The organism is Photorhabdus sp. CRCIA-P01, assembly GCF_003545805.1.
Taxonomy (GTDB): domain Bacteria; phylum Pseudomonadota; class Gammaproteobacteria; order Enterobacterales; family Enterobacteriaceae; genus Photorhabdus; species Photorhabdus antumapuensis.
Genome location: NZ_NMQR01000003.1, coordinates 1 through 56,920 on the forward strand (window position 1 = coordinate 1; position 56,920 = coordinate 56,920).

Annotated in this window: 59 protein-coding genes and 2 pseudogenes (1 of these 61 cut by a window edge); 36 read left to right on the plus strand and 25 right to left on the minus strand. The window is 42.1% G+C overall.

The window, feature by feature from the left end:
- Together D3222_RS02620 and murJ are read left to right on the plus strand one after the other, a co-directional pair.
- Positions 1-280: transposase (locus D3222_RS02620; RefSeq protein ID WP_198672728.1), on the plus strand; the 280-nt coding region annotated here is incomplete at its 5' end.
- Between the two features lie 235 nt (positions 281-515).
- Entirely contained in the window at positions 516-2,054 is a 1,539-nt protein-coding gene (murJ, locus tag D3222_RS02625; RefSeq protein ID WP_118984727.1) for a murein biosynthesis integral membrane protein MurJ, read from the plus strand.
- 173 nt (positions 2,055-2,227) lie between these two features.
- On the opposite strand, the gene argS is transcribed toward murJ, so the two are convergent.
- Together argS and D3222_RS02635 are read right to left on the minus strand one after the other, a co-directional pair.
- Complete coding sequence (gene argS, locus D3222_RS02630; protein ID WP_118984728.1) at positions 2,228-3,958, minus strand: arginine--tRNA ligase; 1,731 nt, start codon at positions 3,956-3,958, stop codon at positions 2,228-2,230.
- A 354-nt stretch (positions 3,959-4,312) separates the two neighbouring features.
- Entirely contained in the window at positions 4,313-5,050 is a 738-nt protein-coding gene (locus tag D3222_RS02635) for a cyclase family protein (protein WP_118984729.1), read from the minus strand.
- A 453-nt stretch (positions 5,051-5,503) separates the two neighbouring features.
- Here D3222_RS02635 and D3222_RS02640 point away from each other — a divergent pair, with 453 nt between their 5' ends.
- From D3222_RS02640 to D3222_RS02655, 4 genes are all read left to right on the plus strand, one after another.
- Positions 5,504-6,058 (plus strand): cytochrome b, encoded by a 555-nt coding sequence (locus D3222_RS02640; RefSeq protein ID WP_118984730.1) that lies wholly within the window; start codon positions 5,504-5,506, stop codon positions 6,056-6,058.
- 26 nt (positions 6,059-6,084) lie between these two features.
- The gene (locus D3222_RS02645) at positions 6,085-6,663 is read left to right on the plus strand and encodes a YceI family protein (RefSeq protein ID WP_118984731.1); all 579 of its coding nucleotides are present in this window, start codon (positions 6,085-6,087) and stop codon (positions 6,661-6,663) included.
- A gap of 474 nt (positions 6,664-7,137) precedes the next feature.
- Positions 7,138-7,356 (plus strand): hypothetical protein, encoded by a 219-nt coding sequence (locus tag D3222_RS02650; protein ID WP_040148939.1) that lies wholly within the window; start codon positions 7,138-7,140, stop codon positions 7,354-7,356.
- 5 nt (positions 7,357-7,361) lie between these two features.
- Positions 7,362-8,180 carry a hypothetical protein gene (locus tag D3222_RS02655; RefSeq protein ID WP_118984732.1) on the plus strand — a complete coding sequence of 273 codons (819 nt, stop codon included), beginning with the start codon at positions 7,362-7,364 and terminating at the stop codon, positions 8,178-8,180.
- 104 nt (positions 8,181-8,284) lie between these two features.
- Here the strand turns inward: D3222_RS02655 and D3222_RS02660 are convergent, their stop codons facing one another.
- Complete coding sequence (locus tag D3222_RS02660; RefSeq protein ID WP_118984733.1) at positions 8,285-8,662, minus strand: LecA/PA-IL family lectin; 378 nt, start codon at positions 8,660-8,662, stop codon at positions 8,285-8,287.
- 797 nt (positions 8,663-9,459) lie between these two features.
- Here D3222_RS02660 and D3222_RS02665 point away from each other — a divergent pair.
- On the plus strand, positions 9,460-10,023 hold the full coding sequence (locus D3222_RS02665) for a VOC family protein (RefSeq protein WP_118984734.1): 564 nt from the start codon (positions 9,460-9,462) through the stop codon (positions 10,021-10,023).
- Positions 10,024-10,038: 15 nt separating this feature from the next.
- On the opposite strand, the gene D3222_RS02670 is transcribed toward D3222_RS02665, so the two are convergent.
- A complete protein-coding gene (locus D3222_RS02670; RefSeq protein ID WP_118984735.1) occupies positions 10,039-10,353 on the minus strand; it encodes a helix-turn-helix domain-containing protein in 315 nt (104 codons plus the stop codon).
- A 129-nt stretch (positions 10,354-10,482) separates the two neighbouring features.
- A complete protein-coding gene (locus tag D3222_RS26590; RefSeq protein WP_369973494.1) occupies positions 10,483-10,689 on the minus strand; it encodes an addiction module toxin RelE in 207 nt (68 codons plus the stop codon).
- An 88-nt stretch (positions 10,690-10,777) separates the two neighbouring features.
- On the opposite strand from D3222_RS26590, the pseudogene D3222_RS02680 reads away from it, so the two are divergent.
- Together D3222_RS02680 and cutC are read left to right on the plus strand one after the other, a co-directional pair.
- Positions 10,778-10,900, plus strand: a pseudogene (locus tag D3222_RS02680) (VOC family protein); the annotation flags it as partial.
- 137 nt (positions 10,901-11,037) lie between these two features.
- Positions 11,038-11,784, plus strand: a complete 747-nt coding sequence (gene cutC / locus D3222_RS02685) for a copper homeostasis protein CutC (protein WP_118984736.1) — start codon at positions 11,038-11,040, stop codon at positions 11,782-11,784.
- Positions 11,785-11,949: 165 nt separating this feature from the next.
- On the opposite strand, the gene cmoB is transcribed toward cutC, so the two are convergent.
- Both cmoB and cmoA read right to left on the minus strand, forming a co-directional pair.
- A complete protein-coding gene (gene cmoB, locus D3222_RS02690) occupies positions 11,950-12,921 on the minus strand; it encodes a tRNA 5-methoxyuridine(34)/uridine 5-oxyacetic acid(34) synthase CmoB (protein ID WP_118984737.1) in 972 nt (323 codons plus the stop codon).
- On the minus strand, positions 12,918-13,676 hold the full coding sequence (cmoA, locus tag D3222_RS02695; RefSeq protein ID WP_118984738.1) for a carboxy-S-adenosyl-L-methionine synthase CmoA: 759 nt from the start codon (positions 13,674-13,676) through the stop codon (positions 12,918-12,920). Before cmoA ends, cmoB begins: the two co-directional genes overlap by 4 nt.
- A gap of 278 nt (positions 13,677-13,954) precedes the next feature.
- Here cmoA and D3222_RS02700 point away from each other — a divergent pair, with 278 nt between their 5' ends.
- Both D3222_RS02700 and D3222_RS02705 read left to right on the plus strand, forming a co-directional pair.
- Positions 13,955-14,206 (plus strand): type II toxin-antitoxin system Phd/YefM family antitoxin, encoded by a 252-nt coding sequence (locus D3222_RS02700; protein WP_118984739.1) that lies wholly within the window; start codon positions 13,955-13,957, stop codon positions 14,204-14,206.
- Positions 14,196-14,477, plus strand: a complete 282-nt coding sequence (locus D3222_RS02705; RefSeq protein ID WP_118984740.1) for a type II toxin-antitoxin system RelE family toxin — start codon at positions 14,196-14,198, stop codon at positions 14,475-14,477. The genes D3222_RS02700 and D3222_RS02705 overlap by 11 nt, the downstream gene beginning before the upstream one ends.
- Positions 14,478-14,602: 125 nt before the next feature.
- Here D3222_RS02705 and D3222_RS02710 read toward each other — a convergent pair whose 3' ends face one another.
- Positions 14,603-14,998: an MAPEG family protein gene (locus D3222_RS02710; protein WP_118984741.1), complete on the minus strand. Its 396-nt coding sequence runs from the start codon at positions 14,996-14,998 to the stop codon at positions 14,603-14,605.
- A 276-nt stretch (positions 14,999-15,274) separates the two neighbouring features.
- Here D3222_RS02710 and aspS point away from each other — a divergent pair, with 276 nt between their 5' ends.
- The 6 genes from aspS (at position 15,275) to ruvB (ending at position 20,609) form a co-directional block, all read left to right on the plus strand.
- Positions 15,275-17,047, plus strand: coding sequence for an aspartate--tRNA ligase (gene aspS / locus D3222_RS02715; protein ID WP_118984742.1), 1,773 nt, complete (start codon positions 15,275-15,277; stop codon positions 17,045-17,047).
- The gene (gene nudB / locus D3222_RS02720; protein ID WP_118984743.1) at positions 17,047-17,484 is read left to right on the plus strand and encodes a dihydroneopterin triphosphate diphosphatase; all 438 of its coding nucleotides are present in this window, start codon (positions 17,047-17,049) and stop codon (positions 17,482-17,484) included. The genes aspS and nudB overlap by 1 nt, the downstream gene beginning before the upstream one ends.
- A gap of 29 nt (positions 17,485-17,513) precedes the next feature.
- Positions 17,514-18,257, plus strand: coding sequence for a YebC/PmpR family DNA-binding transcriptional regulator (locus D3222_RS02725; protein ID WP_118984744.1), 744 nt, complete (start codon positions 17,514-17,516; stop codon positions 18,255-18,257).
- 109 nt (positions 18,258-18,366) lie between these two features.
- On the plus strand, positions 18,367-18,888 hold the full coding sequence (ruvC, locus tag D3222_RS02730; RefSeq protein WP_118984745.1) for a crossover junction endodeoxyribonuclease RuvC: 522 nt from the start codon (positions 18,367-18,369) through the stop codon (positions 18,886-18,888).
- 79 nt (positions 18,889-18,967) lie between these two features.
- Positions 18,968-19,585: a Holliday junction branch migration protein RuvA gene (gene ruvA / locus D3222_RS02735; RefSeq protein WP_118984746.1), complete on the plus strand. Its 618-nt coding sequence runs from the start codon at positions 18,968-18,970 to the stop codon at positions 19,583-19,585.
- Between the two features lie 16 nt (positions 19,586-19,601).
- A complete protein-coding gene (gene ruvB, locus D3222_RS02740; protein ID WP_118984747.1) occupies positions 19,602-20,609 on the plus strand; it encodes a Holliday junction branch migration DNA helicase RuvB in 1,008 nt (335 codons plus the stop codon).
- A 108-nt stretch (positions 20,610-20,717) separates the two neighbouring features.
- Here the strand turns inward: ruvB and znuB are convergent, their stop codons facing one another.
- Both znuB and znuC read right to left on the minus strand, forming a co-directional pair.
- Positions 20,718-21,503 (minus strand): zinc ABC transporter permease subunit ZnuB, encoded by a 786-nt coding sequence (gene znuB / locus D3222_RS02745; protein WP_118984748.1) that lies wholly within the window; start codon positions 21,501-21,503, stop codon positions 20,718-20,720.
- Entirely contained in the window at positions 21,500-22,258 is a 759-nt protein-coding gene (gene znuC / locus D3222_RS02750; RefSeq protein ID WP_118984749.1) for a zinc ABC transporter ATP-binding protein ZnuC, read from the minus strand. The genes znuB and znuC overlap by 4 nt, the downstream gene beginning before the upstream one ends.
- A gap of 76 nt (positions 22,259-22,334) precedes the next feature.
- Between znuC and znuA the strand changes: the two genes are divergently transcribed.
- The 3 genes from znuA to lpxM all read left to right on the plus strand — a co-directional run bounded on the left by znuA (position 22,335) and on the right by lpxM (position 25,728).
- Complete coding sequence (gene znuA, locus D3222_RS02755; protein WP_118984750.1) at positions 22,335-23,282, plus strand: zinc ABC transporter substrate-binding protein ZnuA; 948 nt, start codon at positions 22,335-22,337, stop codon at positions 23,280-23,282.
- Between the two features lie 20 nt (positions 23,283-23,302).
- Positions 23,303-24,610 carry a murein DD-endopeptidase MepM gene (mepM, locus tag D3222_RS02760; protein ID WP_118984751.1) on the plus strand — a complete coding sequence of 436 codons (1,308 nt, stop codon included), beginning with the start codon at positions 23,303-23,305 and terminating at the stop codon, positions 24,608-24,610.
- Between the two features lie 149 nt (positions 24,611-24,759).
- Complete coding sequence (gene lpxM / locus D3222_RS02765; protein WP_118984752.1) at positions 24,760-25,728, plus strand: lauroyl-Kdo(2)-lipid IV(A) myristoyltransferase; 969 nt, start codon at positions 24,760-24,762, stop codon at positions 25,726-25,728.
- Between the two features lie 577 nt (positions 25,729-26,305).
- Here lpxM and pyk read toward each other — a convergent pair.
- The 3 genes from pyk to D3222_RS02785 all read right to left on the minus strand — a co-directional run bounded on the left by pyk (position 26,306) and on the right by D3222_RS02785 (position 30,732).
- On the minus strand, positions 26,306-27,748 hold the full coding sequence (gene pyk / locus D3222_RS02775) for a pyruvate kinase (protein ID WP_118984754.1): 1,443 nt from the start codon (positions 27,746-27,748) through the stop codon (positions 26,306-26,308).
- Positions 27,749-28,363: 615 nt separating this feature from the next.
- Positions 28,364-29,380, minus strand: coding sequence for a tail fiber protein (locus D3222_RS02780; RefSeq protein ID WP_118984755.1), 1,017 nt, complete (start codon positions 29,378-29,380; stop codon positions 28,364-28,366).
- 491 nt (positions 29,381-29,871) lie between these two features.
- Positions 29,872-30,732, minus strand: a complete 861-nt coding sequence (locus D3222_RS02785) for a MurR/RpiR family transcriptional regulator (protein ID WP_118984756.1) — start codon at positions 30,730-30,732, stop codon at positions 29,872-29,874.
- A gap of 344 nt (positions 30,733-31,076) precedes the next feature.
- Here D3222_RS02785 and zwf point away from each other — a divergent pair, with 344 nt between their 5' ends.
- From zwf to mdtI, 3 genes are all read left to right on the plus strand, one after another.
- Positions 31,077-32,552 (plus strand): glucose-6-phosphate dehydrogenase, encoded by a 1,476-nt coding sequence (zwf, locus tag D3222_RS02790; protein WP_118984757.1) that lies wholly within the window; start codon positions 31,077-31,079, stop codon positions 32,550-32,552.
- Positions 32,553-33,045: 493 nt separating this feature from the next.
- Complete coding sequence (gene mdtJ, locus D3222_RS02795) at positions 33,046-33,462, plus strand: multidrug/spermidine efflux SMR transporter subunit MdtJ (RefSeq protein WP_118984758.1); 417 nt, start codon at positions 33,046-33,048, stop codon at positions 33,460-33,462.
- Position 33,463: 1 nt separating this feature from the next.
- Positions 33,464-33,796: a multidrug/spermidine efflux SMR transporter subunit MdtI gene (mdtI, locus tag D3222_RS02800; protein ID WP_118984759.1), complete on the plus strand. Its 333-nt coding sequence runs from the start codon at positions 33,464-33,466 to the stop codon at positions 33,794-33,796.
- Between the two features lie 87 nt (positions 33,797-33,883).
- Here the strand turns inward: mdtI and D3222_RS02805 are convergent, their stop codons facing one another.
- The 4 genes from D3222_RS02805 to D3222_RS02820 form a co-directional block, all read right to left on the minus strand.
- On the minus strand, positions 33,884-34,120 hold the full coding sequence (locus tag D3222_RS02805; RefSeq protein WP_118984760.1) for a hypothetical protein: 237 nt from the start codon (positions 34,118-34,120) through the stop codon (positions 33,884-33,886).
- Between the two features lie 399 nt (positions 34,121-34,519).
- The gene (locus D3222_RS02810) at positions 34,520-35,068 is read right to left on the minus strand and encodes a hypothetical protein (protein WP_198672729.1); all 549 of its coding nucleotides are present in this window, start codon (positions 35,066-35,068) and stop codon (positions 34,520-34,522) included.
- Positions 35,058-35,390, minus strand: a complete 333-nt coding sequence (locus tag D3222_RS02815) for a helix-turn-helix transcriptional regulator (protein ID WP_118984761.1) — start codon at positions 35,388-35,390, stop codon at positions 35,058-35,060. Before D3222_RS02815 ends, D3222_RS02810 begins: the two co-directional genes overlap by 11 nt.
- Before the next feature lie 341 nt (positions 35,391-35,731).
- Entirely contained in the window at positions 35,732-36,076 is a 345-nt protein-coding gene (locus D3222_RS02820) for a RidA family protein (RefSeq protein ID WP_118984762.1), read from the minus strand.
- A 100-nt stretch (positions 36,077-36,176) separates the two neighbouring features.
- Here D3222_RS02820 and D3222_RS02825 point away from each other — a divergent pair, with 100 nt between their 5' ends.
- Positions 36,177-38,108 carry an ATP-dependent DNA helicase gene (locus D3222_RS02825; protein ID WP_118984763.1) on the plus strand — a complete coding sequence of 644 codons (1,932 nt, stop codon included), beginning with the start codon at positions 36,177-36,179 and terminating at the stop codon, positions 38,106-38,108.
- Between the two features lie 386 nt (positions 38,109-38,494).
- Here D3222_RS02825 and D3222_RS02835 read toward each other — a convergent pair whose 3' ends face one another.
- Positions 38,495-39,442 (minus strand): aspartate/ornithine carbamoyltransferase family protein, encoded by a 948-nt coding sequence (locus D3222_RS02835; protein ID WP_118984764.1) that lies wholly within the window; start codon positions 39,440-39,442, stop codon positions 38,495-38,497.
- A gap of 275 nt (positions 39,443-39,717) precedes the next feature.
- Between D3222_RS02835 and tsaB the strand changes: the two genes are divergently transcribed.
- The 4 genes from tsaB to rnd all read left to right on the plus strand — a co-directional run bounded on the left by tsaB (position 39,718) and on the right by rnd (position 44,706).
- Positions 39,718-40,413: a tRNA (adenosine(37)-N6)-threonylcarbamoyltransferase complex dimerization subunit type 1 TsaB gene (tsaB, locus tag D3222_RS02840; RefSeq protein WP_118984765.1), complete on the plus strand. Its 696-nt coding sequence runs from the start codon at positions 39,718-39,720 to the stop codon at positions 40,411-40,413.
- A gap of 112 nt (positions 40,414-40,525) precedes the next feature.
- Positions 40,526-41,107 (plus strand): Slp family lipoprotein, encoded by a 582-nt coding sequence (locus tag D3222_RS02845; protein ID WP_118984766.1) that lies wholly within the window; start codon positions 40,526-40,528, stop codon positions 41,105-41,107.
- A 692-nt stretch (positions 41,108-41,799) separates the two neighbouring features.
- The gene (gene fadD / locus D3222_RS02850) at positions 41,800-43,488 is read left to right on the plus strand and encodes a long-chain-fatty-acid--CoA ligase FadD (protein ID WP_118984767.1); all 1,689 of its coding nucleotides are present in this window, start codon (positions 41,800-41,802) and stop codon (positions 43,486-43,488) included.
- Positions 43,489-43,578: 90 nt separating this feature from the next.
- The gene (gene rnd, locus D3222_RS02855) at positions 43,579-44,706 is read left to right on the plus strand and encodes a ribonuclease D (protein WP_118984768.1); all 1,128 of its coding nucleotides are present in this window, start codon (positions 43,579-43,581) and stop codon (positions 44,704-44,706) included.
- Between the two features lie 140 nt (positions 44,707-44,846).
- Here the strand turns inward: rnd and minE are convergent, their stop codons facing one another.
- Genes minE through minC form a run of 3 tightly spaced genes read right to left on the minus strand, consistent with a single transcriptional unit; the run spans position 44,847 to position 46,639 of the window.
- Positions 44,847-45,116 (minus strand): cell division topological specificity factor MinE, encoded by a 270-nt coding sequence (gene minE / locus D3222_RS02860; RefSeq protein ID WP_118984769.1) that lies wholly within the window; start codon positions 45,114-45,116, stop codon positions 44,847-44,849.
- Between the two features lie 3 nt (positions 45,117-45,119).
- A complete protein-coding gene (gene minD / locus D3222_RS02865; protein WP_118984770.1) occupies positions 45,120-45,932 on the minus strand; it encodes a septum site-determining protein MinD in 813 nt (270 codons plus the stop codon).
- A 23-nt stretch (positions 45,933-45,955) separates the two neighbouring features.
- The gene (gene minC / locus D3222_RS02870) at positions 45,956-46,639 is read right to left on the minus strand and encodes a septum site-determining protein MinC (RefSeq protein ID WP_011146392.1); all 684 of its coding nucleotides are present in this window, start codon (positions 46,637-46,639) and stop codon (positions 45,956-45,958) included.
- Between the two features lie 144 nt (positions 46,640-46,783).
- On the opposite strand from minC, the gene D3222_RS02875 reads away from it, so the two are divergent.
- From D3222_RS02875 to D3222_RS02890, 4 genes are all read left to right on the plus strand, one after another.
- Complete coding sequence (locus D3222_RS02875; RefSeq protein ID WP_118984771.1) at positions 46,784-47,056, plus strand: YcgL domain-containing protein; 273 nt, start codon at positions 46,784-46,786, stop codon at positions 47,054-47,056.
- Positions 47,057-47,162: 106 nt separating this feature from the next.
- A complete protein-coding gene (locus tag D3222_RS02880) occupies positions 47,163-47,819 on the plus strand; it encodes a fumarylacetoacetate hydrolase family protein (RefSeq protein ID WP_118984772.1) in 657 nt (218 codons plus the stop codon).
- A gap of 24 nt (positions 47,820-47,843) precedes the next feature.
- A complete protein-coding gene (locus D3222_RS02885; protein WP_118984773.1) occupies positions 47,844-48,275 on the plus strand; it encodes a YcgN family cysteine cluster protein in 432 nt (143 codons plus the stop codon).
- Between the two features lie 188 nt (positions 48,276-48,463).
- Positions 48,464-49,105 (plus strand): hypothetical protein, encoded by a 642-nt coding sequence (locus D3222_RS02890; protein WP_118984774.1) that lies wholly within the window; start codon positions 48,464-48,466, stop codon positions 49,103-49,105.
- Positions 49,106-49,173: 68 nt separating this feature from the next.
- On the opposite strand, the gene D3222_RS02895 is transcribed toward D3222_RS02890, so the two are convergent.
- The 3 genes from D3222_RS02895 to D3222_RS02905 form a co-directional block, all read right to left on the minus strand.
- Entirely contained in the window at positions 49,174-49,794 is a 621-nt protein-coding gene (locus D3222_RS02895) for a hypothetical protein (protein ID WP_118984775.1), read from the minus strand.
- 323 nt (positions 49,795-50,117) lie between these two features.
- A complete protein-coding gene (hslJ, locus tag D3222_RS02900; protein ID WP_118984776.1) occupies positions 50,118-50,531 on the minus strand; it encodes a heat shock protein HslJ in 414 nt (137 codons plus the stop codon).
- Positions 50,532-50,552: 21 nt separating this feature from the next.
- The gene (locus D3222_RS02905; RefSeq protein WP_118984777.1) at positions 50,553-51,557 is read right to left on the minus strand and encodes a 2-hydroxyacid dehydrogenase; all 1,005 of its coding nucleotides are present in this window, start codon (positions 51,555-51,557) and stop codon (positions 50,553-50,555) included.
- A gap of 367 nt (positions 51,558-51,924) precedes the next feature.
- Between D3222_RS02905 and D3222_RS02910 the strand changes: the two genes are divergently transcribed.
- The 3 genes from D3222_RS02910 to D3222_RS02920 are packed head-to-tail and all read left to right on the plus strand — an operon-like array spanning position 51,925 to position 55,085.
- Entirely contained in the window at positions 51,925-54,552 is a 2,628-nt protein-coding gene (locus D3222_RS02910) for a YdbH family protein (RefSeq protein ID WP_198672730.1), read from the plus strand.
- The gene (locus D3222_RS02915) at positions 54,549-54,746 is read left to right on the plus strand and encodes a YnbE family lipoprotein (RefSeq protein WP_118984778.1); all 198 of its coding nucleotides are present in this window, start codon (positions 54,549-54,551) and stop codon (positions 54,744-54,746) included. The genes D3222_RS02910 and D3222_RS02915 overlap by 4 nt, the downstream gene beginning before the upstream one ends.
- Positions 54,747-54,758: 12 nt before the next feature.
- Entirely contained in the window at positions 54,759-55,085 is a 327-nt protein-coding gene (locus D3222_RS02920; RefSeq protein WP_118984779.1) for a YdbL family protein, read from the plus strand.
- A gap of 78 nt (positions 55,086-55,163) precedes the next feature.
- Here the strand turns inward: D3222_RS02920 and D3222_RS02925 are convergent, their stop codons facing one another.
- Positions 55,164-55,766: an FMN-dependent NADH-azoreductase gene (locus D3222_RS02925; protein WP_118984780.1), complete on the minus strand. Its 603-nt coding sequence runs from the start codon at positions 55,764-55,766 to the stop codon at positions 55,164-55,166.
- 265 nt (positions 55,767-56,031) lie between these two features.
- Between D3222_RS02925 and hrpA the strand changes: the two are divergent.
- Positions 56,032-56,920: pseudogene (gene hrpA / locus D3222_RS02930) on the plus strand (ATP-dependent RNA helicase HrpA); its annotated part runs 2,873 nt beyond the window's last position; the annotation flags it as partial.

Genomic DNA, 56,920 nt, shown 5'->3' on the forward strand with positions numbered 1-56,920 from the left:
GGATGGGGCGGGTTACAACAAAGCTCATCTTGTGAAGGAGTGGGCTTATGTTAGCAATATTGAGTTACATTACCTTCCTCCATACAGCCCAAATTTAAACCCGATAGAGCGATTATGGAAGGTCATGAATGAACAGGTTCGAAATAACCGTTATTTCGCTGATAAGCATGAATTTCGAGACAAAGTCTTCAAATTTTTCACCACAACGTTACCTGATATAGCGGACTCGCTGACGTCTAGAATTAACGACCATTTTCAGGTGCTAAAAACTGCATCTTGAAGTTTCTTGGGTATATACCGAATAGATTTCGAGCCGCAGCGCGGCGGCAAGTGAACGAATCCCCAGGAGCATAGATAACGATGTGACTGGGGTGAGTGAAAGCAGCCAACAAAGCAGCAGCTTGAAAGATGAAGGGTATATGCTTTAACTGTCAGTAGCTTAAAGTTAATATGTAACAGTTCGCTGTCGTACAGGCAGTTCGGAAATCAACTAATATGATTTTGAGATAAATACGATGAATTTATTGAAATCGCTGGCTGCGGTTAGCTCTATGACCATGTTCTCTCGGGTTTTGGGCTTTATCCGAGATGCTATTATTGCCCGCATATTTGGGGCAGGGGTTGCAGCGGATGCTTTTTTTGTTGCATTTAAATTGCCTAATTTACTGCGCCGTATTTTTGCGGAAGGCGCCTTTTCTCAGGCATTTGTACCCATTTTGGCGGAATATAAGAACCAGCAAGGTGATGAAGCGACTCGGACGTTTATTGCTTATGTTTCCGGTATGCTGACGTTAATTCTGGCAATTGTTACCGTACTGGGAGTTTTGGCGGCGCCGTGGGTGATTTATGTTACGGCACCAGGTTTTACCGATACCGCCGATAAATTTACTCTGACAACAAATCTGTTAAGAATGACTTTCCCCTATATTTTTCTGATATCACTGGCCTCGTTGGCAGGCGCGATATTAAATACCTGGAATCGATTTTCTGTTCCTGCCTTCGCTCCGACGTTACTTAATATCAGCATGATTGTGTTTGCATTATTTGTCGCCCCTTATTGTAATCCGCCGGTAATGGCGTTGGGTTGGGCGGTTGTCGCTGGAGGGATTTTGCAACTTTTATATCAGCTTCCTCATTTAAAAAAGATTGGCATGCTGGTATTACCACGTATTTCTTTCCGTGACAGTGGCGTATGGCGGGTTATGCGGCAGATGGGGCCAGCACTTTTTGGGGTTTCGGTCAGCCAGATTTCATTAATTATTAATACGATTTTCGCCTCATTTTTGGTGTCCGGTTCTGTCTCCTGGATGTATTACGCTGACCGTTTGATGGAATTACCTTCAGGTGTATTGGGTGTTGCGCTTGGGACAATTCTTTTGCCTTCACTGGCGAAAAGTTTTTCCAGTGGAAATCATGAGGAGTACACCAAATTAATGGATTGGGGGCTGAGGCTCTGTTGTTTGTTAGCGCTGCCTTGTGCTGTTGCTTTAGGTATGTTGGCGGAACCTTTAACAGTTTCTCTATTCCAATACGGTAATTTTACTGCATTTGATGCAGTAATGACCCAAAAAGCGTTAATTGCTTACTGTTTTGGACTGATGGGGCTAATTATTGTCAAGGTGCTGGCACCGGGTTTTTATTCTCGTCGAGATATTAAAACCCCGGTGAAAATTGCGATTGTCACTTTGATTCTGACTCAGCTAATGAACCTTGCCTTTATTGGTCCACTGAAACATGCCGGGTTAGCCCTGTCTATCGGTCTGGCATCTTGTTTCAATGCTAGTATGCTTTACTGGCAATTACGTAAGAAAAATATTTTTAAGCCGTTAGCGGGTTGGGGGGGGTTCTTATTTAAACTGGTTGTGGCAATTGCGGTAATGATTGCCGTATTAGCTGTTACTTTGTGGTTGATGCCAGCATGGGAGCAGGGGAATATGGCTATGCGCCTGTTGCGATTGATGGTGGTGGTTATCGCCGGGGCAAGCAGCTATTTTGCTGCGTTGGTGCTGATGGGTTTTCGGCTAAAAGATTTTGCCCACCGCGGTTTTCAATAAATTCAGGTGTTCTAGCAGTTATTCAGATTTAGGTAGAGTTTTAATGATTGGAAATTGCTGGGATGCATTTCTTGCTAGGATTGAATACCAGATATAAAAAGATCTTAACAGGCGTGATAGAGAGGGGAATGTCCATATCACGCCAATTCTTCAAACAAGTAACGATTATCCTGTTACATCCGCTCTACCGTCTCAATACCCAATGTATTCAGACCTTGCTTCAATGTCTTAGCGGTCAGGAGCGCCAGTTTCAGGCGGCTTTGACGCAACTCTTCGCTTTCCGCATTGAGGATCTGACAGTGTTCATAGAAACTGGAGAATAGACCAGCCAAATCGTACAGGTAAGCACACATCACATGTGGCGTACCTTCACGGGCGACGGTAGTGATGGTCTCTTCAAATTGTAACAAACGGGTGGCCAAGGTTTGTTCACGATCTTCATTTAGGATAATGGGTAGTGTCAGACTGCTTTCATCGATTTCGGCACGTTTGAAGATGGAAACGACACGAGTGTAAGCATATTGCATATAAGGCGCGGTATTGCCTTCAAAGGCGAGCATATTATCCCAATCGAAGATGTAATCTGTGGTGCGGCTCTTGGAAAGATCTGCATATTTCACGGCACCGATACCGACAGCGGCAACCACTTTTTTCAATTCATCTTCTGGCATATCCGGGTTCTTTTCACGGATAAGGGTGTTGGCACGTTCAATCGCTTCATCCAATAGATCGGTCAATCTGACAGTACCACCGGCGCGGGTTTTAAATGGTTTGCCATCTTTACCCAACATCATGCCGAACATATGGTGTTCTAGTGACACGGATTCTGGTACATAACCCGCTTTACGAACGATGGTCCAGGCTTGCATCAAATGTTGATGTTGACGGGAATCGATGTAGTAAAGAACGCGGTCAGCGTGCAGGGTTTCATAACGGTATTTTGCGCAGGCGATATCGGTTGTGGTGTAAAGATAACCTCCATCCTTCTTTTGGATAATAACGCCCATCGGTTCACCTTCTTTGTTTTTATATTCATCAAGGTAAACTACGGTTGCACCATCGCTTTCTACTGCCAGCCCTTGCTGTTTCAGATCAGCGACAATACCGGGCAGCAGATCGTTGTACAGACTTTCACCCATGACAGAATCTTTAGTCAGCGTGACATTCAGACGATCATAGGTTTGCTGATTTTGGGCCATCGTGATATCCACTAGCTTGCGCCACATGGTACGGCAATATTCATCACCGCCTTGCAGTTTTACTACATAGCCACGGGCGCGGAGGGCAAACTCTTCATCTTCATCGTAATGCTTTTTGGCTTCGCGATAGAAAGCTTCCAGATCGGACAATGCCATATCGCTGGCATTTTCGTTTTGCACTTTTTCCAGATAGGCAATCAGCATACCGAACTGGGTTCCCCAGTCACCCACATGGTTAGCGCGGATAACCTTATGACCGAGGAATTCAAGTGTACGAGCAGCAGCATCACCAATAATCGTGGAGCGCAAATGACCAACGTGCATCTGTTTCGCGACATTGGGGGCGGAATAATCGACAACAATAGTTTGTGGTTTGGCCGGAGTAACGCCCAGCTTTTCATCTTTCAGTGCAGTTTCGATATTTGCTGCAATCCACGCTTTATCAAGGAAAATGTTGATAAAGCCGGGGCCAGCGATTTCAACTTTACTGGCGATACCTTGCAGATCTAGCAGGTTAACGATTTTTTCTGCCAGTTGTCGGGGAGGCATACCCACTTTTTTCGCGGCGGCCATAACACCATTGGCCTGATAATCGCCAAATTGCGCTTTCGCGGATTGGCGGATGTGAGCTTCGCTGTCGGCTGGAGCACCTGCTGCAATCAATGCTTGGCTGACTTTTTCTGAAAGAATCGCCTGAATATTCACCTGGTTACCTTAAATGACGAACAAGAAATAGGTATATTGTAGCAAACAATATCCTTTGCAAAATGGTTCATAAGAAAAAACGGCGGGTTTTATACCATATTCGACACATGACATACCACTTTACTGTTGCTTTGTGCCAAGTTGCGAGGATAAAAAACGCGTTTTCTCGAAAAATCATGATCGTGACTATACCCTATGGATTTTAAGATGCATCGCGACGGCAAGGGAGTGAATCCCCGGGAGCATAGATAACTATGTGACCGGGGTGAGCGAGTGTAGCCAACAAAGAGGCAACTTGAAAGATAACGGGTATATAATGCCGTAATGAATATACGGCATCAGGGAGGGGAGCCGTTATGGGAGTATGGCAAACGAACGAACAGGAAAACCAGAGGCTTTGTTAGGTTTGGCCACGATATTAAAAATGACTGCACCACGTACAGGTACTTGGTCCAAATTAGCTAAAAGTTCTATCTGATAAGTATTTTGTTTTAATACATAATTTTCGCCTAACAATGAATTATTCTTTCTAAAATCTTTAGCGGAGTCGGTATCAAATGTTTCATGCCCAATGGATTTAACATGACGTTCTTCAAATAAGAACTTGAGGGCATCTATTCCCCATCCAGGTATTTGGTTATTGCCAGAATCATCTTTATTATCCATTTTCTCCTGAGATGGCCAGCGTTTACTCCAGTCAGTTCTGAGCGCAACGAAAGTACCCGCCTCAATAATTCCATATTGTTCTTCAAATTTAAGAATATCTTCTTTAGAAAGTGAAAAATTAGGGTCCTGTTTTGCTCTTTCTGATTGATCAAGCACGATTAAAGGTAAAACCAGTTCTTTTAATTCCAGTTCATCCACGGAACGGCTATTAGGAACAAAATGGCAGGGAGCATCAAGGTGAGTCCCATATTGGCCGGGAAAAGAAAATTGCTGAACAAAAAAGCCATCTTTATAATCAAACAGTGTTTTAAACTCGGCTGAATCCAACATAAAAAAGTGTGGAGAATCTTTATCGAAGCTATGTGTCAAATCGACCCATTTTTTCGACTTCAACAAAGTGAGTGCTTGTAAAATGCTATTTGACATAAAAAACCTCATTTTTGATAATTTATTGATGTTATTTTTACCACTATTGCATGATTAATGCTGTAAGATTTGTTGCCGTAAATAGTGATGTTCCTCATGTTTTATTCACTTTTATTGTTCCAATAATGAACATACGACATAAAGGCATAATAGATTTAAAGGCGAAGGCGGGACTCGTCATTTCTGCCTGCTAAGGCTTATGTTAGACTCGTCAGGTACGAGCACAATAATAAAAAAATATATATTATACGTTTTTTTGACATTATTCTTAATGTAATTTATTTTTATCTTGTTGTTATTTAATGTTTTTTATTTTCAGTGAATTTCGTTGATTAAAATTGAAAATCTTTTGCAAATTATTTGTTGAAATTTTTAATAAAAAAGAAATTAATATCGTTTATGATTTAATTAATCCTAAAAAGCTCATCAGCATTGACCTAAAAAGGAACTATTATGCTTTGGAAGAATACTTCTAACCAATTTGGTCATTTATCCGTCCTTTTACACTGGCTGGTTGCATTGGTTGTGTATGGCATGTTTGCGCTAGGACTGTGGATGGTGACGTTGGGGTATTACGATACGTGGTATCACAAGGCACCTGAAATTCATAAAAGCATCGGCATGTTGCTGCTGATAACGATGGTTGTGCGGGTTATTTGGCGTTTTGTTTCTCCACCACCCAAGCCATTAGCCAGTTATAGCCGCCTGATCAGAGTCAGCGCTGTTTTAATGCATATTCTGTTGTATATTTTACTGTTTGGCATTTTTATTAGTGGTTATTTAATTTCGACTGCTGATGGACAGCCGATTTCTGTCTTTGATTGGTTTACTGTGCCAGCCACATTAATGGGGCAGGGCGAACAGGCAGATATTGCCGGAATGATTCATCTTTACCTTGCTTGGGCGGTGGTAATTTTATCACTATTACATGCTGTTGCGGCATTAAAACACCATTTTATTGACCGTGATGCAACCTTAAAACGGATGCTAGGTTTCCGTCCTGAATAATACAAAAGACGATTATGGAGAAGAATATGTTTAAGAAGACATTACTTGGCTTGACAGCAGGCGCACTGTTAATGAGTGCAGGTTCAGCATTAGCAGCCAATTATAAATTTGATATACAAGGCCAGCATGCCTTTATTCAATTCCGTATTCAGCATTTGGGGTATAGCTGGTTATATGGGACATTTAAAGATTTTGATGGTTCTTTCACATTTGATGAGAAAAACCCGGCTGCGGATAAAATTGATGTGACAATCAAAACGGCTAGCTTGGATACTAACCACGCTGAACGTGATAAACACTTGCGCGGTAAGGATTTCTTTAATACAGATAAATACCCTGAAGCAAAATTCACTTCAACAGCAGTGAAAAAAGAAGGGGATAAATATGTTGTTACAGGTGATCTGACTTTAAATGGTGTGACAAAGCCGGTAACACTGAATGCAGAACTATTGGGTGAAGGTAAAGATCCGTGGGGCGGCTACCGTGCAGGTTTTGATGCTTACGGCAAAATCAAATTGAAAGATTTTAATTTCCAAAAAGATTTGGGACCTAAATCACAAGAAGCGGAATTATTGATTTCTCTCGAAGGCGTTCGGGAAAAGTAATACGCTGATTACTTAACTCAGTGGTGTAATTTATTAAGGGCTGCGCATTGCGTGGCCTGTTTTATTGATAGGCAAAACCTTCTTTTCAGTTGATGTCACAGATGGTACTGTTGTTATATACAGTTTTGGTAATTGATTGATTATGCGTGGTTTTTGGGTGGATAAGATCTTATTGCAGCTACATTAACCGAATAAAATATCAATATTGTGTTTTGTTTGGTGAATTACATGATGTTATCAGATTGCTACAAGTATCACTTGCAAGTAAACTTAGTATAGAAACCGAGTGTTTATTGGTCGTTATAATTAAATTATACCCAATGGATTTCAAGATGCATCGCGACGGCAAGGGAGCGAATCCCTGGGAGCATAGATAACTATGTGACCGGGGTGAGTGAGTGCAGCCAACAAAGAGGCAACTTGAAAGATGACGGGTATATGTATTAATAATACGGAGAGTAAGGAGAGGGGGTTATGTCATCATTTACAAAACTTATAGATAAGGCATATGTTTCTCCTGATAAAATTATTAGAGGAACTGCCAAACTGATAAAGCCTGAAAGCGCCGCTACTGAAGACTGCTCTCAGAGGTTGCTGATCAGAAATGACGGCACTGTTATGATTAACAGAAAGAATAGTGATGTGATAGCGGCTTTTGAACATAATATAAAAGCGTTATCAAAGAGAAAATAACTATTATGTGGCCTGTTTTTATTACCTTTGTTTTGATCTGTGGCTATAAATATATTGATAGCGACATACCATCAAAAATTGAGTTACAAAAAGCGCAAGGGTGGAATGCTTACTTTCAAGTGGCTTTAAAAGGCGGTGAGTTTTTGATCGCTGGTTTTGTCATGGCTGTATTTATTGATGTTCTGTTGTATTTAGCAATGTATATTATGAATGTACCTGCATATTTGGGCGCAAAATACACTCAGTTTACATTTGCTACAGACTTGAATGGGCTCAGATATGCCACCGCAAGCTTTTTCTCATGGATTGTAGTTATATCTACGGTTCTTATGAGTATAAGCCAAGCTTCAATCGCTAAAAACAGATCAGAAAACTATGCATACCGGATTAAAGCCATTAGGAATAATGCGAAAAAAGATTCTGTAAATGAATTATTACTAGAATCCTTGGAGTGCGGTCTTCTCGTTATGGTTACTCTCAAATCTCGAAAGGTGTATGTTGGAATGGTTGATGAGGCGAAGTTTTACAATTTCCATACCCATTCAGATGCAATGGTATCAATTATACCATTTATAAGTGGATACCGTGATAAAGATAGCTTATCTTTTACCGTCGAGCATAATTATACGGATATTTATAGTAGAAAAGATATAACATTAAACTCTGAACCATTATCAGTATATCAATTCCGACATATATTACCGATAGACCAAATAGAATCTTTTTCTTTATTTGATGTAGATACTTATATATCGTTTGAAGAAAAACATAGTAAGCATCCATTTGTAGAAAACAATCATAATAATGATGAGGCTGCTGTTTAATGCGGTTTTTTTATCTGCCAAGTGAAATAATGTAATTTTTCACTTGGCATTTATATTAATGAGAATGTTTATTACTTTATTGGTAATACATATTCACGCGGTTTTTATATTACTTCCTTTAGAGGGGAATACCGAGATTCTATTATGACCTCGACTTGAAATTCACCTGAGTTATCGCCAAAAGTGCTCGGTACGTCATTGAATAAAAGTATTAATTCACCATCTACAGGAACTGTTTTATGAAGTACTCCGTTGCCAATTGCAAACTTCTTGTTGGCGATCTTAGCGACGAGAGTGGCTATTGGTGAGGGCTGTGGATTAATAGGTAAAGGGCCATCAGGTGATGAAAATTCCACATTACTACGGCCATATTGCACCCATCCATGCGCAACAACCGAGATTGTATCTCCTTGTTTGAGAATAAGTCCTGTGGGTTTACCGTTTGCAGCATTAGCTGGAACACTTCCTGACCAATTATACATAGTGTTACCTCTGAAATTATGTTTTATAGAAATAGTTTTGTCAAAGATTTTTACATATTTGACTGAAAGAAAATTTATATTTTTATGACGAAATGAGCAATGAAAAACATCATATATTGTGACCTGCGTTAATAACAATAATAATTTTTATAGCGATGATTGATTTAATATTATAATTATTTTTTTTACTTTTGTTTTTCTATATAATCTTAATTTCATTTTGAAAATAAATTTATGGTTATTTTCGATTTAAATGATTATAACGAATAGTTGGAATAAAAGAGAATAATTCCTATTTTTAATTTCCTGATCTAATTATGCCGGAAAACCAGAATTGCTCTTAATTCCTATTATGTGCGGAAATTGTGTAAAATGGTTACATTAAGTTATTGATAGATAATGTTTCTTGCATGGAGCAGTTCAAAGTAGACGTTTCACACATCAGATTGTTGTTGATTTATACCCAATGGATTTCAAGATGGATCGCGACGGCAAGGGAGCGAATCCCCGGGAGCATAGATAACGATGTGACCGGGGTGAGTGAGTGCAGCCAACAAAGAGGCAACTTGAAAGATAACGGGTATATAATATAAGGTATACAGGACGATCTGAGTAAAATAGGGTAATGAGAATTCATGGAGGTTATTGTAAGAGTCGTTGTGTTGGTGCCATCCAATTTCAATTATTACAAATTGAGAGTATCATTCGAGGTTTGAAATGGCGGCAAATTTTTAAAATTCTTAGGCTGTTTGAGGCTAAGGAAAGTGACCAATCTATTGCATCTTAACTGGGATAATATGACACATTTTTCTTCTATTGTTGAATTACAGGATTTAGTGGCTGATCTAGCAATATTTGAGCAAAAATTGGCATGGTTCAAACAGCGGCTTAATTTGAATGTTGAGCCATATCAAGCTGATCATATCTCCTTACGTTGCCACGATATATCTGTAGCGGAGCGCTGGCGTAAAGGTTTTTTGCAATGTGGCGGTTTGATGTCAGAAAGTCTCATTAATGGGCGTCCAATCTGCTTGTTTGATTTAGAACACCCAATCGCGGTGCTTAATTGGCAAATTGATTGTGTTGAATTGCCCTATCCTGGCAAGAAAACCTACTTGCATCAGGGATGGGAACATGTGGAGCTGGTGCTGCCCGTGGCGCCTGAAATGTTGTCAACAGCAGCAAAAGCATTATTACCGCAACCTTTGCCGGCAGGTTTTTCTGTCAAAGAGAGTCAGCCGAAAGGGGAACAAGAGCGGTTGCCTAATCCTACCTTAGCTATCACTGATAGTGAGATCACCGTCAAGTTTCACCCATTTACACTGCGTGAAATTGTTAAAAGTGAATGCCTAGCTACATGAGTTAAAGTGATATCGTTATGTGAGGCTAGCAAGAAATTCTAGTGCCTGCGGGTGGCGATCCACCATTTTAATCAGTAACACAGCTTGTTTATTCGGTTTAGCTCGTCCCTGCTCCCAGTTCTGATATGTCGTCTCACCAGTATGCAGGTACTGGGCAAAAACAGCCTGAGAAATATTCAGTTTACGCCGGATGGATTTCAACTCATCCGGATTGATGGAGGTATCATTTTTTAACCTCCTTTTATGAGTTTTTAATGTGAGTTTGCCTTTATTAGCCTCTTCCCAAGCTTTCATTCCTTCATTGAGTTCTGCAAATAGATCACGGTTCATTTATGCCCCTTTTTTTCTCATTTCTAACATTTTACGCAAGGATTCGCATTGTTCTTTAGTTAAGTCTGACATTTCATCTTTATCGTAGATAGTGAAAAGCATGAATTGCGATTTAGATACCCACCAATATTAAATCACCCGAATACCGCCCCGTTTTCCCTTTTTCCTTCGGGAATCGGTAAAACGCACTTTACGTAACCCGCCAGTATGTTGGATTACGTCCCCCACTGCTGGATTTTCCAGCAACATATTTTGGAAGGTTCGAAACTCCTCATCGCTCAGGTAGTTATGACGATAACGTTCAAAAGGTGGTAGTTCAATAAAAACAGCTTCCATCACTTATCCATCTGTCCCCAACTTGAGTATAATATACACCCAAGTTGGGGATAGTTAAACTGAGTCAGCTTAAAAGGGAAAAAAGTAGTTGCCTAACCCGACCTTGGCTATCACTGATAGTGAGATCACCGTCAAGTTTCACCCATTTACATTGCGTGAAATTGTTAAAAATGAGCACCAGTCAGCAAAATTAACTTTTTCGTCCTTATGATCCAGATAAAAGTTCTGACCTTGTGATTTCCTACAAAGCATCGGCAATAATTAGATGTCATAGTTAGTGAATTGAATTACTGAATCGCTTAGATTCATTGATTGCTCGTTAATAACTGGGTGTCCAAGGAACTTCTGATGACAAAGTTAGAAATTTGTTGTTTTAGCGTAGGTTGCGCATTAATCGCACAACAGGCGGGTGCTGACCGGATAGAGCTCTGTGCCAGTCCGGCAGAAGGGGGATTAACACCGAGTTTTGGTACATTGAAGCAGGCTATTGAGCAATTAACTATTCCTGTATATCCCATTGTACGTCCAAGAGGTGGTGATTTTTGCTACAGTCACTCAGATTTTGAGGTGATGAAAAATGATGTTGCTCAGATCCGTGATATGGGATTTATGGGCGTCGTTTTTGGTCTATTAGATGAAGAAGGGCATATTGATTTGCCCCGTATGCAACAATTGATGGCGCTGTCTGGCGGTATGGCCGTCACTTTTCACCGGGCATTTGATATGTGTTTCAATCCTTATGTGGCTCTGGATCAACTCACTCAACTTGGTGTTAAACGAATTTTGACTTCCGGCCAGCAACAGAATGCTGAATTGGGATTACCTTTATTGAAAGAGCTGCATCAAGCTAGTCAGGGGCCAATTATTATGGCAGGAGCGGGTGTTCGTATGAGTAATATTCATAAATTTATCGATATCGGGTTAACGGAAGTTCACAGTTCGGCAAGCCGGATTATGCCTTCTACCATGACCTACCGCAAAGCAGGGGTGACGATGAGCGCGGACAATGAGGTGGATGAGTTTTCACATTATTGTGTTGATGGTGGTGTAGTAGAAGTAATGAAAGGGATGTTGAGTCTGACTTTATTTGAATAAAATCTATACCCGTCATCTTTCAAGTTGCCTCTTTGTTGGCTGCACTCACTCACCCCGGTCACATCGTTATCTATGCTCCCGGGGATTCGCTCCCTTGCCGTCGCGATCCATCTTGAAATCCATAGGGTATATTACGAACTGGCCCAACCGGGCCAGTTCGTAATGTCAGGGTTTACGGGCGATCAGTACTGCCCGCAGAGGGGCGGGATAATCCTCAATGGTTTTACTGCTATTCGTAGGATCGAGGAAATCAGATAGTGATTCAGTTTTCATCCAATCTGTACGACGTTGTTCTTCCGTGGTTGTGACTGCCTGATCGACAATTTTCACATCAACAAAACCGCACTTCTCCAGCCAGGTTTTTAGCATTTTTGCCGAAGGGATGAAGTAGACGTTGCGCATTTGAGCATAACGTTCACCTGGGATTAAACAGGTCTGTTCATCTCCTTCAACAACCAGACTTTCCAGTACCAGCTCACCATCGGACACCAATTGGTTTTTCAATTGCCAGAGATGGTCAAGAGGAGAGCGGCGGTGATAGAGGACTCCCATCGAAAAGACCGTATCGAAGGCGGCCAGTGCCGGTAATTGTTCAATACCCAGAGGTAAAAGATGGGCGCGTTGATCATTGCCAAGTAACTTTCTGATGGCTTCAAACTGGCAGAGAAAAAGCTGAGTGGGATCGATACCAACGGCAAGTTCAGCCCCTTCGCCGACCACCCGCCACAGGTGATAGCCACTGCCGCAGCCAACATCAAGAATTGTCCGGCCGGTTAATGGAGAAATATGGGGCAGTACTCGATCCCACTTCCAATCTGAACGCCATTCGGTATCAATATTTACACCATAAAGCGCGAAGGGGCCTTTCCGCCACGGCATGAATAGCCGCAATATATTGGTAAGGCAAATTTTTTCACCTGCGGATAGGGGGGGATCGCGTTCCGCGATCACGCCATTTTTCAGGTCTAATTGGGTCGGTGAAATTTCGGGTAGGTTCTCCAGGGTTTTTACCCATGATTTAAAACTGCCGTGCAGGGCCGCTTTTTGCCATTCTTGCAGTTGAGTAGGAAGGCAATTAAGCCAATGCTGGAGGTTATTTTTTGCAATAAGTTGATAAAAATTACCGAAATCGATCATTTATCGGCTCCTTTTATCGCCAGCAGTGAACCAAAGTTGAAACACTGAAACCAGACTTCAACATGGTTAAAACCGGATTGATGGAGACGGGATTTGTGGGTCTCTACAGAATCAGTCAACATTACATTTTCAAGCATGCTGCGTTTCTGGCTGATTTCCAGTTCGCTATATCCGTTGGCACGCTTAAAATCGTGGTGCATGTTAAACAGCAACTCACCAATCTGTTGATCTTCAAAGCTGAATTTCTCTGATAAAACTAAAACACCACCGGGACGTAATCCTTGGTAAATCCGGTTTAGTAAACCTTGTCGATCTTGCGGATTGAGGAATTGTAAGGTGAAATTCAGTACGACCATCGAAGCATTTTGAATATCGATATCAAGAATATCGGCCTCAATGACTTCAACCGGTGTTTGCGCCCGGAAAGCATCAATATGGCGCCGACAGCGTTCCACCATTGCCGGGGAATTATCAACGGCGATAATTTTGCAGTTTTCAGCGACAATATTGCGGCGCATTGCCAGGGTTGATGCACCTAGAGAACAACCCAGATCATAAATTTGACTGTTTGATGTCACGAAACGGCCGGCCAGCATACCAATCATGGAAACAATATTTGAATAACCTGGCACGGAGCGTTGGATCATATCAGGGAAAACTTCGGCTACCCGTTCATCGAAACGCCAGTCTCCCAGATTGGCAATGGGCGTGGCGAACAGGCTATCCCTTTGATGGTAAGGATCTTGATTTGACATAACAGCATTAATTATAAGAAAAAATAGAAGGTGGCATTCTAACAGATGTAAAGCTTGACCTTGAACCAATTTTCTTTGTGTTTAAAAGTAGTGAATAATGGAAGTATTTGAGGAATTTGGGTGTTACACAAAAATCATATCATGGCGCGATCAATCCTTGATTTCATTAGTCAATCAGCGTTAGGGGAGCTTTGGGTTTTATATAAAGAAGTAAAGATGCATTGAAAAGCACTTTTAAATGACCTATTGTTTGCTTACGTAAAAGAGTGAGGTGGCGTATGGCATATCAAATCTTAACAAACTTAGCGGCAAGTATTACCGATTTGAAACGTAATCCAATGGGGACATATTTGCAGGGGGAAGGTGAGGCGGTTGCAATCCTGAATCGGAATGAACCTGCGTTTTATTGTGTGCCTCCTGAATTATTCTCCTACTATCAGGAGCTAGCAGAGGATGCCGCACTAAACAAAATTGCAGATGAACGTTTAGAAAATGCTGAATTTGTTAGTGTGAACCTAGATGATCTATAGTCTGCAATTTGAAAAGCGGGCCTTAAAAGAGTGGAAGAGGTTAGGTCATCCAATTAAGGAGCAGTTAAAGAAAAAATTGGCTGAACGCTTAGAAAACCCTCATGTGCCGTCAGCAAGATTAAGTGGGCGAGCGAACCGATACAAAATTAAATTGAGGTCTTCTGGCTACCGCTTAGTTTATGAAGTGAATGACAATAAGATTATCTTGCTGGTAATTGCTATTGGTAAACGGGCCGGAGATGTGGTTTATACTCTCGCCAATGAGAGGTAAAAAAACCAACACTTGCTCGCTTTGCATATCAACGTTGGAAAGTCTTCCTTACATGGGAAACAGCTATGGTTAGAATAACAGGCAGCAAGGTTTGCTGCCTGTTATTTTAGTGCCAGTGTTATTCGTTAGTAGAAAGAAAATATCTGTTCCCAAGGCAGGTAGTAAATATTCGTCATCACCATTAATACGATTGAAAGATAGGTTGCTACCATGCCTGAACGCCGCCGGTGGAACTCACGGTGGTACAGGCCATAATAATGCAAGACTCTGCCAGTGAGCAGAATCAAACCACAGACATGTATCATCCAGACATTTGAGCCGTTCATCTCCATCATGACCAGCAATAACATAGAGATGGGGATATATTCCACCGCATTGCCGTGGATGCGGATCGCTGTTTGTAGTTCGTAAAAACCGCCATCTCCATATGAGACACGATATTGTGTTCTTAACTTAACCACATCAAAAGACAGCTTAATCAATAATAGTGCGCCCAACACAACATAAAGCGAGCTAACCATTTTTAACTCCATTGCCTAACCGAAATTGGCCAATTAAGTTATGATAAACCCCAAAAATAAAACTGTCGCTATAAATAGATGGGAATTGAAAATAAATTGCCTGATTATCAGACATCGAGCAATGGTATAGCATTGGGATATTACCTGCCCTTATCTCTGAGCGGAATTTCTATTATAATGGCGACCTTTTTTGACACTTCATGATACTTTTCAAGTTCAAGAACGATGCCAAAATTTCCGCAGCAACAGCACAACAGCCGAGTAAAAGGATATTGTATGCGTACTGATTATTGTGGGCAGTTGAATCTGACCCATGAAGGCCAGAAGGTGACTCTTTGTGGTTGGGTAAACCGCCGCCGTGATCTGGGTGGCTTGATTTTTATTGATATGCGTGATCGTGAAGGGATTGTTCAGGTATTTTTTGACCCGGATCAGCAAGCCGCATTTTCTCAGGCTGCTGAACTGCGTAATGAATTCTGTATTCAAATCACCGGTACTGTACGCGCCCGTCCTGACAGTCAAATCAATAAAGATATGGCTACCGGTGAAATAGAGGTTTTCGCGGAAAGTTTGAATATCATCAACCGCTCCGAACCTTTGCCTTTGGATAGCAACCAGACGAACAGTGAAGAGCAACGTCTGAAATATCGCTATATTGATCTGCGCCGGCCTGAAATGGCAAATCGCCTAAAGTCACGCGCTAAAATCACCAGTTTTGTTCGTCGTTTCATGGATAATCAGGGTTTCCTGGATATTGAAACGCCAATGCTGACGAAAGCAACACCCGAAGGCGCGCGTGATTATTTGGTGCCGAGCCGTGTTCATAAAGGCAAATTTTATGCCCTGCCTCAATCTCCGCAGTTATTTAAGCAATTGCTGATGATGTCCGGTTTTGATCGTTATTATCAAATTGTTAAATGCTTCCGTGATGAAGATTTGCGTGCGGACCGCCAGCCAGAATTCACTCAGATCGACGTGGAAACTTCCTTTATGACGGCAGAGCAGGTCAGAGAAATGATGGAAAAAATGATCCGCGAATTGTGGCTGGAAATTAAAGGTGTTGATCTCGGACATTTCCCGGTGATGACGTTTGCTGAAGCCATGCGCCGTTTCGGTTCTGATAAACCTGATCTGCGTAACCCACTGGAGCTGGTGGATGTTGCTGATCTGGTTAAAGATGTGGAATTCAGTGTTTTTGCTGAACCGGCGAATGATAGTAAAGGCCGCGTAGCCGTAATTCGAGTACCAGGTGGTGCTGAATTGAGCCGTAAGCAGATTGATGAATATGGCAAATTCGTTGGGATTTATGGCGCAAAAGGGCTGGCGTGGATAAAAGTCAATGCGCGTGCCGAGGGTCTGGAAGGGGTTCAAAGTCCGATAGCCAAATTCCTGAATGCCGAGGTGATTGAAGGTCTGCTTTTCCGTACCGGTGCACAGGATGGCGATATTTTGTTCTTCGGTGCTGGTAGTATAAAAGTGGTCACTGATGCCTTGGGAGCGTTGCGTCTGAAATTAGGTCGCGATTTGAACCTGACAACATTGGATAGCTGGCGGCCACTGTGGGTGATTGATTTCCCTATGTTCGAAGATGATGGGGAAGGTGGTTTGACCGCCATGCACCATCCGTTTACTTCACCGTGTAATATGTCAGCGGCGGAGTTGGAGCAAGATCCGGTTTCGGCCATTGCCAATGCTTACGATATGGTGATTAACGGCTACGAAGTGGGTGGTGGCTCAGTGCGTATTCACCGTAATGACATGCAACAGGCGGTGTTCCGTATTCTGGGTATTAATGAGCAGGAACAGCAAGAGAAATTTGGTTTCTTGTTGGATGCACTGAAATTTGGTACGCCACCCCATGCAGGTTTGGCATTTGGTCTTGACCGTCTGGTGATGTTGCTGACAGGAACGGATAACATCCGTGATGTTATCGCATTCCCTAAAACCACTGCTGCCGCTTGTTTGATGACGGAAGCGCCAAGTTATACCAATCCGGCGGCCCTTGAAGAGTTATCAATCTCTGTTGTTGCTAGAAAAGAGAGTGAATAATGGCTTATAAGCGCCCTGAGTCTGTGCTGGTGGTTATTTATGCGTTTTCCAGCCGGCGGGTGCTAATGTTGCAGCGGCGGGACGATCCTGATTTTTGGCAGTCTGTAACTGGCAGCCTTGATGGAGATGAAACGCCGTGGGAGACAGCATTGCGCGAAGTGCAAGAAGAAGTTGGTATTGATATCATCGGTGAAAATTTCGAACTGATAGATTGCCGACGCTCTCTTTATTATGAGATTTTTACCCACTTGCGCCATCGTTATGCTCCAGGCGTCACCCGTAATAAAGAGTACTGGTTCTGTCTGGCACTGCCGGAAGAGCGAGAATGCTTGTTGACTGAACATCAGGCTTATCAGTGGCTGGATGCGGATAAAGCAGCAAAGCTCACTAAGTCGTGGAGCAATCGGCAGGCGATTGAAGAGTTTGTTATTGAATAAGTTTATTAGACGTTTTATCGGAGAACCTTATGGCAGGTCATAGTAAATGGGCCAACACCAAGCACCGCAAAGCTGCACAGGATGCGAAACGCGGTAAGATTTTCACTAAAATTATCCGGGAGCTAGTAACGGCGGCCCGTCTGGGTGGTGGAGATCTGGCATCTAACCCACGTCTGCGTGCTGCAATTGATAAAGCATTGTCCAACAACATGACCCGCGATACCCTGAACCGTGCTATCGCCCGTGGTGTTGGCAACGATGACGCGGATAACATGGAAACCATCATTTATGAAGGTTATGGTCCGGGGGGAACGGCAGTGATGGTTGAATGCTTGAGTGATAACCGTAATCGTACTGTTTCTGACGTTCGTCATGCTTTCACTAAAACCGGTGGTAATTTAGGCACTGATGGCTCGGTTGCTTATTTATTCACCAAAAAAGGGGTGGTTTCTTACGCGCCAGGACTGGATGAAGACGCGGTTATGGAAGCGGCGTTGGAAGCCGGTGCTGATGATGTAGAAACCTATGATGATGGCGCGATTGATGTTTACACCACACCGGAAACGTTTGGTGACGTGAAAGATGCGTTGGATGCCGCCGGTTTTGTAGCGGAATCAGCAGAAGTTTCGATGATCCCTTCCACTAAAGCGGAATTAGATGCGGAAACTGCACCTAAATTATTGCGCTTGATTGATATGTTGGAAGATTCAGACGACGTACAAGAGGTTTACCATAACGGTGAAATCTCTGATGAAGTTGCCGCTTTGCTGTAATTTCAATCAGGTTGTACAGCGTAGAGAAAGTGCACTGGGGGCTCAGGGCACTTTCTCTAACGTTTTTATCCCCCTTATTAAAGATGATCGTAAAGGCGAATAAACAGATATGGCGATTATCTTAGGTATCGACCCAGGTTCCCGCGTCACCGGTTATGGTGTGATCCACCAGCAGGGGCGCCATTTGATCTACCTTGGCAGTGGCTGTATCCGGACAAAAGTTGATGATCTGCCTAACCGGTTACAGCGCATTTATGCCGGTATCCTTGAAATTATTACGCAATTCCAACCGGATGCCTTTGCTATTGAGCAGGTATTTATGGCGAAAAACCCGGATTCAGCGTTGAAATTAGGGCAAGCGCGGGGTGTGGCTATTCTTGCCGCTGTTAATCAATCTGTACCGGTTTTTGAATATGCCGCCCGGCAGGTTAAACAGACAGTTGTCGGTACCGGAGCGGCTGAAAAAAGTCAGGTTCAGCATATGGTGCGTTCTATGCTGAAATTGTCTGCTAATCCGCAATCCGATGCGGCGGATGCATTGGCTATTGCGATAACCCATTGTCACTTTAATCAGAATCTTTTGCGGGTTGGTGATCCCAGATTGATCTTGGCACGTGGACGTTTAAGATAACGGCTGGATATGCATCCAGCTTTTTTTATGTTATAACCATAAGTAGAACAATCAGTTTTATTTTTTAGGGGGTAAACGAGTGATAGGGCGTCTCAGAGGAACTGTGCTGGAAAAACAACCACCCTTGGTTTTACTGGAAACGAATGGCGTGGGTTATGAAGTCCATATGCCAATGACCTGTTTTTATGAATTGCCTGATACCGGACAGGAAGCTGTTCTGTTTACTCACTTTGTTGTGCGTGAAGATGCGCAATTACTTTATGGTTTTAATGATAAGCAGGAGCGGGCGCTATTCCGTGAATTAATTAAAGTGAATGGTGTAGGACCTAAATTGGCGTTGGCTATTCTTTCGGGCATGTCTGCGCTGCAATTTGTTTCTGCTATTGAACAAGAAGCGATCACTTCTCTGGTTAAACTGCCGGGTGTAGGTAAGAAAACCGCTGAACGGTTGGTGGTTGAAATGAAAGATCGCTTTAAAGGGCTTAATGGCGATCTCTTCAATCAGAGCAGTGATATTAATTTGCCGGCAACGGCCAAACAGACCACTTCTGACGCTGATAGCGAGGCAGAAGCCGCTGCGGCATTAGTCTCTCTGGGTTACAAGCCACAAGAAGCCAGCCGCATGGTAAATAAAGTTGCTAAACCGGGTGCTGATTGTGAAACACTTATCCGCGAAGCACTTCGCGCCGTTCTCTAAGTTACAGGGGTAAGCGATGATTGAAGCTGACCGTCTGGTTTCCGCGGAAGTTTTGCAAGACGATGAAGTGATTGACCGCGCAATCAGACCTAAATTGTTGTCTGAATATGTTGGGCAACCGCAAGTCTGTGAGCAGATGGAGATTTTTATTCAGGCTGCCAGACAGCGTGGTGATGCCCTTGACCACCTGCTGATTTTTGGTCCGCCGGGATTGGGGAAAACAACGCTGGCGAATATTGTTGCCAATGAGATGGGTGTTAATCTCCGCACAACTTCTGGTCCGGTGTTGGAAAAGGCGGGCGATCTGGCGGCAATGCTGACTAATCTTGAACCGCATGATGTGCTGTTTATCGATGAAATTCACCGCTTGTCGCCGGTAGTGGAAGAAATTCTCTATCCGGCAATGGAAGATTACCAACTGGATATTATGATTGGCGAGGGGCCGGCAGCCCGTTCGATCAAAATTGATTTGCCGCCTTTTACCCTGATTGGTGCTACCACGCGTGCAGGCTCCCTGACTTCTCCACTGCGTGATCGGTTCGGTATTGTGCAGCGCCTTGAATTTTACAACGTGGATGATTTGCAAAGTATTGTCTCCCGCAGTGCCCGTTATATGGGGGTGGATATTACTGATGATGGAGCCCGGCAGATTGCCATGCGTTCTCGTGGAACGCCACGGATTACAAACCGTTTACTGCGCCGGGTACGTGATTTTGCTCAAGTAAAAGGGAATGGCGCGATTGATGGCGATATTGCCGCCAGGGCGCTGGATATGTTGAGTGTGGATGCTGCTGGTTTTGATTATCTGGATCGTAAATTACTGGTTGCTATCATTGATAAATTTATGGGTGGGCCGGTTGGAGTAGATAACCTTGCCGCTGCTATTGGTGAAGAGCGAGAAACGATTGAGGATGTGCTGGAACCCTTTTTGATTCAGCAGGGTTTTATCCAACGTACTTCCCGTGGACGAATTGCCACCGAACATGCTTATCGCCATTTTGGTATGGTCAGACATCAGGAATGACCTGTTTAATTACCTGAAAAATCGGGATGGGTACTCTTACAAGGGAAACCTATCACAAGGGAAACCTATCCCGTTCTTCTGATGACTGAGTTGTACCCACTCAGTGGATCAATTTTTTGCTTTACTGATCAGGCTGATAATAAACATCACCGCAGCACATAGCACGACAGAGGGCCCCGCTGGTGTGTCGTAAACGGCGGAGAAAGCTAATCCACCGGTGACGGCAAGCATACCAATCGCAATAGCAATAGTGGCCATTTGCTCCGGTGTACGGGCAAAACGGCGAGCAGTGGCTGCCGGGATAATGAGCAGGGAAGTGATAATCAGCGCACCGACAAATTTCATTGCCAAGCCGATTGTCAACGCTGTTACCAGCATTAACAGTACTCTTAACCGCTGTATTTTAATTCCATCCACAAAAGCCATTTCTTGACTGACGGTGATAGAGAGCAGGGCGTTCCATTGCCAAAAGAGTAGTGTAGTGACAATGGTGACACCGATGGCAATCAACCAAATATCTTCATAGGTGACTGATAACAAATCACCAAACAGATAAGCCATCAAATCAACTCGCACATTAGACATTAAACTGACAACCACCAGCCCTAGTGATAGTGCGCTGTGAGCCATGATTCCCAGTAAAGTATCGATTGCCAGTTGAGGACGTTTCTCCAGCCAAACCAAAATAATTGCCAGTATTAAAGTGACGGCGATAATTGTGTAAAAAGGGCTAATATTTAGCAATAATCCGAAAGCAATGCCCAGTAATGAGGCATGAGCCAGAGTATCACCAAAATAGGACATTCTGCGCCAGACAACAAATGAACCTAATGGCCCGGCAGCAATAGATAATAATACGCCGGCCAACCAACCGGGGAATAATAATTCGATCATGAGTGGTATTCCCTGTTATTTTCCAAGATAATCTTCCCTTTCAGATCATGATGGTGATTGTGTTGATGGTGATATATTGCCAATTGTTCAGCACCGTGATGACCAAACATAGCGATAAATTCAGGGTGAGTTGAAACAACTTCAGGTGTGCCGGAACAGCAAATATGTTGATTAAGGCATAAAACTTCGTCTGTTTTCGCCATGACCAGATGCAAATCATGGGAAACCATCAGTACAGCGCAATGCAATTCGGTCCTGATTTGATTGATTAAATCATAAAGTGCTAATTGACCATTAACATCGACCCCTTGCGTTGGTTCATCAAGGACTAATAATTGAGGCTGATTTAATAGTGCTCTGGCTAATAAAACCCGTTGGTTTTCCCCGCCGGATAATTTTTGCATGGGTTGCTGCAATAGATGAGCCGCATTCACTCGCTCTAGTGCTGGCAATATATCGGCGGATTTTACGCCGGGTTTTAGCATCATAAAGCGTTTGACGGTTAATGGCAGAGTGGGATCAAGATGCAACTTCTGTGGAACATAGCCGATTCTCAATCCATCGGTATGCTTAATTGTGCCGGATGATGGCTCGACAAGCCCCAAAACAACACGGACTAAAGTTGATTTACCGGCACCATTGGGACCGAGTAAAGTCAGAATATTCCCTCGTTGTAAACTAAGTGAGATATTGTTTAATATCTGACGATTGTCAAAGGTAACAGCCACGTTTTTTAAAGTGATGAGTGTTGACATGCTAAATATATCTTGCGTGAACATTGAGATGTTATAATATAACAATTCTTGTTTCTGTCCACGAGATATTTACATTATGTTACACAAATCATATAAACTAGCGCACAAGTTTCTCTGTAAGGCTGCGATTGCGGCTGTTTTCATGTCAGGAACGATACAATCGGCTAATGCCGATGTTGTGACATCAATTCGTCCGTTGGGTTTTATCGCGGCGGCAATAACTGATGGTGTAACTGATACGCAGGTACTGTTACCTGATGGGGCATCCCCGCATGATTATGCGTTGAAACCGTCTGATCTTAAGAGAATTAACCAGGCAGATTTAGTTGTGTGGGTTGGACCTGAGATGGAAATCTTTTTGTCTAAACCGTTAGCCAAAGTTCCACAAAACAAACAGCTAGTTTTAGCACAATTGCCAACGATTAAACCATTATTGCTGAAAAATGATGAAGATTTACCCGAATCGGATCAGCATAAACATGAAGAAGGTCATGAACATCATTCTCATGGTGAATATAATATGCACATTTGGTTATCACCAGAAATAGCAAAACAGGTTGCCCAGGGGATTTATGACCAATTACAAGCGCGTTATCCGCAGAAAAAAGCAGCGCTGGACGTAAACCTACGTAAATTCAATGCTCAGCTTGCGCAAACTGACAAAAATATTGCTAATATTCTTAAGCTGGTGCGTGGTAAGGGGTATTTTGTTTTTCACGATGCTTATGGCTATTTCGAGCAGCATTATGGCCTGGCGCCATTAGGACATTTTACGATCAATCCTGAAATACAACCGGGCGCACAAAAATTACATCATATACGAACACAATTGGTTGAGCAGAAAGCAATTTGTATTTTTGCTGAACCGCAATTCAGGCCGACCGTTATTAATGCTGTGGCGAAGGATACGGGAGTGCGTATGGGCACCTTGGACCCGTTAGGAAGCCGCATCGTATTGGATAAAGACAGCTATATGAAATTTATAACTCAGTTGTCGGAACAGTACACGAGTTGCTTGAATTAAAGTAATAAGGAATTCAATGAGTGCAACAGATAGTTAAAACTATCGTTCTGGTGTATAAGGAGTTACCGCGACCGCATAAAATTATGTTGGGTTCGCTGACTGTAGCAACATTGGTTGTCACTATGTGGCAACCTATTGCTTATCATCATGAACAAGAAGAAACAACCGTCGGCAGCATTGCCATCAATCTCCCCGTAGATAGTGATGAGATTATTGCAGATAGCAGTGAACAGCTACCGGACGAGGGTATTCCTGATGAAGAGACGAACTCAGAGGTCGCGGCTCAAACTCCGCATGAATATATTGTTTCCGACGGTGACACTCTCAGTAATATTCTGACCCAATTTGGTATCGACTCTTCTGATGTAGCGTTACTTGCGAGTCAGCATAAGGCGTTACGGGGGCTGAATATTGGCCAGCCATTGTCATGGACAGTCAATGAAGCGGGTGACTTGCAAACGCTGACTTGGGGTGTTTCCCGCCGTGAAGCTCGCATTTATACCCGTGAAGGCGATCTGTTTAAAGAAATAAAAGAGTTTCAGAAAGGGGAGTGGAAAAACAGCATCGTCGTTGGCGTTGTTGATAGTAACTTTACCAGCAGTGCTTTAAATGCCGGCTTAACCAGCAGTGAAGCACGTGAAGTCACCAAGGCACTGCAATGGCAAATTGATTTGCGTAAATTACATGAAGGTGATCGTTTCTCTGTATTACTGTCCCGTGAAATGTTGGATGGTCACAGTGAACAGAGCCAATTACTTGGTGTTCGCCTAAATAGTGGTGGTAAAGATTATTATGCTATCCGGGCGGAAGATGGGCGTTTTTATGATCGTCAAGGTTCCGGTCTGGAGCGTGGATTTTTGCGTTTTCCAACCACTAAACAATTTCGGGTATCTTCCCAATTTAATCCTCGGCGTGTGAATCCAGTCACCGGTCGGGTTGCGCCACACAAAGGGGTGGATTTTGCTATGCCGGTGGGAACGCCTGTTTTGGCGGTGGGTGATGGTGAAGTGATTGTCTCCAAATATAACGGAGCAGCGGGTAACTTTATTGCCATTCGTCATGGCCGCCAATATACCACGCGTTATATGCACCTGAGAAAGCTGTTGGTGAAACCAGGGCAGAAGGTAAAACGGGGTGATCGTATCGCGTTGTCCGGTAGCACGGGTCGTTCTACGGGTCCACATTTGCATTATGAATTCTGGATCAATCAGCAGGTGGTAAACCCATTAACGGCGAAATTGCCGCGTTCTGGTGGTTTGAGTGGTAAAGAACGCACAGAATTCCTGGCAACGGTAAAAGAGGTAACGCCTCAGCTTCTGTTAGATTGAGTTTAATTGTTCATTAGTAACAGACTTTAAAGCGGATGATTGCTATCATCCGCTGTCGTTTTATTCATGTTCAGAAAAAGGTGCGTTGATATAACCCCTCTGTACATGTGAAATGAACAATAATCTTTTTGTTTTAAAAGAGTTAGCTCATGTATAAAGAAACAGATACAGACAGTAAAGTGGGTTATGTGCCGACATTTCATAAATCCTATCTGCATCCTCGTTATTGGGGGTTATGGCTAGGCGTTGGTGTGTTGGCCGGGCTGGCTTACCTGCCGGTTAAAGTGCGTGATCCTCTGTTGGCCAAAATAGGCTGGCTGGCGGGTAAATTGGCGAAAGGGGCACGCCGAAGAGCAAGAATTAATCTATGTTACTGCATGCCGGAACTAACAGAGCAACAGCGTGAAGCATTGATTGATGAGATGTTTTCTACCGCACCTCAACCTTTTGTTATGTTGGTCGAACTTTGTTTGCGTGGTGCAAAATCAACGTTAAGCCGGACACAGTGGCATGGTGAAGAGATTATTCTTCAACTGAAAGAGCAGGGTAAAAACGTTATTTTCATGGTGCCTCATGGTTGGGCTGTGGATATTCCTGCTATGTTACTGTCTGCGAGGGGACTGAAAGTATCAGGCATGTTCCATCACCAGAGCAACCCCGTTTCAGATTACCTGTGGAATAGAGCGCGCTGTCATTTTGGTGGCCGTTTACATTCTCGTGATGCTGGAATTAAACCGTTTGTTGCTACTGTTCGCCAGGGTTTCTGGGGATATTATCTGCCTGATCAAGATCATGGTGAGGAGCACAGTGAGTTTGTTGATTTTTTCGCAACTTATAAAGCGACATTGCCAGCCATTGGGCGATTGATGAAGGTTTGTCGTGCCGCTATTGTGCCCCTGTTTCCGGTTTATAATTATCGTACCCATCAGCTTGATATTTATATTCGTCCACCAATGGATGATATTGATGGCAAAGATGACGCTTTTATTGCTCGCCGAATGAATGAAGAATTGGAGCAATTAGTACGACCGAACCCTGAACAATATACCTGGATACTTAAATTACTTAAGACTCGGAAAGCGGGTGATATTGGGCCATATGGGAGAGAAGACCTGTGATTTTCGTCGCAAAGATGTATACCCGTTATCTTTCAAGTTGCCTCTTTGTTGGCTGCACTCGTTCACCCCGGTCACATCGTTATCTATGCTCCTGGGGATTCGTTCACTTGCCGCCTCGCTGCAACTCGAAATCTATTTCATTATCACGGTTTGTATTGTCCCCCTAATATTGGGCATATTAGGGGTTTTGTGAAAAAACATATTACTTGTACTTTGATATATTAGTTCAATGGTGATTCTATATTTTTAAATACAATTAGATTGGGTAATAAATTGAATGATTGAAAAATATATCCAATAAATTATTATCTTAATAATATTTTTTCGGAATATTTCATTGTTAAAATATCACACTTATTCAGTGTGAATTGACCGCTATCGATCGTGTCAAATATACCTATTCATTATGCTAATCATTTTATTCAATCCTTGAGATATCATTATTAACCGATCAATTGAGTGAAATAGAGACGGTAAGAATTTATTTTTACCGTCGGTCGTTGTTGGATAAGCGAAACGCGCCAGTCTTCTGATTTACCTGATTGTCGAAAACTTGGCGCTAAAATGTTGTAACGCTTTATTCCACTTCAAGAATACGGCAGGTGTTAGTACTGCCAATTGTTCCCATCTGATCACCCTGCGTAACCAGAACAAGGTCACCGGAAACCAGATAACCTTTGTCACGTAGACGATTAACCGCTTCATTGGCCGCTGTTATACCGTCAGTATGACTGCTGCAATAAACCGGTGTAACGCCACGGTAAAGTGCAGTTTGGTTTAAGGTTTTCTCATGACGAGACATAGAGAATATCGGGAGACCAGAACTGATGCGAGACATGATACGAGTGGTGCGGCCTGATTCGGTCATTGCAATAATGGCCTTAACCCCGTTTAGGTGGTTTGCCGCGTACATGGTAGACATCGCAATAGCTTCTTCAATACTGTCAAAAATTGTGTCTAGCCGATGTTTGGATACGTTGAGTCCGGGCATTTTTTCTGCTCCGAGACAGACTCGCGCCATTGCGGCAACCGTTTCGGCAGGGTATTGGCCTGCTGCGGTTTCAGCGGAAAGCATCACGGCGTCAGTGCCATCAAGTACGGCGTTTGCCACATCCATCACTTCTGCGCGGGTAGGCATTGGGTTGGTGATCATAGACTCCATCATCTGAGTCGCGGTAATAACTACACGATTCAGTTGGCGGGCACGGCGAATTAATTTTTTCTGAACGCCAACCAACTCTGGATCGCCGATTTCTACGCCAAGGTCACCACGAGCAACCATGACGACATCGGAAGCCAGAATGATTTCATCAATGGTTTTATCACTGCTAACGGCTTCTGCGCGTTCAACTTTTGCCACGATCTGTGTTTCACAGCCTGCGTCTCGTGCCAGACGGCGAGCATAGTTAAGATCTTCACCCGTGCGGGGGAAAGAGACTGCTAGATAATCAACGCCGATTCTGGCCGCCGTAATAATATCTTCTTTATCTTTTTCAGTTAGGGCTTCAGCGGATAATCCACCGCCCAATTTGTTGATGCCCTTATTGTTAGATAGCGGGCCCCCTACCGTGACTTCAGTGAATACTTTCATTCCTTGGACTTCTAATACTTTGAGTTGAACACGTCCATCATCCAGCAACAAAATATCACCCGGTACAACATCCGCAGGTAATCCTTTGTAATCGATACCGACTTTCTCTTTATCACCTTCGCCTTTACCAAGATTGGCATCAAGCAGAAATTTATTTCCGATATTCAGGAAAATCTTGCCCTCTTTAAACGTTGATACGCGAATTTTAGGTCCTTGAAGATCGCCAAGAATAGCGACATGGCACCCCAGGCGGGCTGCAATCTCGCGGACTTTGTTGGCTCGCTGGAGATGATCTTCCGCGGTACCGTGGGAAAAGTTGAGGCGGACTACGTTTGCACCCGCAGTAATAATCTTTTCAAGATTATTCTCGCGGTCGGTAGCCGGACCAAGTGTAGTAACAATCTTAGTTCTTCTGAGCCGTCTGGACATGTGTTACTCCGTTGACCTGTGAGTATTGGTATTGGTTATATAAAAATAATCAATAATCTATTAATTATCCTATAAAATGAGTAAAAAAACTCTTCGGCAATCCAACTATCAAGGCTGTTTATAGATTACTTTTGTGACTTGCCTCGTAGCAAAGCCGCAAGCGACTACCGTGGGAGCTTTTTGTGACCCGTATCAACTTATCATGATACTTTTCGCTGTCGTGCCTATTGACCGTTGTCAACTATAGGGGAACGACAGGGGGAACGTTTTACATAATCGTTATGTCCTATCGCTATGCCTTGGCGAATCAGCTAACCCTTATTAACGGATATTTATTGCCGCATTTCTATCCTATCACGATTTGTTCCCGATTTATCAATAATCTAATAGCCCTAGATTTTGATAATGAAAAGTGGTAACGATTAGGTTTACTGGAATCTGGCAATGCTTGATGGTTAGAAGAGACGAAACGTCCAGGATGGGTATGCTGTAAAGTATGTAAATGATAAATTTTTCTTGAGTAGGACGAGTTGGCACTGTCTCTTAAGTCAAATTTATGATTAAGAGACAGTTATTTGCGTGAGGTTTGTCAGCGATCTGGGGGATGCAGGGTTCTTATGCTTTTCGGTGCCATCCCATCAATTTAATATATGAATTGGTAATTGTAATCGCTGCATTGGCGCCCGTATCTCCGGTATTACCTGAAATTGTATGGTTGTGTGATCCTATTGATAACGTATGAGAGTGAGCTCCATCAGTGCTGGTGTTGTATTTGTAGTTGTCATTATCTGGCACGTTTGCTGACCCTATATTGTTTCTAGAATTGTCGTAATAGCCGTAACGTCCCCCCCAAGCTTCACCCCAAGCGCTATCATGATGGTGAGCTCCAGTGGTATTAGTGGTTTTGGTGCCATAATCAAATGTGCTCGTTGTCCCAGAGAATGTATGATTGTGTGCTGGCATTTGTGCCACTGTCAGACTTATTGAATCGCTGCCACCGGTTGATAAAAGATCGGAACCATCGGCGCTAGCTAACCGAACTGTTTTATTTTCACCAATATATTCCCAGGTAGTGCCCGGAAATAGCACATTGGGGTTTTTGTTTTGAGCGAACCAAATCACAATTCCTACAGGATATTGAGTGTTGATAATGGTTTCGATTAAGCCAAGATTTTTCACAAATGCATTTTTATCAGGAATGTCGGCACCGTTTTGGTTTTTTGCTAGCCGGTTATTAGCGTTATCGTTTACATCAGCAACAAGCTTCTGAGTTGCCGCAAGGGTATTACTATTGCCTGTTTTGTCTGTGAGTTGAATAACGCCTTGTTGTGTTAATGAGGCGATTGGCACTGCTGCTGCAATTTTTTGTTCTAATGCTCTATTTAATAGTGTTGTGAGGTTGGCGATATTACCATCGTCCAAAACATCATTGCCAGATTGTGTCATGATAAAATTAGTGACGACAGAGGATATGGTTGACGACTGACGTAATACTTTGTTTAGTAAATGAGTAGTAATATTTTCTGGTGGAAATCCAGTCTTCAAATTTGGGCTTTCTTCATAGGCTTCTTGACTGACTACATTAGCATTATTACTAATGGAAAAAGCTTTGAAATCATTTTTTGGGTTCATGTTTCCTCCTAAAATTAAATGATTTTATTTTATAATCAGTGTGTTGAATTATTGTAAAAATAATTTCCTGAAATCTATTTTAATGATAGTTTAGCTCGGAAAAATCATGATAAAGTGTCCTTATAACTTAGGAGATTAATTGTTTTTGTATAATGGATAGAAATAAAAAATGCGAAACTGTGTGATTGGATAAATATTTAATTCGTTTATATTCAACATCTGAAAGTTATTTTGCTATTACTGTTTTCTATTTCTTCCGGTTTCGATTTATTTCGGAATTTTTTTATAATGACTCTCTGGTTTGATTTTTTATTTTTTAAACTATCATTATTTTATTGAGTTAACTAAGTGATATGGGATTTTCTTGCCATAATTATGTAATTCTTCTCATATCTTGACCAGTGTAAATTATTTACCGGTACTCAATGAGCCAGAAACGATCGCTGACTACGCAATCGCTGCGAGTCAGCCTAATAGCGAGAGGACGACTTTCAAGTTCGGGGAAAGTCAATTTTGTCAAAGCGTGAATTTCGCAGTGCCTCTTTGACTCTTTTCAAGTTATCTCTGAATTTTGAGCCACGGCGCAGGGTAAATCCGGTAGCTAAAACATCAATAACAGTTAATTGAGCGATTCTTGAAACCATTGGCATATAGATATCTGTATCTTCTGGGACATCCAGAAGAATGGCGAGCGTTGCTTCGTGGGCGAGAGGAGAATCTTGGGAGGTGATCGCGATAACTGCCGCATCATTTTCTCGCGCAAGTTGTGCTGCTTCAACTAGGCTTTTAGTTCTGCCGGTATGGGAGATAAGTACGACGACATCACCTTCGGCACTGTTAATACAGCTCATCCGTTGCATCACAATGTCATCAAAATAGATAACGGGAATGTTGAACCGAAAAAATTTATTCATTGCGTCATGGGCGACGGTAGCAGAGGCCCCTAAACCAAAAAATGAGATTCTCCGGGCTTGAGTCAGTAAATCGACAGCTCGGTTAATGGCCGTAATATCCAAATTGTTTTTCACGGTATCCAGCGTTGCCATTACCGATTCAAATATTTTATTGGTGTAGGAACTAACTGTATCGTTCTCTTCAACATTACGATTTACATAAGGTGTACCATTGGCAAGGCTTTGGGCTAGATGGAGTTTGAAATCGGGAAAACCTTTGGTATCCAGACGGCGGCAAAAACGGTTAACCGTGGGTTCACTGACTTCCGCCATTTTTGCCAGTGTTGCGATACTGGCATGAATCGCAGTTTGCGGTGAAGCCAAGATTATCTGCGCCACTTTTTTTTCTGACTTACTCAAGAGTTCGATACTGTTTTGGACTCGTTCCAGTGTATTCATAAAACGCAGTTACCTGTGGTTTTTGACGATTTCATTCAGAGGAGAAATCTATATAAATTTTTATGAAAATATACTATTAGCAAATTGAAGCTGGCAGTAGGAAGTCACAATAATTTAATGTTTTTCATAAAAGTATGACAAGTGTCTAACTTTCATATTAGTAATTATCTTTCATAAACGTTGTAAAATTACATAAAACTATCATATTTTTATCAGAGATAAAACATATTGTTAACATAAGGTGATGGTTATTCGTTATCGCTGTTTACGCGCCATAGCCAAAAGAGTACATTATTGGTTAATGCTGTAACAAAATTACAATATCCCGCAATGAGGAGAAATATATGGCGGTTACTTCTACAGCTCAGGCTTGTGATTTAGTCATTTTTGGCGCTAAAGGGGATTTGGCACGCCGGAAATTATTGCCTTCCCTTTATCAGCTTGAGAAAGCGGGTTATATTCACCCAGAAACCCGGATTATCGGTGTTGGCCGGGCTGATTGGGATAAAAAGGCTTATACCAAGGTTGTTGAAGAAGCTTTAAATACGTTCTTGCCGGAAAAATTAGATCCAGAATTATGGAAAACATTGAGTGAGCGTTTGGCATTCTGCAATCTGGATGTTAATCAAAAGGAAGACTTTGTCAAACTGGAGGTAATTCTTAAGCAGGAGAATCGGCCTGCAATTCACTATTTTGCGATGCCACCAAGTACTTTTGGTTCGGTTTGTCACGGGTTGGGCCTTGCCGGGCTAAATAAAGAGCCAAATCGAGTTGTGATGGAAAAGCCTTTAGGGACCGATCTTGAATCATCCAAAGCCATTAATGATGAAGTGGCAAAATATTTCAATGAACGTCAGGTTTATCGCATCGATCATTATCTGGGTAAAGAAACCGTATTGAATCTGTTAGCGCTGCGGTTTGCCAATTCCCTGTTTGTGAATAACTGGGATAACCGGACAATTGATCATGTACAAATTACGGTAGCTGAAGAAGTCGGTATTGAAGGCCGTTGGGGTTATTTTGACCAAGCCGGGCAGATGCGCGATATGATTCAAAATCACCTGTTGCAAATATTGACCATGATTGCTATGTCTCCCCCGGCAGATCTGACGACAGACCGTATCCGTGATGAAAAAGTAAAAGTACTGCGTTCTCTGCGCCGTATTGATCACACGAATGTGCGGGAGAAAACGGTACGAGGTCAATACACCGCCGGTTTTGTTCAGGGGCATAAGGTACCGGGGTATTTGGAAGAAGAGGGGGCGAACCAGGCTAGCCGGACGGAAACTTTTGTCTCTATCCGTGTCGATATTGATGACTGGCGTTGGGCCGGGGTTCCTTTCTATCTGAGAACCGGTAAACGTCTGCCAACGAAATGTTCTGAAGTGGTAGTTTATTTCAAAAAGCCCGCGCTGAATTTGTTTTCTGAATCTTATCAACAATTACCGCAGAACAAGCTGACGATTCGTTTGCAACCGGATGAAGGTATTGATATTGAAGTGCTGAACAAAGCTCCGGGGCTGGAACACAAGCATCGTCTGCAAACCACTAAGCTGGATCTGAGTTTCTCTGAAACGTTTAATCATATTCCATTGGCGGATGCTTATGAGAGGCTCCTGCTGGAGGCTATGCGGGGTATTCAGGCGCTATTCGTTCGTCGTGATGAAGTGGAAGACGCGTGGAAATGGGTTGATTCTATTATGCATGCATGGGCGGCGGATAATGACGCGCCTAAGCCTTATCAGGCGGGAACGTGGGGGCCGGTTGCCTCTGTTGCTATGATCACCCGCGATGGTCGTTCGTGGAATGAATTTGAATAATTGATAAACCTTTCTGTTGAAGCTCAAGCCGTGTTATAAGCGGCTTGGGTCATTATCGTTAAGGTATCGGCTTATATTAATATCAATTCTGTTTTCCTATTCAAAATGGTCTATCAGATAAAAGAATAAATGAGATTGGTTGCTTTCTATTATCTTATGTGGTAGAAGTACTAGGAAAATTAACACTATTTATGAGGATTCTTAGTATATCGCACGGAATATCGGTGCGATGAAAGAATGAGATATCATGAACAGCGCCAAAAGCGTCAAGTTTCAAAGCTCCACCCACGTACTTTTCCTTTCTGCCATTTTATCCAGTGAGCACTACTGGTGCGGTGCATTATAGCGTCTGACTCCTGTTAACCGGTTTCCAACCGGTATTTCTGTTTTGTCAAAACGTCGGGTTATTATTTCTCATCTTATATATGGGTGGGTTTAGGTCATTTATAGCTTGCGTCTTGACGTGCGTATTTACGTGGTCAGGAGAAAGAAAATGATTTATTGGTTATTTCTTGCAATAGCAATTGTTACCGAAGTTATCGGTACCTTATCGATGAAACATGCCAGTGTTTCCGGTGGTGTAGTTGGCATGGCTGTCATGTACATCATGATCGCCACATCCTATATCTTGTTGGCAATGGCGGTGAAAAAAGTGGCACTGGGCGTTGCGTATGCTTTGTGGGAAGGGGTTGGCATTCTATTTATTACTGTTTTTAGTGTCATGTGGTTTGATGAATCACTGTCATTGATGAAAGTAGGGGGATTGGCTCTGCTGGTGACGGGGATTATGTTGATTAAATCTGGTACAAAAAAAGCGGCAATCAAAAAATCGGCTGAGGCCGTCAAACAGATGGCAAATAAGGCTGTCGATGCTGCAACAACCAAAAACAGTAAAATAAAGGAGGCATAGCATGTTACAACAATTTGAATGGTGGCATGCGGCGTTCCTATTCTTTGCTGTAGCGTTGGATATTTTAGCGAATATTTTACTAAAACTTTCTAATGGTTTTAGACGTCCTTGGATGGGTATTCTCTCGCTTATTGCTGTTCTTGGGGCGTTTAGTGCGCTTGCTCAGGCAGTGAAGGGAATTGAACTTTCCATTGCTTATGCTTTATGGGGCGCTTTCGGTATTATCGCAACGGTTGCTGCTGGCTGGATTATGTTTAATCAGCGTTTGAGTTGTAAAGGTTGGGGTGGAATTGCCTTGTTGCTGTTGGGCATGGTGATGATCAAGATGGCTTAAGCCGTAGCGTAACCCAATCATTATCTGCTGGCATGCAACTAGCAACTATTTTGCATAATAACCAGCAGATATGAATAAAAGTGACTTTTAGCAGGTAAAACAGACGTCTGGTTTATGACCATCTTTCACGCAACAACCAGGACAACAAGACTGAACAATATAGCGGCCATTCCCCATCTCCTTCATATCAAAGTCTTTATAGCGATAAAAAACATGTTGACCCATTGAGGCGGAACAAGATGGGCAACTTTTATAGATTTTTCCTTCTACTTCCGCAACAACGGAATCATGAAGCGGATCATGACAACCTGAACAAATATCCATAGAATGCTCCATACTAAGTGATAAAAGCTATTGAAGATTAGGCCATGTTTATATTCACTAAACAGTGGCCAGATACTGATGTGCTTATTAGAAAGTATGGACGACGTATAAGTATAATTCAACATTGAAAAGGTAAATAATAGGAAATCCATTTGATGAGTTAACTCTGCCAGATGAAATTAACGCTATTTGTGATAAGCAACATTGGAAACTATTTTATTTACATTGATCATCAGAGTATTATCAGTGGATCAAACATATATTTCTAAAATGAATCATTAAGGGCCATTGCTAAAATAAAGTAGGTATTTTGGCCCGTAAGATTGGTTTATAATAAATTCTTGATAAGTGATTGGCGTATATTAAGGTTTTTCATATCTCGATGACTATTTAAAGTTTTTAATAACCTATAGAAAACGGATTTAAAAACTGTCTATGCCAGAGCAACTTTTTATCTACTTCACTTAATTCAGCTTCTTCACAGATACTATTCCAATTATCTCGGATTATTGATATTTGTCTATTAAAGATTTCTTTTGCTTTTTTCTCTGAGATATTAAAGTTATGTGCGGTTTCCAAACAAGTTTGTAATTGACTTAGATCAAGAAGGTAAGTTATTTCATTTAATATAGTAGTTTCTGTATCTGCTCCTTTTAGTCCTAATTTTTTGTTGATTATAACTCTGCGACCCCACGCATCAGGCGAGGCATCGCGGATACAGCCAGGTATTGTCAGATCACTCTGTGGAGATATGATACCGGATTTCAATGGTAATTCTGGTTCATAGATCGAGATAGATGGTGGCTGGCTATTGAATCTTCCAAGGTAACTTTTACCATAGTTGAATAAAATGCGGCCATTAAATTCTTCCAGACGACCAGCTACCACTGGCTCAGTTTGTTCTGGTAACCATATCCAGACATAAGCCTCTTTGTTGTTAGAAATCATCGTATACCTTTCTCTTTTTTTCCTGAATACGCTGTGGTAACAAAACTAGCTTATCTCTTGTTTGTTCCATACGAGCTGAGATAGGAAATTTATCACTGCCGAACAAGCTGATACCTACAAGGTTGGCTAGCTCAAATGCTAATCCTATAGAACAGCCCATATCCCCGCTTTCAATTTTTTGTAGTGTGGTTCTGGATATCCCCGCACGTTCTGCCAAATTTTTTTCTGACCAATGGTGTTGTTTTCTACCTAATTTGATTTGTTCTCCGAGTAACATGACGGCCTCTTGGGAGAATTTTGAATAGGCTCTATGTTTTGACATACTTCCTCCTGATGACTGTTATAATGGTTATTAAGGTCATTAATGATCATTATAATGGTCATTAATGTGATTTGTCAAAATGAGAATGTCAATATTGGATGATCACTATAATGGTCATCCATGGCTCAAGGCATAGGAGGAAGATTGGAATTGTTGGGCTTATAATATTCCACTTGGATCAATAGATAATGTAGTTTATGAGAATATCGATTAATATTTTAAAATGCTATTGTAGCTAAAGCAGAGTTACTTACATTAATAACACCTATTGGGATATTCTTAATAACCTCCATATAATCAAAATATAAATGCAGGCGATAGAGAATATCCCGAAATTAATATTAAATGCCTGCGATAACTTTTATCTCGACTTTGTATTTGGGGTTCATTAATTTAGTTTCAACTGTGCAGCGCACGGGTGCGCTTCCTGCAACAACCCATGCATCCCAAGCAGCATTCATGCCAGCAAATTCTTTTCCATCCGCCAGAAAAATAGTGGCATCGATAATTTTACTTTTATCAGAATCGAGACGTTGTAGCATGATATCAATGGCGGCCAGTGTATTCGCTGTTTGCTCAGTAATATCACCATCTAGATTTTCCGGTACGGCGGTGTAGTAAATGGTTTGATTGTAAACTACCGCTTCGGACCAGCGATCCTGTGGATCAATACGCTCAATTGTCATGGATACTCCTTTCTGTGAATGACTATCTGCCTGATTTTGGGTGGTGATCAGAACACACTATTGGCATAATCTCCATCCATTCTATTGAAAGAGACGATTTGTGTCAGACGATTTTGCGAAAAATGGTGCCCTTGCTAAAGCAATAACAGGTTTTAAACCCCGTGATGCTCAAAGAGAAATGGCGGTGGCTATTGAGTGCGCGATTAAAAACCATCAACAATTGGTCGTAGAAGCAGGCACGGGAACAGGTAAGACATTTGCCTATTTAGCACCTGCGCTGCGTTCTGGGCAGAAAGTTATCATTTCCACGGGTTCTAAGGCATTACAGGATCAGCTTTATAATCGTGATTTACCGACAGTCGCTGAAGCAATTAATTTCACTGGTAAATTGGCGTTGTTGAAAGGCCGTGCAAATTATCTTTGCTTGGAACGGTTGGAACAGCACTCTTTTGGTGGTGGACAATTGGATGCAGAAATTCTGGCAGATATTGTTCGGCTAAGAAGCTGGTCTTCACAAACTGAAGAGGGTGATATCAGTACTTGTCACCAAGTGGCGGAAGATAGCCAAGTTTGGCCGTTGGTAACCAGTACTAACGATAACTGCCTTGGCAGTGATTGCCCGCGTTATCAGGAATGCTTTGTTCTCAAAGCCCGCCGTCGCGCAATGGAAGCGGATGTTATCGTTGTTAACCATCATCTGTTTATGGCGGATATGGTGGTGAAAGAAACTGGATTTGGTGAGTTGATCCCGCAAGCAGAAGTCAAGATATTTGATGAGGCACATCAAATCCCTGATATCGCTAGTCAATATTTTGGTCAGCAATTAAGTAGCCGCCAACTGATGGATCTCTCCAGAGATATCATTATGGCGTATCGCACGGAAGTCCGGGATCAAGTTCAATTACAAAAGAGCGCGGATCGTCTGAGTCAGAGTACACAGGATTTCCGGCTAGCGTTGGGAGAGAACGGTTATCGAGGTAATTTGCGAGAGTTATTGCAAAATTCGCAAGTGCAGCGAGCATTAGTATTGCTTGATGATGCGCTTGAGCTTTGTTATGACGTGACGAAATTATCTTTAGGGCGTTCAGTTATGTTGGATGCCGCATTTGAAAGGGCAACAATTTATCGTAACCGTCTTAAACGTTTGAAAGAGGTGACTGTCCCCGGTTATAGTTATTGGTTTGAAAGTTATGGCCGCCATTTTCTCTTGGCACTCACACCGCTGTCTGTTGCTGATAAATTTAGTGAGATGATTAATGAGCAATCAGGTTGTTGGGTTTTCACGTCAGCTACATTATCCGTCAACGAACAGCTTTCACATTTCACCGAACGGCTTGGGCTAAAAAAAGCGAGAACTTTACTGTTGCCAAGTCCATTTGATTATCAACGTCAGACGCTGCTTTGTGTTCCTCGTCATTTACCGTCACCGAATCAGCCCGGTGGTGCAAAATGGCTGGCGAGAATGCTTAAGCCGCTGATTGAAACTAATAAAGGCCGTTGTTTCTTTTTATGTACGTCACACCAGATGATGCGCGGTTTGGCAGAAGAGTTCCGGGCCAGCATGACGTTACCGGTTTTGGTTCAGGGTGAAACTAGCAAAAGTCAGCTACTTTCTCAGTTTATTTCTGCCGGGAACGCGTTATTGGTGGCAACCAGCAGTTTTTGGGAAGGTGTGGATGTGCGGGGTGATACGCTTTCCTGTGTCATTATCGATAAACTGCCTTTTACGGCACCAGATGATCCGCTGTTAAAAGCCCGTATTGAAGATTGTCAACTCAAAGGCGGTGATGCATTTAATGAAGTTCAGTTACCAGATGCGGTTATCAGCCTGAAACAGGGGGTCGGGCGGCTTATTCGTGATGTTGATGATTATGGTGTGGTCGTGATTTGTGATAACCGCTTGGTGATGCGTCCTTATGGTGAAGTGTTTCTTAACAGTTTGCCGTCTTCACCACGAACCCGCGATTTAACAAAAGCCGTTGCCTTTCTGCAAGCCCGGCAATCTCTGAAGATCTCAGGTAGGAAAGATTAATTATATCTGCTTTCGGAGGTGATTGAATATGATTAAAAAGTATCGTAGTGATGCGTTTGCTACAATTCACGAAACGATGGAGGCACGAGAGCATGAAATTGTGTGGGGCGCTTATGCTGCTATAGCTAATGTAGAACCGTCAACTGTACTCTGGCTAGCTCATTAATGGATACCAACGCTAAAATTGTGCCTTTAGCTCGCCATTTAGAACGGGTCGTCCGAGGGAAGCACTTTAAATGATTGCCCCATATTTTTTTATGTTCCCGTCAGACGACTCGGTGAAAAAGGTGGTGTAGCTGGTCATCCAGGTTGCATCGCAGAAATGGACACTGTGAACACCACCTGACCAACTACCACCAAACCCCTTCCTGTTTGCGCCCGAATCCTTACCGTCCCCCAATAACGTTGAAGTAACCTTGGAGAATTGCCATTCTAACAAAAACTCCGTTCTCAGCCTGAGAAAAATAAGCACAATGTACTGAATTATCTAACTCATAAGGAAGCTCATAACCTCGCGGAAGAGGATGCATAATTATGGCGCGGGGATGTAAGTATGAAAGTAGATCAGGAGTGAGCATCAAATTGGAATCGGGTAAATGATCTGCTGTTTCTTTATAACCCGCCATATAAATAACATCCGCACTACACAACCCCTCTTTTATGTTATGGAGATATTCGTAGTTGACACCAGCTTGACGAAGGTACGCTTCGTCTTCTGGTAAAAGCTTACAATTTTCTTCAGTGCAAAGTAATAATTTTATATTGTGAAACAGAGCTATACAAAAGAGAAGGGAGCGCGCTGATCGGGAAGAGGGGTGACAGCATAATAATAAAGTTAATGATTTATGAAGAGGGAAAGATTGATGAATGGTAAAAATATCAAGCAAAGCCTGCGTTGGATGCTCTGCATTTAATCCTTCACCATTTCCCGCATTTATAACTGGATGGCGGCTTTTTATACAATAGTTATGCACAGGCTCAACTTTGGCATGGCGCATAACGGCAATATCGGCATACGCATTGATCATTTGTGCAGTATCCGTAAATTTTTCATTCCAGCTTGAACCAGAACGGCTTGACTCACCATCAGAAAAACCTATAATTTTTGCGCCAAGACGGTTGGCTGCGCTTTCAAAACTGAGGCGAGTTCTTGTACTTGCCTGAAAAAACAGTGAAGCAACAAGGATATCTTCATTTCTTTTTTTTATTTTTTTATCAGGTTTTGATACTTTAAAATTCTGAGCCAAGTCTATAATATTCATTATAGTGTCTAAGTCTAATGATTTAATAGAGAGAAGGTTATCCTTTAGAAAGAAATTTTGCACTGATATCATAACTCACCTCCGGACTTTCATATTAAGTATTGTTTAAGTATATCTTCGTATTTTAAGGATGTTCCATATTGAGGTGGTAGAATTACGTTAGAAAGCGATGGATCACAGTCAAATTTACTTCTCTTCTATCTGATAACTCATAAAGACACCGCTACCCTGTGTGTACATGTGGCAAGGAGTAATAGCCTTCTTATGCTTGCCAACTGGGTAAAACAGGCTAGGTTATGATAAGATGGCACTTTATTTCGAATCATATTTCTTGCCGAGGTTAAGGCATGTCCACACGAATTCTGGCTATTGATACTGCAACGGAAGCCTGCTCAGTTGCTCTTTGGGATGATGGTGCTGTTTTGGCACAGTTTGAAATTTCTCCACGGGAACACACGCAACGTATTTTACCCATGGTTCAGTCTGTGCTGGCGGAAGCGGAGGTCAGTTTACAACAACTCAATGCCTTGGCTTTTGGCCGTGGGCCAGGCAGTTTTACTGGTGTACGTATTGGTGTTGGTATTGCTCAGGGGTTGGCTCTGGGTGCTGAACTGCCGGTGATTGGTGTTTCAACGCTTAATATGATGGCTCAAGGTGTTTTTCGCCTGACAGGATCAACTCAAGTATTGACCGCTATTGATGCCCGGATGGGAGAAATTTACTGGGGGCAATATGTCCGCGATCAGGAAGGCAAATGGCAGGGAAGTGAAACAGAAGCTGTATTGAGACCGGAACAGGCAAGGGCTATCATGGATTCATTTCATGGGGAGTGGGTCATTGCCGGAACCGGTTGGCAGGCTTATCCTCAGTTGATGGAAAGTCACTTAACGTTGACTGACAGTGATATTACATTACCTCATGCTGAAGATATGTTACCTCTGGCTGTACAGATGTGGCAGAACGGTGAGATGACAGCCGTAGAATATGCTGAACCGATCTATTTGCGTAATGAAGTGACTTGGAAAAAATTACCGGGTCGTTAAGTATCGGTTGATGAAACTTGTAGTAAAAGAAAGTATCAAATAGACATAATTATTTTAAACATATGGTTATTTCAAACATCGTTGTTGGGACAATTTTCAGGAGAAGGTGGTTATGTTAAGAGTAATAAACTACCGGACGGGTATTAAGGCGCTAATCTTGTTAGGTGCTGTAATGCTTACAGGCTGTGTCACCGTTCCTGATTCAGTAAAAGGAACGTCACCAATACCTGTTCAGGATCTACTTTCTATTAAGAGTACACCTGCATTGTTTATCGGCCAGGAAGGACGATTTGGCGGTAAAGTACTTAGTGTGGTGAATGAAAATCACCGTACCCGTTTGGAAATATCGTCATTGCCGTTGGCATCGGATGCCAGTCCGCAATTAGATGAACCTTCCCTTGGCCGTATCTATGTTTATGTTAATAGTTTCCTTGAGCCTGACGATTTTAAAGGAAATTACGTCACTGTTGTTGGTCCGATAGTGGGGTTAAAAAAGGGTAAAATTGGTCGCGCGGATTACGATTATGTTGTGATTGATGTAATGGGCTATCAACGTTGGAAGGTTGTTCAACGGGTATTGATGCCTTATGGCACAGGGCCTTGGAATTATTATGGCTATCCATATTATTCAGGTTGGGGATGGAATGGGAATTATCCCGACCCCGCACTTGTTGAAACTATTTTGACCAGGTAGAGTTATTTCAATCAGGGGTTGTTGATGAATATCTTGTGACACCGTAACCTAATTTCCTACTTGAGCCGCCACAATAGATGTGGCGGTAATTTATCTATTATTTTCTGTCTATCTTTGGATTGATTGTTAATTTCATTGCAATTCTTTCACCTAAACCCGCCGTCATCTCTTCTGCCAGAATTTTCTGTAGTTCATCAGGAGTATTGGTAGGGTTTGATCACCGAGTACTTTTGATAAGAGCTCTTCTGGAAAAAGGGACGCAGCTTGGCGCTCTATATCGCTGATAGTAGTACTATCTTTATAGGTTGCCTTTCTGACTGTGATGTTATTTATAATCATTTTTTATTACCATTAGTTTTTTAATAATGCATTGGAATAGACGAAAGCAATAAATGCTATTTCAAAAATGCTATCTTAAGCAAAAAATAAGTAGGTCAATGTATAATCAATAGCTACTAAGTTAAATATTAACTATGGCAATAATATACTGATAACTAAAAATAATTTACAGACAACACAATTCTCTTTGTTTTTATGTATCAGGATTAACATGAAATTAGTGATGTGTATCTCAACCTGAACAATGTTTCTTTTTTAAACTGGTATGCTGAGTTAATAATTTGTTAAATCAAAGCGTGCGTTATTTATTAGGCGAGTGATAACATAGCAATTAAAATTTCAGGAGTACTACCTTGGAGAAAGTCTGGCTAAAACATTATCCGGCGGATGTTCCTGCGGAAATTGACCCGGATCGTTATGCATCATTGGTTGAGATGTTTGAAAATGCCGTAGCGCACTATGCAGATCAACCTGCATTTATCAATATGGGTGAGATTATGACCTTCCGTAAGTTGGAAGAGCGTAGTCGGGCATTCGCGGCATATTTGCAAAATGGTTTGGGATTAAGTAAAGGAGATCGCGTTGCGCTGATGATGCCAAACCTACTGCAATATCCCGTTGCACTGTTTGGTGTTCTACGTGCAGGTATGATTGTCGTAAATGTAAACCCGTTGTATACGCCGCGTGAGCTTGAACATCAGCTTAATGACAGCGGCACTTCCGCTATTGTGATCGTCTCCAATTTTGCCCATACATTGGAAAAGATCGTTTTTAATACTAAAGTTAAGCATGTTATTTTGACGCGCATGGGGGACCAACTATCTCGTCCTAAAGGTACGTTGGTTGATTTTGCGGTGAAATATATCAAACGGCTGGTACCGAAGTATAATCTGCCTGATGCCATTTCATTCCGTTGCGCGATACAGAAAGGTTATCGCATGCAATATGTAAAACCAGAGATTAACGGCAATGATTTGGCCTTTCTGCAATATACTGGCGGCACTACCGGTGTAGCGAAGGGGGCTATGCTGACTCACCGTAATATATTGGCAAATCTTGAACAGGCAAAAGCGGTTTATTCTCCATTATTACGTGTAGGCCAAGAGCTGATTGTTACGGCGTTGCCTCTCTATCACATATTTGCGTTAATGGTGAATTGCTTGTTACTTATTTACCTGGGTGGGTGCAATCTTCTGATCACTAACCCGCGTGATATTACGGGTACAGCTAAAGAATTAGGTCGTTATCCGTTCACTTCTGTCACCGGGGTAAATACGTTGTTTAACGCCTGGTTGAATAATGAAGAATTTAAGAAGCTTGATTTTTCTACGCTGCGTCTGGTTGTTGGTGGTGGTATGCCGGTACAGAAAGCGGTTGCTGAGAAATGGGCAAAAGTGACAGGTACTAATCTGCTTGAAGGTTATGGTCTGACGGAATGTTCACCTTTGGTTTCCTGTAATCCTTATAATTCGAAACATTACACTGGCAGTATTGGTTTCCCTGTCTCTTCAACGGAAATAAAACTGATGGGTGATGATGGTAATGAGGTAGAGATGGGCCAGCAGGGAGAATTGTGGATACGTGGCCCACAGGTGATGGTGGGTTATTGGAATCGCCCTGATGCAACAGAAGAAGTGTTGAAAGATGGTTGGGTCGCGACGGGTGATATTGCGAATGTTAATGAACAAGGTTTCATTCATATCGTAGATCGTAAAAAAGATATGATTTTGGTTTCTGGTTTCAATGTGTATCCTAATGAAGTTGAAGATGTTGTATCAGCTCACCCTAAAGTGCTAGAGTCAGCAGCAATAGGGGTATCAAGCGAAAGTTCCGGTGAAACTGTCAAAGTATTTGTGGTTCGGATAGATCCTAGTTTGACCGAGGATGAACTTAAAACCCATTGCCGTCGTTATCTAACAGGGTATAAAGTACCAAAGATCATTGAGTTCCGGGATGAATTACCTAAGTCTAATGTAGGTAAAATTCTTCGTAGGGAACTGCGTGATGAAGAGGAAAAGGTCAGGAATGTCGCTATAGCCTGAGATCCTCTTCATAATATTGATAAGCACGACAACGCCGGTATCAGCCGGCGTTGTCGTGCTTATTCCATGAATGGCTAAGAGAACTATGTTTTGAATTATCAGTTGATCACCACAGATGCTCAGTTGCAACAAGTTTGCGAAGGGGCAAAAAAATACTCAAAAGTAGCATTGGATACTGAATTTGTACGCACACGGACGTATTACCCACAATTAGGTTTGATACAACTGTATGATGGCGAACAACTTTCTCTGATTGATCCACTTAATATCACTAACTGGCAACCTTTCCGCGAGTTAATTACTCATCCTCAAATATTGAAGCTGTTACATGCTGGCAGTGAAGATTTGGAAGTTTTTCTGAATACTTTTCAATGTTTGCCGGAACCGATGATTGATACTCAGGTCCTGGCGGCTTTTATTGGGCACCCGCTTTCATGTGGCTTTGCCGCGCTGGTGGTTGAATATATTCATGTCGAGCTGGATAAAAGCGAATCCCGCACTGATTGGCTTGCCCGCCCGTTAAGTGAAAAACAGTGCGAGTATGCCGCAGCGGATGTTTATTATCTGTTGCCTTTGGCGGATATATTGATGACTGCAACAGCGCAGGCTGGATATATGGAGGCTGCGACGGGTGAGTGTCGGCTGATAAGCCGACGCCGTAAAGAGATATTGGAACCGGAATGTGCTTATAAACAGATAGGCAATATCTGTCAATTACGTCCCCAACAGCTTGCGTGTTTGAAAAAACTGGCGGCATGGCGTTTGAATCAGGCCAGAGAACGCGATTTAGCCGTGAACTTCGTCATTCGTGAAGAAAACCTGTGGCAGGTAGCGCGTTATATGCCAACTTCTTTGGCGGAGTTGGATGCGTTAGGGTTAAGCGGGCAGGAGATTCGTTGTCATGGTCGTCGTCTATTGGCAATGGTTGCTGAAAGTGGAAATATTCCAGAAAGCGAATGCCCGCCGCCAATGACGAACCTGATTGATCAACTTGGTTATCGCAAAGCATTTAAGGATATTAAGGCGCTGATCCATCAGGTAAGTGAACAGCACAGATTTAATTCTGAATTATTGGCATCTCGTCGTCAGATTAATCAATTACTTAGCGTTCACTGGAACTTGAAACAATTAAATGACAAACCTGAACTGCTTAGTGGGTGGCGGGGAGAGTTGCTGGCTGAGCCAGTCGCGGAGATTCTGGCGAACTATCCTGATTAATCCATATCAGAACCTTAGCCTGATGCCAGGCTAAAGTGCGAGAAAGGGGTTCCCGTTAGGGTTACCCCATCTCAGACTGCCATGTAATTAGTTTGGTTACTTTGATGGCGGTAATGATAAAACAGCCCTGTCTGTCTGCGTTATTTTTGAGTTTCTTCTGCCTCAGGCAATGTTATATTAAGCTCCAGCACGGAAATATCATCACCTTTCTGTTCAAATTGTACAGAGAGCATATCAGGATCTACCTGTATATATTTACAGATTACCGCCAAGATATCCCGTTTCATATCAGGCAGATAAGCAGGTTCAGAATCACCACGGCGACGCTCTGCCACGATGATTTGCAGCCGCTCTTTAGCGATATTTGCTGTCGGTTTTTTTCTCGACAGAAAGAAATCTAGCAAGGCCATGTTTTACCCCCCAAACAGGCGTTTTAAGAAGCCTTTTTTCTCTTCTTCAATGAAGCGGAAAGGACGCTCTTCCCCTAATAAACGTTCAACAGTATCTGCATACGCTTTTCCTGCATCGGATTCTGTATCCAGAATGACCGGTTCCCCTTGGTTAGATGAACGCAGTACAGATTGATCTTCTGGAATAACACCGATTAAAGGAATGCATAAAATTTCCAGAACGTCTTCCATACTTAGCATATCACCACGACTCACACGGCCTGGGTTATAGCGGGTTAATAGCAGATGTTCTTTAATGGGATCTTCACCCCGTTCAGCTCGACGAGATTTAGAAGCCAGAATACCCAGAATACGGTCTGAATCACGTACAGAAGAGACCTCAGGATTCGTTGTGATGATCGCTTCGTCAGCAAAATAGAGTGCTACCAATGCACCACTTTCAATTCCTGCCGGGGAGTCACAGATAATAAAATCGAAACCTTGTTTATCCAGATCAACTAAAACCTGCTCAACGCCTTCAGGAGTGAGAGCGTCTTTATCGCGGGTTTGCGATGCAGGCAAGATATAAAGATTCTCGGTACGTTTATCTTTAATTAATGCCTGATTAAGCGAGACGTCACCTTGGATAACGTTCACGAAGTCATAAACTACGCGGCGTTCACATCCCATAATCAGATCGAGGTTACGCAGGCCGATGTCAAAATCGATAACGACGGTCTTTTTACCTCTTTGAGCAAGGCCGGTAGCAATGGCCGCGCTTGAAGTGGTTTTGCCAACGCCACCTTTACCTGATGTAACAACAATAATGCGTGCCATGAAGTGATTCCTTATTAAAAGGGCTAGATTAAAGGTTCAATAGTTAATTCATTATTTACCAGGCTAAGTTTTGCGGCTTTTCCTGCTAATTCAGTTGGGATTTTATCGCCGAGCCAATATTGCCCCGCGATAGAGATAAGTTCGGCATTTAAATGGGTGCAAAAAACCAGGCACTCCTGATCACCGGATGCACCGGCTAATGCCCGACCACGCATCATACCGTAGATGTGAATATTGCCGTCTGCAATCAATTCGGCACCGGCGCTTACATTACTGGTAACAATAAGATCACTGCCTTGGGCATAAATCCTTTGACCTGAGCGAACAGGTAAATTAATTACGCGGGTTTTTTTAATCGCGGGTTCAGCCGGTTTATCTTCCTTTGCCGAGGTTTTTTGTTTTTTTCCTTCACTTAGTAGTGGTAAGGATGCTTTTATTACCGCCCTGCGTTGTTGCTCATCACGACAACCACTCATTCCGACAATACGGAATCCTGCTGAATCAATAGCGTGATGCAGCGCTTTCAGATCAGCGTCTGCCGGCAGAGCGGAGATATTAATGACAACAGGCGCATTTTTCAGAAAATCCGGTGCTTGTTCCACTTTTTCCTGTAGGGCCTGTAGAATGATTTCTGGTTGGTCATTATGTAAATGAACAACCGAAAGCGTAAAATTACTGCCTTTTAGCTCAATTGGCGACTGTGACATCTATCCTGCCTGACTCAGATTCAGCAAATTTGAGATCCCCCCAGAACACCCCCTGGGATACGATATTTAGAAAAACAATAAACATGTTATAATTACTAAATTATTCAAGCAAGTTGTGACCTGAATTTAAAAGAGTTTATTATAATGATTTGTGCGATCTACAGAAGCCCGAAAAGGGAGCAAACATATCTTTATGTTGAAAAAAGAGATAATTTCTCTCGTGTTCCCGAAGAGTTACTGCAAAGTTTTGGACAGCCCCAATATACAATGATGATTTCTCTGGCAGACAGAAAAAAACTGGCAGGTGCCGATATAGAAAAGGTAAAAATATCGTTAATTGAACAGGGTTTCTACCTGCAAATCCCACCTCCGGTTGAAAACTTAATGAATGCACATCTGAACCAGATGGAAAAATAACAAGACCTTATTTTGCGATCAGTCTTGGCGTGGTGGCTGATAAGATGGAGCAATAAGTGCTATAATCATGGGTATGTTGCCTGATAAACCAGAGTGAGAAACGAATATGTATCAACACAGAGACTGGCAGGGGGCATTACTGGATCTTCCTGTCAATAAAGTGGTTTGCGTTGGTAGTAATTACGTTAAACATATTAAAGAGATGGGGTCTCAGCCAGCGGAAGAACCCGTTGTTTTTATTAAGCCGGAAACTGCACTGTGTGATATACATCAGCCAATTGCAATTCCAAAGGATTTTGGTGTCGTTCATCATGAAGTTGAACTGGCTGTACTGATTGGTATGCCGTTGAAACAAACAAATAAAGAGCGAGTTGGCGCCGCTATCGCGGGTTTTGCTGTGGCATTGGATCTCACCTTGCGTGATTTGCAATCTAAATTCAAGAAAGCGGGTCAACCGTGGGAAAAAAGTAAGGCGTTTGATGGCTCTTGCCCGATATCTGGGTTTATTCGAATAAGTCATTTTGGTGATCCGCAGAATGTCCAGTTTTCACTGACGGTCAATGATGAGCTACGGCAGAACGGTAATAGTAACGATATGTTGACACCCATCGTTCCTCTGATCAGCCATATGTCGCACTTTTTCACTTTGCGGCCGGGAGATGTGATTCTCACTGGTACACCGGAAGGTGTTGGAGCACTAAAATCCGGTGATGTGTTAAAGGTTACTCTGAATGATAATTCACTCACTACCAGGGTGATTTGAATAATATAAGGAATAGTAGAAGTTATGTCTCAGCCTTTCTGGCAGGTAAAAACCTTAGATCAGATGACGGATGAAGAATGGGAGTCATTATGTGATGGTTGTGGGCAGTGTTGCTTACATAAATTGATGGATGATGATACCGATGAAATTTATTTTACTAATGTTGCTTGCAATCAACTCAATATAAAAACGTGCCAATGCAAAAATTACGAAGATCGTTTCAGATATGAACCGGATTGCATCAAATTAACCCGTCATAATTTGCCGACTTTTGCATGGTTACCAATAACTTGTGCATATCGTTTGCTTGAAGAAGGGAAGCCATTATTACCGTGGCACCCTCTGATTAAAGGTTCGAAATCAGCAATGCATAGCGAAAGAATTTCTGTTAGGCATATCGCTGTACGGGAAATTGATATTGTAGAATGGGAAGATCATATTATTAATAAACCTTGATAATGATTTAACTAACTATAATTTAATAAATTATTTTCTGTGTTTCCCAAGTTGGGGGCTTGCTCCAGAGCTAAGTTAACCAGAGGGTATATCCACCAAAATGAACTAAAGGTTGATTGTATATAATTGCATCTATACTATTACCATTAGGTAATTGAACCTGTGGTCTATTATAGGAGGCATAAAGTATGCCAATACATGTGGGAAACATAGAAAAGATTACCAATGATTTCATCCAATTGAGTGAGTTAGAGTTCAATCGTGTTCTGTATGATGCTCTTGGTTCCTCTGGTGCTAATATTGTGCATGATGTGGATGAACTCATTTTTCCGCCCGGTTACCGGTTGATTAGGGTTGATAACCGGCTAGATTTGGATGATATAGATGAGCCCTACTTTGAATTAGCGCTACTTAGTGACGAAACAAAAGAAGTCGTTTATTACAACAAAGTTATTATAATAAGTGACTTGGTTCTTAACTGTCGTCTTGCTTCGCAGATACTTGTGTGGCGAACGAGGAAGCCACAACATAAAGCGGCATTAAGTGATTTGGCTGCTAAAATCTTTTTCCACTATCTGATTAAAACCTATGATGTTGTTGCTTCAAATATGAGTCAAATAATAGAAGGAACCTCTTTTTGGCAAGCTAGAATGTATGAGGCGTTACAGTTTGGGCTTCATGTTTACGGTTATGATGTCATGACCTGTGAATTAAGAAATATTTTAGCTGAAGATGATGTTAGTAAAGAGCAGAGTTGGTTGTGGGGTAATATGGAATATTATATGGATAGACTGGCGATTATTTCTAGGATCAAACTGCCTAATAAGTAATTAATTTTGCCAGGTTATATCTGAGGTGAATATAATGGTTCGAACTAACTCGAACCATTATTAGTTAATTACAAAGCGCCGGAAATCCAAACATTAATTCTCTCATAGAAAGATTTAATTGATTCCCATGCTCTGCTTATCCATTCAGAGAGTTGCCTGGCTGCATCAAGTATAAAATTTGAAAGCCTGCCAAACAAACTGGAGAAGAATGCATTAGTTTTTTCCATAAAACTTTGTATTGTTGCTCTGGCGTTAGGAAATTGTAACCCGAATTGAATGGCTTTATCGTAACTTGTATCAATTTGTCTGTTGTTCTCATCTTTGGTTCTTTGACGAGATTTATTCATGTTATCGATCCAGTCTTGGTCTGCGTTATCTGGATCGGCAGCAATCGCTTCCTGATATTTCTGCGTGCTGTCAGTTACACTTGCCTTAGAAACGTTTGTCGTTGAATTAGCACCAGATTTCACAGAATCTTTCAATTCATTAATAATACCATTTATTTCCTTATTTCCGGTAATATCTATACTCTCATATTGTTCCCCAAGCATATTTGCATATGCTTGGAGTTCAGGTGTCGATGGCACAAAGGGTTCAGTTTTAGAATCATTTAATATATGTTTTGCGTGTTGGCGCATTTCGTTCATCAGGTCGATAAATTGAATATCAGTCAGTTCAATATTGGACATAAATTATTTCCTTTTATTTGGTTAATAAACTATTTATTAAATGTAAAAAGTATATAACTCTTTATTTAAGTTTGAAGAAATAAGTTAAAAATAAATTACATTATCTATATCTCTTTATGTCGATTTTGGTTCTCCTATAATGTTTAAAAGTTTAATATCAGCGGTAAATTTATTGCTTAGATATTATATTTGGAAGTGCCGGAGAGTAATTTCCGGCACCTAGAACATAAAACACTTGGACAAACAGAGCTTAATCTTGAGTCCATTCAAGGAATTTCACTCTGCTAAATGTTTAATGCTAACTTTATGAATGATTTTTTTGATTACTGAACTTTATAAACCAATGTATTGTTGGGGTGAGATAGTGTCAGTTTGTGATCTTTCAACTTCACTTTAACGCCATCAGCTAATACTTGACCAATCAGGTAATCCCATTTGTTTAATTTTTCATCAGAGCAAAGCATTTGAGTGCTAGCCAGGTTTTTAACGGTCAGTACACCATTTTTCAGTTTGCCTTGACCCATAAAGAGATTACACATGGAACCAGAAACATGCATTTTTTCCCCGAATTCAATGGTTGGTACGCGACCATCTTGATTTTTTACGCCTTCGCCGTTAACGCTCACCAGAACAAATTTATGATGTTGTAAATCATTAACTGACACGTTTTCTACCGCGGAAGCTTGGAATGTGGCTAACAATAAAGTTGCTGTTGCCAAAGGTAGTATTTTTTTCATGTTTATCTCCTATATATTATTTTAAGGGTACTTACTAACAATATTCGGGCAATTTTTCCCGTTGATTAATTGCTGGATATTTCTCAGCGTAGTTTCACTGATACTGGTTAAGGCTTCTTCTGTCAGGAATGCCTGATGACCGGTAAATAGCACGTTATGGCATGAAGACAAGCGACGAAAAATATCATCCTGAATGACGTCATTAGATTTATCTTCAAAGAAGAGGTCGCGTTCATTCTCGTAAACATCCATACCCAGAGCGCCAATTTTTTGTTGTTTTAATGCGCTAATGGCTGCGACGGAATCAATTAGGGCCCCTCGGCTGGTATTAATGATCATGACGCCGTTTTTCATTTTACTGAAAGCAACTTCATTCAGCAGATGATGGTTTTCTGGTGTTAACGGGCAATGAAGGGATATGACATCAGATTGCGCGTACAGCGTATCCAGATCGACATATTGAGCACCGAGATCCAAAACAGCTTGATTGGGGTAGGGATCATGAGCTAGCAGACGCATACCAAATCCGTTAAGAATACGTAGAGTTGCAATACCAATCTTACCGGTTCCGATAACTCCTGCTGTGCGGTTGTGCATATTGAAACCAATTAAGCCTTCAAGAGAGAAATTGGCGTCACGGGTACGTTGATAAGCCCGGTGGATACGGCGGTTTAAGCACAACATTAACCCGACGGTATGTTCAGCAACAGCTTCAGGGGAATAGGCTGGAACCCGTACAACCTGAATACCCAATTCTTCAGCCACATCCAGATCGACATTATTAAAACCGGCGCAACGTAATGCGAGGATTTTTATATTCATTTCAGCCAATTCTTCAAGTACTTTACGGTCAGCATTATCGTTGACGAAAATACAAACAGCATCTGCGCCAATAGCGTTTTTGGCCGTTTTTGAACTGAGAGGGAAATCGAAAAACTCGAAATCATAACCAAATCCGAGCTTTTTATTGACCTGCTCCAGATGTTTGTAATCATACTGTTTGGTACTGTAAACGACTAATTTCATGGAATTATCTCCGCTATAATTTAAGTAGCTAATAAATTGTTTTGAGCTTAAATTATTGCTGACGTAAAGGGTTAAATAAACCGATAAATTAATTAACTCTATAAGTGTATTGCTTGTTGCTTCCCTATATGTTCAACATAATTTTCTTAATAATCAATGTCTTAGTTTAAGGCGTGTCTGCTAAATTATGGAATAACAATATACCCTATGGATTTCAAGATGGATCGCGACGGCAAGGGAGCGAATCCCCGGGAGCATAGGTAACTATGTGACCGGGGTGAGCGAGCGCAGCCAACAAAGAGGCAACTTGAAAGATAACGGGTATAGAAGTAACCGATCTAAGGCTTAAGTAAGGAGAGGCAAGGATTTGATAACCAAAGGGTTAAAAATATTCATTACCATACTAATGTTATTGGTATTGCTGATAACGGCGGGATGGTTTTCGATTCCTCATTGGTTACCTAAGGCCATCGGTCACTGGTTACCTCCAGGTATGACGGTTTCATTGAAACAACCAGAATGGAAAAATGGGGCTTTGCAACTGGCTGATATTTCATTGCAGGTGAAGGGTTGCAGGCTTATTCGTGTATCGCGATTATCTGTTAGTTATCCATATTCAGTGATAGATAACAGTTATCATTGGCAATTAAATGCCGCAGATATTAGCGGGGATATCAATTGTCTAAATCAGTTGCCTAAATCTACGCAGAGCCTTGTTCCATTATCTGTTGCTGATATTTTGGCCTTTATTCCACAAGGAAGTTTGTCCGTGGAAAATCTTTCTTTTCATCCCTGGCGAGATTTTGCTGGAAAACTAAAATTCAATTCTTCTCCTCAGGGGCAAAAACTAAGTTATCAGGGAAAAAATGTTAAATTGTCAGCGCATATTTATGGTAAGGAATCGCTAGTTATTGACCAACTGGCAATTAAATTACCAGAACAGGAAATTAGCCTTAATGGTGAAATGACTTTACCACTTAATGTGGACAAACTACCTCCTCACGGTGAAGTAAAAGGTAAAATTATTGCCAGGCAATATGCGCACCCGCTAAATATCAAGTTAGGTTGGCGAGATAAATCCGGCAAACTTATTATCAGAGAAGAGGGGGCGACAATACCTTTGGCTGAATTACCTTGGCAGTTTAGCCGAGAACAGCTTGATATCACTGATGGTAAATGGCAGTGGACTGGTGCGGAGCAACCTTTTGCAGGTGGAGTGAATATTAAGATTGCTCATTGGCAACAAGGGTTGGATAACCTGTTAATTAGTGGCCGTATAAATTTGGTCACACAGGGTGAACGTGGTAAAGGGAATATTGTGTTAACGATAAAGCCGGGTCGGATAGGCTCATTAAATACACAGCTTCCTTTTCAATTAACAGGTCAGATTAATGTGCAGGATATGATTATGGCTATGTCATTGTCTGCGATAATTAATGGTCCGTTGGTTAATCCGAAAATGACTTTCCAGTCAGGTTCGTTGTTTCGGGCTTGGGGGCGTTTGTCTGATGAGTTTATTGTTAAAGATGCCCGCTCACCGTTAGCGGGAACTTATCTGACACGTGAAGGTTTTACTGGTCGGTTACAGGCGATTGTTAATGCGCAACACCGTGACTGGGGAAAATTCCATTTGCATCTAGATGGTCATGCCGAGGATTTTATGCTGGATAAAGGCTATTGGCGTTGGAATTATTGGGGAGATGGCTATTTGCCGCCACTACAGGCTAAATGGGATATCGTCGGAAAAGGGCGTTGGCGTGACACATTGATTAGCGTCAACGAAATGACGACCGGCTTTAATATTATTAAACACGGCATGATCCGGGTGGATACGCCGCGTCTACAATTAACAAAACCATTGGAATGGCAACGTTCAGAGAAATCGCCCGCCTTTAATGGTGAGTTACGGCTGACAGCGAAGAAAACATCGTTTCGGTCCGGTGGCTTTTTACCCCCCGCTGAGCTGACCGCAAAATTGACAGGAGAAAGCCCAAGCAACTTTATTGTTAATGGTGATCTTTCATCAAGAAATATTGGTCCGATCCCTTTTTACAGCCGTTGGGATGGAGCAAGATTGCGTGGTGAAGCGCGTTGGCCTACTCAATCCTTACTCGCATTTCAGCCGTTGGTACCTAAAGATTTAGGGATAAACTTACGATCAGGTGATCTTTATGCACAGGCTGCTTTTTCTGTCACACAAGGGCAAGGTTTTGTTGCGGGTGGTCACTGGGTGGTAAAAAATGGCAGCATGTGGCTTAAAGATGGTGAAATCAGTGGACTTGATTTTGTCTTACCGTGGCGGCTGAGAGATAGTATCTGGCAATTTGGTGTTAAATCGCCGGTTCAGCTACGAGTGAAAACGATTAATAACCTGTTTGAAATGCGTAACTTGACGGCGGATTTACAGGGATTTTATCCACCATCGGAACAAAAATCGCTGGAACTGACTAACGTGAATGTAGGTATATTGGATGGACATATTAACCTAGATAAATTAAGGCTTCCTCAGCAGCATCCTGCTATTTTGATGCTTGATAAATTGGAGTTAAGTCGCCTTTTTACTGCGTTGAAAATTAAACAATTTGCGATGTCCGGCAAAATCAGCGGAAAATTGCCGTTGTTTATTAATAATGAACGTTGGATAGTTCAGCAAGGTCGGATTACCAATATCGACCATATGACCTTACGTCTGGATAAAGACACGGTAGATTCCATTAACAAAGATAATATTTCCGCCAGCGCCGCTATGGATTGGCTACGCTATTTAGAAATCAGCCGCTTACGGGCGCAAGTCAATCTTGATAATTTAGGCGTTCTGACACTTGATGCTGAAATTCAAGGTGTTAATTCATTAAGAGATAAAAAACGGCAAGTCAAGCTGAATTACCATCATGAAGAGAATATCTTTCACTTATGGCGTAGCTTACGGTTTGGCAACAATCTTGAAGATTGGTTACAGCAGAATATATCTGTATTAAATGGGAGTGATAAATGACAAAACAAACCAGAACGAAGCTGTTCTTACTATCAATGGGGCCCTTAATGCTGTCAGGTTGTATACGCCTTGAAGTGGCAACACCTGAGAAGCCTATTAATATTAATATGAATGTCAAAATTGAGCATGAAATTCAGATAAAAGTAGACAGGCAAGTTGAAGAGATGCTCAAGAATAACACGGGCTTATTCTAGGGGGTTAGCATTATGAAGAGAACAGGTACGGGAATATTATTATTGGTGAGTGTATTGTTCAGCTCTTTTGTTGGAGGAATGACCCTGAATGAGGCAAAGCAGAAAGGGTTGGTCGGTGAAACTTTCAGTGGTTATCTGGCTATAGTGAAAACAGATAGGCAGGCACAGGTTTTGGTGACAGAGATTAATCAGGCCCGTGAGAAAAAATACGCAGAAATTGCGGCTGGCAATAATATTTCTACAAAGCAAGTGGCTAAACTTACTGGCGAAAAACTGGTGAACAGAGCTGAACTTGGTGAGTATGTGCTTGGTATTAATGGTAAGTGGTTGCAGAAATAAAAGCGCGTCGGATGACGCGCAAAAGACAGCAATATAAAAATATAGGTAATGTATGAATTATGAACAAAAACGTGGCTATCAGGAAGCTATTGCTTCCAAAACTTCACGGGCGGTTTGTTGCGCTTGATTTGCGGCATCAGGGCCTAACCCTACACCTTCGGCAAATACAAACTCTACATCAGTGAGCCCAATGAAACTCAGGAATAGACGCAGATAAGGCACCAACAGATCACTAGGTCCGTCTTTATGGATGCCACCCCGGCTGGTCAGGATGATTATCCGTTTGTCTTTTAGCAGACCTTCAGGGCCATTCTCGGTATAACGGAAGGTGACGCCAGCACGGGCTATCAGGTCAAAATAGTTTTTCAGTTGGGTTGGAATGTGGAAGTTATACATAGGGGCAGTGATAACAATAACGTCATTATTCTGCAACTCCGCGATGAGTTCGTCAGATAATGCTAACGCCTCTTTTTGACGAGCGGTCATTTCATTGCCACTCGGACGCAATGCATGAACCAGTTCATTATCCAGAACAGGAATGGGTTGTGCAGTCAGGTCGCGTACTGTAATGCTGTCATCAGTATGATTGGCTTGCCACTTTTCAATGAAGAAATCTGCCATTTGGTTAGTATGTGAATGCTGCGCCATAATGCTGGATTTAAGAACCAGAACTTTACTCATGTTTATTCCTTAAATTAACCTTTGATAGTTCACTTGTTAATCACGATATAGTTATTCTATGAGTTATTGCCTTATGGTAACAGAGCAATATTTAGAGAATAGAATTCAAATTTATTGAAAGACTTTTACTCACGTTGATATAGCGTGGCGGAAATATCCGCTGAAATTATTGCCAATAAATAGGATGTGTTACTATATCGCCAATAAAAACGGGCTAATTAGCAAAGTAAGAAGTTACAAGGATCAATATAAGGTGAAAGAGTCTCAGAAAATCATTAACCGTCAGGCTGCTTGTCCAACGATCAAATATCCAGAAAACTTGCCCGTCAGCCAGAAGAAAGATGATATCTATAAAGCTATTCGTGACCATCAAGTTGTCATTATTGCTGGTGAAACCGGTTCGGGTAAAACAACACAGATCCCGAAAATTTGTCTTGAACTAGGCCGGGGAATAAAAGGTCTTATCGGTCATACTCAACCCCGTCGATTGGCTGCTCGCGCGGTTGCCAATCGTCTGGCGGAAGAATTGGAAACTTCAGTGGGTTCTGCTGTCGGTTATAAAGTCCGGTTCAGTGATCATGTGGGCGATAACACGTTGGTTAAGCTGATGACCGATGGTATTTTGCTGGCGGAACTGCAAAATGACAGACTGCTTAAACAGTATGACACGCTTATTATCGATGAGGCACATGAGCGTAGTCTGAATATTGATTTTATTCTGGGTTATTTGCGTCAGTTACTGCCAAAACGTCCTGATTTGAAAGTGATTATTACCTCGGCGACTATTGATCCTGAGCGTTTTTCCCGCCATTTTAATCATGCGCCAATTATTGAAGTTTCTGGCCGAACCTATCCGGTGGAAGTGCGGTATCGTCCGGTCATGGGGGAAGATAATGACGGAGAGCGGGATCAGCTTGAGGCAATTATTGATGCTGTGGATGAACTCAACCGGGAAGGGCCTGGAGATATCCTGATCTTTATGAGTGGAGAGAGGGAGATTCGTGATACAGCCGATGCGCTGAATAAACTGAATCTGCGTCATACCGAAGTATTGCCATTATTTGCGCGTCTTTCTAACAGTGATCAGAATCGGATTTTCCAGTCACATACGGGGCGGAGAATTGTGCTGGCAACTAACGTGGCAGAAACCTCGT

What these genes read in the sequence shown, in the direction of transcription:
- murJ (WP_118984727.1), top strand. Translation starts at nt 516, where the DNA reads ATGAATTTATTGAAATCGCTGGCTGCGGTTAGCTCTATGACCATGTTC.
- D3222_RS02635 (WP_118984729.1), bottom strand. Translation starts at nt 5,050, where the DNA reads ATGTCAAATAGCATTTTACAAGCACTCACTTTGTTGAAGTCGAAAAAA.
- D3222_RS02640 (WP_118984730.1), top strand. Translation starts at nt 5,504, where the DNA reads ATGCTTTGGAAGAATACTTCTAACCAATTTGGTCATTTATCCGTCCTT.
- D3222_RS02645 (WP_118984731.1), top strand. Translation starts at nt 6,085, where the DNA reads ATGTTTAAGAAGACATTACTTGGCTTGACAGCAGGCGCACTGTTAATG.
- D3222_RS02650 (WP_040148939.1), top strand. Translation starts at nt 7,138, where the DNA reads ATGTCATCATTTACAAAACTTATAGATAAGGCATATGTTTCTCCTGAT.
- D3222_RS02655 (WP_118984732.1), top strand. Translation starts at nt 7,362, where the DNA reads ATGTGGCCTGTTTTTATTACCTTTGTTTTGATCTGTGGCTATAAATAT.
- D3222_RS02660 (WP_118984733.1), bottom strand. Translation starts at nt 8,662, where the DNA reads ATGTATAATTGGTCAGGAAGTGTTCCAGCTAATGCTGCAAACGGTAAA.
- D3222_RS02665 (WP_118984734.1), top strand. Translation starts at nt 9,460, where the DNA reads ATGACACATTTTTCTTCTATTGTTGAATTACAGGATTTAGTGGCTGAT.
- D3222_RS02670 (WP_118984735.1), bottom strand. Translation starts at nt 10,353, where the DNA reads ATGAACCGTGATCTATTTGCAGAACTCAATGAAGGAATGAAAGCTTGG.
- D3222_RS26590 (WP_369973494.1), bottom strand. Translation starts at nt 10,689, where the DNA reads ATGGAAGCTGTTTTTATTGAACTACCACCTTTTGAACGTTATCGTCAT.
- cutC (WP_118984736.1), top strand. Translation starts at nt 11,038, where the DNA reads ATGACAAAGTTAGAAATTTGTTGTTTTAGCGTAGGTTGCGCATTAATC.
- cmoB (WP_118984737.1), bottom strand. Translation starts at nt 12,921, where the DNA reads ATGATCGATTTCGGTAATTTTTATCAACTTATTGCAAAAAATAACCTC.
- cmoA (WP_118984738.1), bottom strand. Translation starts at nt 13,676, where the DNA reads ATGTCAAATCAAGATCCTTACCATCAAAGGGATAGCCTGTTCGCCACG.
- D3222_RS02700 (WP_118984739.1), top strand. Translation starts at nt 13,955, where the DNA reads ATGGCATATCAAATCTTAACAAACTTAGCGGCAAGTATTACCGATTTG.
- D3222_RS02705 (WP_118984740.1), top strand. Translation starts at nt 14,196, where the DNA reads ATGATCTATAGTCTGCAATTTGAAAAGCGGGCCTTAAAAGAGTGGAAG.
- D3222_RS02710 (WP_118984741.1), bottom strand. Translation starts at nt 14,998, where the DNA reads ATGGTTAGCTCGCTTTATGTTGTGTTGGGCGCACTATTATTGATTAAG.
- aspS (WP_118984742.1), top strand. Translation starts at nt 15,275, where the DNA reads ATGCGTACTGATTATTGTGGGCAGTTGAATCTGACCCATGAAGGCCAG.
- nudB (WP_118984743.1), top strand. Translation starts at nt 17,047, where the DNA reads ATGGCTTATAAGCGCCCTGAGTCTGTGCTGGTGGTTATTTATGCGTTT.
- D3222_RS02725 (WP_118984744.1), top strand. Translation starts at nt 17,514, where the DNA reads ATGGCAGGTCATAGTAAATGGGCCAACACCAAGCACCGCAAAGCTGCA.
- ruvC (WP_118984745.1), top strand. Translation starts at nt 18,367, where the DNA reads ATGGCGATTATCTTAGGTATCGACCCAGGTTCCCGCGTCACCGGTTAT.
- ruvB (WP_118984747.1), top strand. Translation starts at nt 19,602, where the DNA reads ATGATTGAAGCTGACCGTCTGGTTTCCGCGGAAGTTTTGCAAGACGAT.
- znuB (WP_118984748.1), bottom strand. Translation starts at nt 21,503, where the DNA reads ATGATCGAATTATTATTCCCCGGTTGGTTGGCCGGCGTATTATTATCT.
- znuC (WP_118984749.1), bottom strand. Translation starts at nt 22,258, where the DNA reads ATGTCAACACTCATCACTTTAAAAAACGTGGCTGTTACCTTTGACAAT.
- znuA (WP_118984750.1), top strand. Translation starts at nt 22,335, where the DNA reads ATGTTACACAAATCATATAAACTAGCGCACAAGTTTCTCTGTAAGGCT.
- lpxM (WP_118984752.1), top strand. Translation starts at nt 24,760, where the DNA reads ATGTATAAAGAAACAGATACAGACAGTAAAGTGGGTTATGTGCCGACA.
- pyk (WP_118984754.1), bottom strand. Translation starts at nt 27,748, where the DNA reads ATGTCCAGACGGCTCAGAAGAACTAAGATTGTTACTACACTTGGTCCG.
- D3222_RS02780 (WP_118984755.1), bottom strand. Translation starts at nt 29,380, where the DNA reads ATGAACCCAAAAAATGATTTCAAAGCTTTTTCCATTAGTAATAATGCT.
- D3222_RS02785 (WP_118984756.1), bottom strand. Translation starts at nt 30,732, where the DNA reads ATGAATACACTGGAACGAGTCCAAAACAGTATCGAACTCTTGAGTAAG.
- zwf (WP_118984757.1), top strand. Translation starts at nt 31,077, where the DNA reads ATGGCGGTTACTTCTACAGCTCAGGCTTGTGATTTAGTCATTTTTGGC.
- mdtJ (WP_118984758.1), top strand. Translation starts at nt 33,046, where the DNA reads ATGATTTATTGGTTATTTCTTGCAATAGCAATTGTTACCGAAGTTATC.
- mdtI (WP_118984759.1), top strand. Translation starts at nt 33,464, where the DNA reads ATGTTACAACAATTTGAATGGTGGCATGCGGCGTTCCTATTCTTTGCT.
- D3222_RS02805 (WP_118984760.1), bottom strand. Translation starts at nt 34,120, where the DNA reads ATGGATATTTGTTCAGGTTGTCATGATCCGCTTCATGATTCCGTTGTT.
- D3222_RS02810 (WP_198672729.1), bottom strand. Translation starts at nt 35,068, where the DNA reads ATGATTTCTAACAACAAAGAGGCTTATGTCTGGATATGGTTACCAGAA.
- D3222_RS02815 (WP_118984761.1), bottom strand. Translation starts at nt 35,390, where the DNA reads ATGTCAAAACATAGAGCCTATTCAAAATTCTCCCAAGAGGCCGTCATG.
- D3222_RS02820 (WP_118984762.1), bottom strand. Translation starts at nt 36,076, where the DNA reads ATGACAATTGAGCGTATTGATCCACAGGATCGCTGGTCCGAAGCGGTA.
- D3222_RS02835 (WP_118984764.1), bottom strand. Translation starts at nt 39,442, where the DNA reads ATGATATCAGTGCAAAATTTCTTTCTAAAGGATAACCTTCTCTCTATT.
- tsaB (WP_118984765.1), top strand. Translation starts at nt 39,718, where the DNA reads ATGTCCACACGAATTCTGGCTATTGATACTGCAACGGAAGCCTGCTCA.
- D3222_RS02845 (WP_118984766.1), top strand. Translation starts at nt 40,526, where the DNA reads ATGTTAAGAGTAATAAACTACCGGACGGGTATTAAGGCGCTAATCTTG.
- minE (WP_118984769.1), bottom strand. Translation starts at nt 45,116, where the DNA reads ATGGCCTTGCTAGATTTCTTTCTGTCGAGAAAAAAACCGACAGCAAAT.
- minD (WP_118984770.1), bottom strand. Translation starts at nt 45,932, where the DNA reads ATGGCACGCATTATTGTTGTTACATCAGGTAAAGGTGGCGTTGGCAAA.
- minC (WP_011146392.1), bottom strand. Translation starts at nt 46,639, where the DNA reads ATGTCACAGTCGCCAATTGAGCTAAAAGGCAGTAATTTTACGCTTTCG.
- D3222_RS02875 (WP_118984771.1), top strand. Translation starts at nt 46,784, where the DNA reads ATGATTTGTGCGATCTACAGAAGCCCGAAAAGGGAGCAAACATATCTT.
- D3222_RS02880 (WP_118984772.1), top strand. Translation starts at nt 47,163, where the DNA reads ATGTATCAACACAGAGACTGGCAGGGGGCATTACTGGATCTTCCTGTC.
- D3222_RS02885 (WP_118984773.1), top strand. Translation starts at nt 47,844, where the DNA reads ATGTCTCAGCCTTTCTGGCAGGTAAAAACCTTAGATCAGATGACGGAT.
- D3222_RS02890 (WP_118984774.1), top strand. Translation starts at nt 48,464, where the DNA reads ATGCCAATACATGTGGGAAACATAGAAAAGATTACCAATGATTTCATC.
- D3222_RS02895 (WP_118984775.1), bottom strand. Translation starts at nt 49,794, where the DNA reads ATGTCCAATATTGAACTGACTGATATTCAATTTATCGACCTGATGAAC.
- hslJ (WP_118984776.1), bottom strand. Translation starts at nt 50,531, where the DNA reads ATGAAAAAAATACTACCTTTGGCAACAGCAACTTTATTGTTAGCCACA.
- D3222_RS02905 (WP_118984777.1), bottom strand. Translation starts at nt 51,557, where the DNA reads ATGAAATTAGTCGTTTACAGTACCAAACAGTATGATTACAAACATCTG.
- D3222_RS02915 (WP_118984778.1), top strand. Translation starts at nt 54,549, where the DNA reads ATGACAAAACAAACCAGAACGAAGCTGTTCTTACTATCAATGGGGCCC.
- D3222_RS02920 (WP_118984779.1), top strand. Translation starts at nt 54,759, where the DNA reads ATGAAGAGAACAGGTACGGGAATATTATTATTGGTGAGTGTATTGTTC.
- D3222_RS02925 (WP_118984780.1), bottom strand. Translation starts at nt 55,766, where the DNA reads ATGAGTAAAGTTCTGGTTCTTAAATCCAGCATTATGGCGCAGCATTCA.